Origin of the sequence: Bryobacter aggregatus MPL3 (genome assembly GCF_000702445.1) — a bacterium.
GTDB classification, from domain to species: Bacteria; Acidobacteriota; Terriglobia; order Bryobacterales; family Bryobacteraceae; genus Bryobacter; species Bryobacter aggregatus.
This window is the reverse complement of sequence record NZ_JNIF01000003.1, coordinates 1,323,533-1,381,203: the sequence shown is the minus strand read 5'-3', so window position 1 is coordinate 1,381,203 and position 57,671 is coordinate 1,323,533. Positions and strand designations below refer to the sequence as shown.

General features: G+C 58.2%; 52 protein-coding genes and 1 riboswitch (2 of these 53 running past the window's edge). Of the genes, 33 read left to right on the top strand and 19 right to left on the bottom strand.

Annotation, left to right across the window (positions count from 1 at the left end; translation table 11 throughout):
• The 4 genes from M017_RS0106705 to M017_RS0106690 all read left to right on the top strand — a co-directional run.
• Positions 1-750, top strand: partial view of an alkaline phosphatase family protein gene (locus tag M017_RS0106705; RefSeq protein WP_162179852.1) — the end only. It extends 825 nt beyond the left edge of the window; only the last 750 of its 1,575 coding nucleotides appear in the window; its start codon lies beyond the left edge, outside the window; it ends in the stop codon at positions 748-750.
• A gap of 112 nt (positions 751-862) precedes the next feature.
• Entirely contained in the window at positions 863-1,165 is a 303-nt protein-coding gene (locus M017_RS0106700) for a hypothetical protein (protein WP_031496772.1), read from the top strand.
• A 123-nt stretch (positions 1,166-1,288) separates the two neighbouring features.
• Positions 1,289-1,822 carry a hypothetical protein gene (locus M017_RS0106695; RefSeq protein WP_031496770.1) on the top strand — a complete coding sequence of 178 codons (534 nt, stop codon included), beginning with the start codon at positions 1,289-1,291 and terminating at the stop codon, positions 1,820-1,822.
• A gap of 37 nt (positions 1,823-1,859) precedes the next feature.
• Positions 1,860-2,882, top strand: coding sequence for an SMP-30/gluconolactonase/LRE family protein (locus tag M017_RS0106690; RefSeq protein WP_238325826.1), 1,023 nt, complete (start codon positions 1,860-1,862; stop codon positions 2,880-2,882).
• On the opposite strand, the gene M017_RS27455 is transcribed toward M017_RS0106690, so the two are convergent.
• The 3 genes from M017_RS27455 to M017_RS0106675 are packed head-to-tail and all read right to left on the bottom strand — an operon-like array spanning position 2,879 to position 7,358.
• A complete protein-coding gene (locus M017_RS27455) occupies positions 2,879-3,565 on the bottom strand; it encodes an ankyrin repeat domain-containing protein (RefSeq protein WP_051669569.1) in 687 nt (228 codons plus the stop codon). The two genes, M017_RS0106690 and M017_RS27455, sit on opposite strands and share 4 nt — an antisense overlap.
• Positions 3,566-3,576: 11 nt before the next feature.
• Entirely contained in the window at positions 3,577-5,076 is a 1,500-nt protein-coding gene (locus M017_RS0106680) for a PepSY domain-containing protein (protein WP_031496766.1), read from the bottom strand.
• Positions 5,073-7,358 (bottom strand): TonB-dependent receptor, encoded by a 2,286-nt coding sequence (locus M017_RS0106675; protein WP_031496764.1) that lies wholly within the window; start codon positions 7,356-7,358, stop codon positions 5,073-5,075. The genes M017_RS0106680 and M017_RS0106675 overlap by 4 nt, the downstream gene beginning before the upstream one ends.
• A gap of 151 nt (positions 7,359-7,509) precedes the next feature.
• Positions 7,510-7,707, bottom strand: a riboswitch (cobalamin riboswitch).
• 110 nt (positions 7,708-7,817) lie between these two features.
• Here M017_RS0106675 and M017_RS0106670 point away from each other — a divergent pair.
• The 3 genes from M017_RS0106670 (at position 7,818) to M017_RS0106660 (ending at position 12,456) form a co-directional block, all read left to right on the top strand.
• Positions 7,818-8,165 (top strand): PadR family transcriptional regulator, encoded by a 348-nt coding sequence (locus M017_RS0106670; RefSeq protein WP_031496762.1) that lies wholly within the window; start codon positions 7,818-7,820, stop codon positions 8,163-8,165.
• Positions 8,162-10,864: an ADOP family duplicated permease gene (locus M017_RS0106665; protein ID WP_031496761.1), complete on the top strand. Its 2,703-nt coding sequence runs from the start codon at positions 8,162-8,164 to the stop codon at positions 10,862-10,864. Before M017_RS0106670 ends, M017_RS0106665 begins: the two co-directional genes overlap by 4 nt.
• A 368-nt stretch (positions 10,865-11,232) precedes the next feature.
• Entirely contained in the window at positions 11,233-12,456 is a 1,224-nt protein-coding gene (locus M017_RS0106660; RefSeq protein WP_035957703.1) for a Glu/Leu/Phe/Val family dehydrogenase, read from the top strand.
• Between the two features lie 48 nt (positions 12,457-12,504).
• Here the strand turns inward: M017_RS0106660 and M017_RS0106655 are convergent, their stop codons facing one another.
• A complete protein-coding gene (locus M017_RS0106655; RefSeq protein WP_051669567.1) occupies positions 12,505-14,109 on the bottom strand; it encodes a GNAT family N-acyltransferase in 1,605 nt (534 codons plus the stop codon).
• Between the two features lie 489 nt (positions 14,110-14,598).
• Here M017_RS0106655 and M017_RS0106650 point away from each other — a divergent pair, with 489 nt between their 5' ends.
• From M017_RS0106650 to M017_RS30645, 3 genes are read left to right on the top strand one after another with little or no spacing between them, the layout of a single operon-like run.
• Positions 14,599-15,129 carry a hypothetical protein gene (locus M017_RS0106650; protein WP_155121285.1) on the top strand — a complete coding sequence of 177 codons (531 nt, stop codon included), beginning with the start codon at positions 14,599-14,601 and terminating at the stop codon, positions 15,127-15,129.
• A 3-nt stretch (positions 15,130-15,132) separates the two neighbouring features.
• Positions 15,133-17,100: a glycine-rich domain-containing protein gene (locus tag M017_RS30485; protein ID WP_031496756.1), complete on the top strand. Its 1,968-nt coding sequence runs from the start codon at positions 15,133-15,135 to the stop codon at positions 17,098-17,100.
• The gene (locus M017_RS30645; protein ID WP_420313857.1) at positions 17,075-20,293 is read left to right on the top strand and encodes a PKD domain-containing protein; all 3,219 of its coding nucleotides are present in this window, start codon (positions 17,075-17,077) and stop codon (positions 20,291-20,293) included. Before M017_RS30485 ends, M017_RS30645 begins: the two co-directional genes overlap by 26 nt.
• 85 nt (positions 20,294-20,378) lie before the next feature.
• Here the strand turns inward: M017_RS30645 and M017_RS0106635 are convergent, their stop codons facing one another.
• On the bottom strand, positions 20,379-21,146 hold the full coding sequence (locus M017_RS0106635) for a SirB1 family protein (protein ID WP_031496754.1): 768 nt from the start codon (positions 21,144-21,146) through the stop codon (positions 20,379-20,381).
• A 26-nt stretch (positions 21,147-21,172) separates the two neighbouring features.
• Between M017_RS0106635 and M017_RS0106630 the strand changes: the two genes are divergently transcribed.
• Complete coding sequence (locus M017_RS0106630) at positions 21,173-21,868, top strand: FG-GAP repeat domain-containing protein (protein ID WP_031496753.1); 696 nt, start codon at positions 21,173-21,175, stop codon at positions 21,866-21,868.
• Here M017_RS0106630 and M017_RS0106625 read toward each other — a convergent pair.
• Both M017_RS0106625 and M017_RS29650 read right to left on the bottom strand, forming a co-directional pair.
• A complete protein-coding gene (locus tag M017_RS0106625) occupies positions 21,813-22,184 on the bottom strand; it encodes a cupin domain-containing protein (protein WP_031496751.1) in 372 nt (123 codons plus the stop codon). The genes M017_RS0106630 and M017_RS0106625 overlap by 56 nt on opposite strands.
• Positions 22,185-22,199: 15 nt before the next feature.
• Entirely contained in the window at positions 22,200-22,787 is a 588-nt protein-coding gene (locus M017_RS29650) for a YdcF family protein (RefSeq protein ID WP_031496748.1), read from the bottom strand.
• Positions 22,788-22,814: 27 nt separating this feature from the next.
• On the opposite strand from M017_RS29650, the gene M017_RS29185 reads away from it, so the two are divergent.
• Complete coding sequence (locus M017_RS29185) at positions 22,815-23,576, top strand: TrmH family RNA methyltransferase (protein WP_031496746.1); 762 nt, start codon at positions 22,815-22,817, stop codon at positions 23,574-23,576.
• Complete coding sequence (locus tag M017_RS0106610; RefSeq protein WP_035957702.1) at positions 23,573-24,877, top strand: replication-associated recombination protein A; 1,305 nt, start codon at positions 23,573-23,575, stop codon at positions 24,875-24,877. Before M017_RS29185 ends, M017_RS0106610 begins: the two co-directional genes overlap by 4 nt.
• On the opposite strand, the gene M017_RS0106605 is transcribed toward M017_RS0106610, so the two are convergent.
• The gene (locus M017_RS0106605; protein ID WP_031496744.1) at positions 24,867-25,325 is read right to left on the bottom strand and encodes a RidA family protein; all 459 of its coding nucleotides are present in this window, start codon (positions 25,323-25,325) and stop codon (positions 24,867-24,869) included. The two genes, M017_RS0106610 and M017_RS0106605, sit on opposite strands and share 11 nt — an antisense overlap.
• Positions 25,326-25,459: 134 nt before the next feature.
• On the opposite strand from M017_RS0106605, the gene M017_RS0106600 reads away from it, so the two are divergent.
• Entirely contained in the window at positions 25,460-25,819 is a 360-nt protein-coding gene (locus M017_RS0106600; RefSeq protein WP_162179850.1) for a PilZ domain-containing protein, read from the top strand.
• Here the strand turns inward: M017_RS0106600 and M017_RS27445 are convergent.
• The 6 genes from M017_RS27445 to M017_RS0106570 form a co-directional block, all read right to left on the bottom strand.
• Entirely contained in the window at positions 25,813-26,448 is a 636-nt protein-coding gene (locus M017_RS27445; protein WP_051669566.1) for a WG repeat-containing protein, read from the bottom strand. The genes M017_RS0106600 and M017_RS27445 overlap by 7 nt on opposite strands.
• Before the next feature lie 14 nt (positions 26,449-26,462).
• On the bottom strand, positions 26,463-27,128 hold the full coding sequence (locus M017_RS0106590; protein WP_031496738.1) for a DUF5612 domain-containing protein: 666 nt from the start codon (positions 27,126-27,128) through the stop codon (positions 26,463-26,465).
• Positions 27,121-27,678, bottom strand: coding sequence for a KdsC family phosphatase (locus M017_RS0106585; protein ID WP_035957701.1), 558 nt, complete (start codon positions 27,676-27,678; stop codon positions 27,121-27,123). The genes M017_RS0106590 and M017_RS0106585 overlap by 8 nt, the downstream gene beginning before the upstream one ends.
• Positions 27,679-27,722: 44 nt before the next feature.
• Positions 27,723-28,244, bottom strand: coding sequence for a PEP-CTERM sorting domain-containing protein (locus M017_RS0106580; protein WP_031496735.1), 522 nt, complete (start codon positions 28,242-28,244; stop codon positions 27,723-27,725).
• Between the two features lie 434 nt (positions 28,245-28,678).
• Entirely contained in the window at positions 28,679-29,806 is a 1,128-nt protein-coding gene (locus M017_RS0106575; RefSeq protein ID WP_031496733.1) for an alpha/beta hydrolase, read from the bottom strand.
• An 88-nt stretch (positions 29,807-29,894) separates the two neighbouring features.
• Positions 29,895-31,022 carry an alpha/beta hydrolase gene (locus tag M017_RS0106570; protein WP_031496732.1) on the bottom strand — a complete coding sequence of 376 codons (1,128 nt, stop codon included), beginning with the start codon at positions 31,020-31,022 and terminating at the stop codon, positions 29,895-29,897.
• A 106-nt stretch (positions 31,023-31,128) separates the two neighbouring features.
• On the opposite strand from M017_RS0106570, the gene M017_RS0106565 reads away from it, so the two are divergent.
• Positions 31,129-31,704 carry an elongation factor P gene (locus tag M017_RS0106565; RefSeq protein WP_031496731.1) on the top strand — a complete coding sequence of 192 codons (576 nt, stop codon included), beginning with the start codon at positions 31,129-31,131 and terminating at the stop codon, positions 31,702-31,704.
• A 51-nt stretch (positions 31,705-31,755) separates the two neighbouring features.
• Positions 31,756-32,559 (top strand): hypothetical protein, encoded by an 804-nt coding sequence (locus M017_RS0106560; protein ID WP_031496729.1) that lies wholly within the window; start codon positions 31,756-31,758, stop codon positions 32,557-32,559.
• Here the strand turns inward: M017_RS0106560 and M017_RS0106555 are convergent.
• Entirely contained in the window at positions 32,556-34,025 is a 1,470-nt protein-coding gene (locus tag M017_RS0106555) for a gluconokinase (RefSeq protein WP_031496728.1), read from the bottom strand. The two genes, M017_RS0106560 and M017_RS0106555, sit on opposite strands and share 4 nt — an antisense overlap.
• A 14-nt stretch (positions 34,026-34,039) precedes the next feature.
• Here M017_RS0106555 and M017_RS0106550 point away from each other — a divergent pair, with 14 nt between their 5' ends.
• The gene (locus M017_RS0106550; RefSeq protein ID WP_051669565.1) at positions 34,040-35,050 is read left to right on the top strand and encodes an alpha/beta hydrolase family protein; all 1,011 of its coding nucleotides are present in this window, start codon (positions 34,040-34,042) and stop codon (positions 35,048-35,050) included.
• Here M017_RS0106550 and M017_RS0106545 read toward each other — a convergent pair.
• Entirely contained in the window at positions 35,034-36,452 is a 1,419-nt protein-coding gene (locus tag M017_RS0106545) for a sensor histidine kinase (RefSeq protein WP_031496725.1), read from the bottom strand. The two genes, M017_RS0106550 and M017_RS0106545, sit on opposite strands and share 17 nt — an antisense overlap.
• Positions 36,449-37,129, bottom strand: coding sequence for a response regulator transcription factor (locus tag M017_RS0106540; protein ID WP_031496723.1), 681 nt, complete (start codon positions 37,127-37,129; stop codon positions 36,449-36,451). Before M017_RS0106540 ends, M017_RS0106545 begins: the two co-directional genes overlap by 4 nt.
• A 134-nt stretch (positions 37,130-37,263) precedes the next feature.
• Between M017_RS0106540 and M017_RS0106535 the strand changes: the two genes are divergently transcribed.
• From M017_RS0106535 to M017_RS0106465, 15 genes are all read left to right on the top strand, one after another.
• On the top strand, positions 37,264-37,614 hold the full coding sequence (locus tag M017_RS0106535) for a DUF190 domain-containing protein (protein WP_031496722.1): 351 nt from the start codon (positions 37,264-37,266) through the stop codon (positions 37,612-37,614).
• Entirely contained in the window at positions 37,615-38,889 is a 1,275-nt protein-coding gene (locus M017_RS0106530; RefSeq protein ID WP_051669564.1) for a TolC family protein, read from the top strand.
• Entirely contained in the window at positions 38,886-40,100 is a 1,215-nt protein-coding gene (locus tag M017_RS0106525; RefSeq protein ID WP_031496718.1) for an efflux RND transporter periplasmic adaptor subunit, read from the top strand. The genes M017_RS0106530 and M017_RS0106525 overlap by 4 nt, the downstream gene beginning before the upstream one ends.
• A gap of 3 nt (positions 40,101-40,103) precedes the next feature.
• Entirely contained in the window at positions 40,104-43,232 is a 3,129-nt protein-coding gene (locus M017_RS0106520) for an efflux RND transporter permease subunit (protein ID WP_031496717.1), read from the top strand.
• Between the two features lie 30 nt (positions 43,233-43,262).
• Positions 43,263-43,583 (top strand): winged helix-turn-helix domain-containing protein, encoded by a 321-nt coding sequence (locus M017_RS0106515; RefSeq protein WP_051669563.1) that lies wholly within the window; start codon positions 43,263-43,265, stop codon positions 43,581-43,583.
• 21 nt (positions 43,584-43,604) lie between these two features.
• Positions 43,605-44,024, top strand: coding sequence for an EamA family transporter (locus M017_RS0106510; RefSeq protein ID WP_031496713.1), 420 nt, complete (start codon positions 43,605-43,607; stop codon positions 44,022-44,024).
• A 12-nt stretch (positions 44,025-44,036) separates the two neighbouring features.
• Positions 44,037-44,606, top strand: coding sequence for a hypothetical protein (locus M017_RS0106505; protein WP_031496711.1), 570 nt, complete (start codon positions 44,037-44,039; stop codon positions 44,604-44,606).
• Positions 44,607-44,690: 84 nt separating this feature from the next.
• Complete coding sequence (locus M017_RS0106500; RefSeq protein ID WP_051669562.1) at positions 44,691-45,995, top strand: hypothetical protein; 1,305 nt, start codon at positions 44,691-44,693, stop codon at positions 45,993-45,995.
• A 23-nt stretch (positions 45,996-46,018) separates the two neighbouring features.
• Positions 46,019-47,356 (top strand): peroxiredoxin family protein, encoded by a 1,338-nt coding sequence (locus tag M017_RS0106495; protein ID WP_031496708.1) that lies wholly within the window; start codon positions 46,019-46,021, stop codon positions 47,354-47,356.
• A 55-nt stretch (positions 47,357-47,411) separates the two neighbouring features.
• Complete coding sequence (locus tag M017_RS0106490) at positions 47,412-48,062, top strand: Lcl C-terminal domain-containing protein (RefSeq protein WP_031496706.1); 651 nt, start codon at positions 47,412-47,414, stop codon at positions 48,060-48,062.
• A 124-nt stretch (positions 48,063-48,186) separates the two neighbouring features.
• Positions 48,187-49,359: a PepSY-associated TM helix domain-containing protein gene (locus tag M017_RS0106485; RefSeq protein WP_031496705.1), complete on the top strand. Its 1,173-nt coding sequence runs from the start codon at positions 48,187-48,189 to the stop codon at positions 49,357-49,359.
• The gene (locus M017_RS0106480; RefSeq protein WP_031496704.1) at positions 49,360-52,500 is read left to right on the top strand and encodes a TonB-dependent receptor; all 3,141 of its coding nucleotides are present in this window, start codon (positions 49,360-49,362) and stop codon (positions 52,498-52,500) included.
• A gap of 20 nt (positions 52,501-52,520) precedes the next feature.
• A complete protein-coding gene (locus M017_RS0106475; protein WP_051669561.1) occupies positions 52,521-53,177 on the top strand; it encodes a hypothetical protein in 657 nt (218 codons plus the stop codon).
• A 30-nt stretch (positions 53,178-53,207) separates the two neighbouring features.
• Positions 53,208-53,906, top strand: a complete 699-nt coding sequence (locus M017_RS0106470) for a Crp/Fnr family transcriptional regulator (RefSeq protein WP_031496700.1) — start codon at positions 53,208-53,210, stop codon at positions 53,904-53,906.
• A 61-nt stretch (positions 53,907-53,967) separates the two neighbouring features.
• Entirely contained in the window at positions 53,968-54,219 is a 252-nt protein-coding gene (locus tag M017_RS0106465) for a 4Fe-4S dicluster domain-containing protein (protein WP_031496698.1), read from the top strand.
• Here the strand turns inward: M017_RS0106465 and M017_RS0106460 are convergent.
• Together M017_RS0106460 and M017_RS0106455 are read right to left on the bottom strand one after the other, a co-directional pair.
• The gene (locus tag M017_RS0106460) at positions 54,216-56,843 is read right to left on the bottom strand and encodes an ABC transporter permease (protein ID WP_051669560.1); all 2,628 of its coding nucleotides are present in this window, start codon (positions 56,841-56,843) and stop codon (positions 54,216-54,218) included. The two genes, M017_RS0106465 and M017_RS0106460, sit on opposite strands and share 4 nt — an antisense overlap.
• A complete protein-coding gene (locus M017_RS0106455; protein WP_031496695.1) occupies positions 56,840-57,178 on the bottom strand; it encodes a PadR family transcriptional regulator in 339 nt (112 codons plus the stop codon). Before M017_RS0106455 ends, M017_RS0106460 begins: the two co-directional genes overlap by 4 nt.
• Before the next feature lie 76 nt (positions 57,179-57,254).
• Here M017_RS0106455 and M017_RS0106450 point away from each other — a divergent pair, with 76 nt between their 5' ends.
• Positions 57,255-57,671 carry the 5' portion of a hypothetical protein gene (locus M017_RS0106450; protein ID WP_155121282.1) on the top strand. It continues 369 nt past the right edge of the window, so the window shows 417 of its 786 coding nt (coding positions 1-417); it begins with the start codon at positions 57,255-57,257; the stop codon falls past the right edge of the window.

Sequence of the window (57,671 nt, the reverse complement as noted above, 5' to 3'; positions counted from 1 at the left end):
TCTTCCAACGATGCGGTGGGCCATAGCTATGGTCCGGATTCGCCCCGCGCACACGACATGTGCCTGCGAACCGATCGGGATCTTGGCAAACTCTTCGCCTACCTGGATCGCACGGTAGGGATGCAGAACGTCATTGTTGCTCTCACCGCCGATCATGGAGTGGATCCGCTTCCCGAGCAATTGCAACAAGACCACATGCCCGGTGGCCGCATCCCGACGGATGCTATTCTCACTCCGCTCCGCCAGGCACTGAAGGAACGTTTTGGCGCAGGGGAATTCATTGAGCATGTCTCCTACGCCACTCCCTATTTCAACTGGAAGCTGGTGGATGAGAAGAAGATCGATCGCGCGGAGTTCCAGCGATTCGCTGCGAGCATTGTCGAAAGGGCGCCGCACGTTTCGCGCGTCTTTACCCGTGACCAATTGCTCAAGGGGGAAGTTTCCTTCGATAAGTTCAGTGAACGGGTGGTGCGCAGCTTCAACCAGCGCCGCTCTGGCGATCTGGAACTCCTGCTCGATCCTTACTGGATCCACAGCAAGTCCGGCACGACGCATGGCACGCCCTATGGCTATGACACGCACATTCCGCTGATCTTCATGGGGCCTGGGATCAAGCCCGGACGTTATGTGCGGCCCGCTGCACTCAACGATCTGGCTCCTTCTCTCGCGACGATCTTAGATGTCGAGATCCCTAGCGGCTCGGTCGGCCGTCCCCTGTGGGAGATGATGGTCGGGGTGATGGACCACTAACGGGAGAGGTCTTGCCAGTTGTTTCTAGAAAGAGGAGCGTGATTCCAGCGCTCCTCTTTCCGTTTTCTGACGTAATGCAAGGGATGAGCGTGTGTCCAGTGAGCTACGGCTCATGAGACAGATCGCTGCAACTTCGGCCTTTCTTTGGCGATGCACTGTTCTGGTTGCTGTGCTTGCTGTCCCGATCTACGTGCAAGAATTCTCCGGGATCCAGGTGCATTTGGTGGGCGACGCGAATCTGACTGGCTCCGTGATGCGTTTGGCGCCTCTCCAAACAGATCGCCGGGGCGCCGTGTGGGCTGGCGGTGCTTCGGGAGGCTTCGCCTGGAGAGGCGTTCCGTCCTCCCGGCAGCAGGGAATTCCACGAAGCCTCGCTGTCTTCTTCGATACCCATCGGTCTCTATACCAATGGTGATGGTCATGTCCCACCGCGCCGTCTTGCGGTCACCAAGGAAGCTCCAGTGCTACTGAATGATGGCCAGCCTCATGTCGCGCGCATTGTTTACCGCCTCCGAGTCTGGAGGTCTTCGTCGATGGAATGCAGGCGCTCAGAGCCGAGGTCGAAGTGGAGAGTATTGTGGGGAGTGTGGGCACCGGATATGTCGGGTTTACCGCCTCGGCGGGCAATGGCTTTCAGTACCACGACATCCTGAGTTGGACTGCGCCCAGTACGGTGACTTCGCAGCTGTTCGTTGAGGAGGTAACTTCCACGCTCCTCGCTGATGTGGAATGTCTCCCTGGCCGGACACTCTGTACACCGTCTGAAGCCTGGATCGAGTCGAGGGGTGCCGGCCGTTGGCATCTCATTCTGCCTGCTCACTGGACCGCAGCGCTCAGCATTCCCAACCCTGAAAAGAAAGCGGTAGTGATCGATCAGGAGCGGGGAAGCATCTGCTGGAGTGTCGATGCGGCACCGGGCTCGATCTGCAATGGCCCGGAAGGGAACTCCACCGGACGGGGCAAACTGGTCCTCACTCAGGTCGAGGGCAACATTCGCATCTCGCTGGATGTGAATCCTGACCGAGCGAAGAACGAAGGCTATTTTGAGTTTGAAGTCAGATTGGGAAACTGAGCCAACCGCATCGCGGGCCGGGGTATAGAATGCTGACGTGAAGTACCACGCAGCACTTTCTCTCTCTCTTCTCACTTTGGCAGGCGCGGCGATGGCGCAGACGATCGAAAAGCTCGATCCCTCCCTCGACCGACTGATTGATTCCGCCGCTACTGTGGAGCGCATCGCCACTGGGTTCAACCAATGGACCGAAGGGCCGGTGTGGACCCATGCGGGTTCTTTGCTCTTTTCAGAGATCCCCTCGAATAACATCATCCAGTGGAGCCCGGGCAAGGAAGCGTTGGTCTTTCTCCATCCCAGTGGCTACACCGGTTCTGCACCCTTCAAGGGCAAGGAACCTGGCTCGAATGGTTTGACGGTCGACAGCAAAGGCCGCTTGACTGTAGCAGGGCACGGCCGGCGTCAGGTCTATCGCATGGAAACTCTCGATCCCAAGGGGCAGGTCACGGTGCTTGCCGACAGCTACGAAGGCAAGTCGCTGAATAGCCCGAACGATCTCGCTTACAAATCGGATGGCTCGCTGTACTTCACCGATCCGCCGTATGGGTTACAGACACAGAGCGACAAAGACCCGGAGAAAAAGCTGGAAGTGAATGGCGTCTATCGCTTGGTTGGCGCCCGCGATCAGAAGCCGGGTGCACCGCCGGCACATGACAAGCTGCAGCTCATCATCAAAGATCTGCCTCGCCCCAACGGCATCGCCTTCTCTCCCGATGAGAAGTATCTCTATATCAGTAACTCCGGTCCCGCGAAGTGGATGCGCTACACGGTGCAGCCAGATGGCAGCGTCAGGGATGGAAAGGTTTTTCTTGACCCGGCAGGCGCCAAGGGCGCTGGTGGACCAGACGGCATTAAGGTGGACAAGGAGGGCAATCTCTGGGGTTCTGGTGCCGGTGGAGTCTGGATCATCTCACCGGAAGGGAAGCATATCGGCACCATTCGGGTTCCGGAGCGGGTGGGCAATCTCGCCTGGGGCGACAAGGATGGGAAGACTCTCTACATCGTTGCGAGCACCAGCGTCTTCCGCATTCGCACGAAGGTTGGCGGCACGAAGCCTTAAGGGGAGGCGCCGGGTACGGAACGTGCTCCCTGCGACCGTAGAAACGCCGCTGCTTCCTCGTGACCCTGCTGCTCGGCAATGGCCAGCGGGGATGAGCCAGACGGATTGAGCGAATTGAGGTCCGCTCCTCGTGAGACTAAGCCCTGCAAGATTGCAGTCTGCCCAGCGTAGGCTGCCTGTTGCAGGGCTAAATTTTTTAGAGACTGCTGCTGCTTTTTGGGTGCTCGGTCGAGCAGCCGTTGCACCAGTAGAGAATCGCCATCGGACACTGCGTAGATCAGAAAGCTGCTGACATGCGGGCCTTGCGCCAACTGACTTGCAAAGATCGACTGCCAGACCGAGTAAGGGACAAACGGGATTCCAGAGAGCAAAATACCGGCGCTCAAGATGCCGATCCAACGCCGGCCCAGGGATTGCTTTCTGATGAGGCGATACAGCGACAGGACGACTGCGGCTAAGACCCAGGGAAGGAGAAGCAAAGGCGTCAACAGGAGAAACGGGAAGGCGTGCGCCATCGAGAACCCGATCATCTGAGGGCCCCGATCCCAAGTCAAGAGTGTCTGCTCCCAGATCAAACGCACAGCGAGCGGCAGATTCGCAAGTCCGGCCAGGATTCCCCAGGACAGCAGCCATGCCGGCATGGCTGCTGGTTTCTGTTCTGTCGGCCCGATCTCTGGAGTCATTCGATTCGAGCTTACTCGAGAATCGATCGACCCGGGGCAGCCACTCGCAAGCGGCGGCCGAAGGCGAAGTACTTCCTCCTTAGCACCAGCCAGGCAATCACCACCGAAGTGATGCAGAGAGCGGTGCCGCCCAGCATCAGCGTCAGGACTACCAGATCCCAGGCCGGCCGGTATTTGTAGAGCAGTGGCAGGTCCATCGAATGCAGACCTCGATAGAGCCAGCGATTCCAGCGCGAGCGGGAACCGTAACTCTGCACGACGCGGCCCGTCGCAGGATCGATGTAGGAACCTGTTTTCTCCGCGTCGTTGAGCTCGATATACAACACGGGTAAAGGCCGCCGATGTTGCCTGTCCACATAATAGAGTTCGTACTCGGTCACCAACCGGGATTCGCGGATCGAGCAATTGCGCAGAGCATTCTGCAGTTGGTCCTGGCTGAATCCGCTGCGGACTGCGCCATCCGGCAAGAGGATTCGCTTCTGCCGGTTGCCTCCAAGCGCCTGGTAGAACGGCTTGCCATCGAACGAACTCAGCTCGAGCGATTTCACCGGAAACTGGCCTGCCATCGCTTCCAGGGCCTGACGTGGATGCTGCGCCGCATAGGCGCTCAACGGCGGGCGCTTCCCTTGCAGCGCCTTGGAGACTTCGCTGTTGCCACGTGCACCCCGGCTTGCAGCCGGAAAGGGGTCCATCGACATCATGCCGCTGAAAGACCAGGTGCAAGTGACGATGCCGAAGAAGAGACCCAGAATGGTATGCAAGCGCTTCTGTCCGGCATAGGGAACTCCGCGCTTGGGCGAATACATCCAGATCCCCACCACCATTCCAAGTGCTGCCATGATCGTGCCCACTCCTGAGAGCCAGATCACCACCTGACTCCAGAGCGGTTGATTCTTACGCAGCGGCGTGAAGTACAGCCAATGCGGAATCGCGCCGAGGTAGGCGCCGATGCGAGAAGCTGTCGTAGTGTGCTGCACCACCTCACCCGTTTTACCTGATACATAGGCGACTTCACCGTCTGCCCAAGAGAACTTCGCAATCGGTTGGTGCACTCGAAAGTTGCCCGCGATGGTCCATTGGTCTGGCTCCCGGAGCATCTCCAGTTGGGCCGCATCGCCGGGCTGTCCCGTAAATGCGGCAGCCGTCCGGCGAATCAGTTCGAGGTCGAACTGCGATTGGATCGCGCCGTCGTCGGCATAAACCAGAGACTGCTCCCGGCCACTACGAAACTGATAAGCGGGCCGCCCATCAAAAGTCAGCAACTGTGTCTGTTCGGGCTCGCGTTTGGCGTTTAACTTTCCATACGCTTCCTCCGCACTCAACAGAACTTTGGACGGGTCGAGGGCGGCGGCTCGCTCCAGCCGCTCCTCTGCCCGGACCGATGGAAAGTCCCAGTACATCATCGCGATTCCCGATAGGAACCAGAATGAAAACAAGAGACAGAATGCAACCCCCATCCAGCGGTGGCAGAGGATCGCAAATTTTTTGATTCGAATCTTCAGTGTCTTCATGAGCGGAATCGCAATCGGATGGTGGTGAAGATGTTGATTGGCGAACCCGGAAACAACTGCGCACCATTGCTCCCCAGAGTGGAAACAATGTAGCGTTGCCGGTTGAAGAGATTCTCGGCATTGAGCGACCAGTCATAGAACTTACGACGGTAGCCGACTGCTCCTCCCAGACGAGTCCATCCGCCGAGCCGTGCGGTGTTGGTGTCGTTTAGGAAAACCGGGCCCATGTAACGAGCGCCGAGGCTTGTATAGAAGCTGCCCCATTGCTTGGTGAGCCAGACATTGCCGACGTGGCGGGTGGTGTAATTCGGACGGCGTCCCGAGAGATCGACAGTGCCGTTTGAGGTGAAGTATTCGTCGTATCGTGGCAGCGTGTAGCCATAGTTGGCGACCAGCCGGATGCCGCGGCCCAGATCGCCGGTCGCATCAAAATCAATGCCCTTGGACGACTGTTGGCCCGCCTGATTGTAGAGCCCTGCCCCAAGAGCGACGGTCACATTCTGCCGCACCATTTTGTAAAGTGCGGTGTTCGCCTTGAAGCGGCCGCCAAAGGCCTGCCAGCGATGTCCCACCTCAAAGCTTCTGCCCAACTCCGGCAAGAGTTCGCGGCCATCCGCAGGAATCGTCGTCACGGGAGTGAAGGAGCTGTTTGAGCTGAAATAGACTTGCTGTCCTTCTGTGAGCGAATAGACCAGTCCAGCGCGGTAGGTGTAAGCGGTGGCATGCCGTTTGCTATCGATGCCGCGCGTGATGCCGGTGCTGGTGTAGGTGTTGGTGAAGGCGCTGCGATTGTAGTCCGTAAAGCGGCCTCCGACATTGACTTTCAAGCGCTTCCCAATGCTGATCTGATCCTGCCAATAAGTGGCCCGGCTCAACGCGGAGGAGAAGTCCACACTTGTTGTTGGAAAGTCGGGAACAGGGACATAGGCGTCGCTGAAGCTGGGAAGCAACACTGGCGGCAAGGCAATGCTGCGGCCAGCCGAGCGATCGGTGAAGTTGTAAAAATCCTGATACTCATATCCGGCGAGGACATAGTGTTTGAGTCCCAGAAACTGAAAGTTGCCCAGAACATCGCTTTGGTTCTGCAGCGGGCGGCGATGGTGATAGAAGTACAACGCCGTCCGATTCACCTGGTTCAGGGCAGGCTGGTAGCTGAGCGATTCGGCGTGATAATACTGATCGCCCTTCCGGTTGTAGAAAAAGCTATTGCGCACTTCCCACTTCGAGTTGATGTTGCCGTTGAAGAAGATCTGGTTTTGCCATTCGCGCGCCGCCTCAAAGTCTTGCTTTGTGTTGAAGCGGCTGCTCAGGTCGAAGCCTGGAACGTTGTACAGGCCGTTCGGAATTCCAGCATCGAGTTTGAATCGATCCTGCGTATAGCCCTGAAAGAAGGTGAGTCGCGCGCGGTCGTGGAGGAGCCAGGTAAAAGTGGGCGAGACGTTGAAGCGCTTGGCTCCGGCGCCTCTCCAGCCATCGCTGTTCTCGAACATCGTATCGAGGCGATAGAGCAGCCGGGTGCGTCCCAGGATGGCTCCGGTGGCGCTGGCGCCGACCTGATTCAGGCCAAAGCGTCCGACGCGGTAGGACAGGTCATACGCGGGAATCGCCTGTGGCTTCTTGCGAACGATATTGATCGCGCCTGCAAGAGCAGAGCCACCATAGAGGACCGAGCTCGGCCCCTTCAATACTTCCACTTGCTCGACATTGTTGAGCTGTGTATTGGGCCGATTCCCTTCCATGCGCATTCCGTCCACCATTAGCACGCTGCTCCCCGAAAAGCCGCGAACGGTGTAGGCTTCATACACGCCATACTGCACGCGCGAGGAAACTCCCGAGGCGTTCTGCAGTGCGGTGGAGAGATCGTTGAGACCTTGGCTCTCGATGGTGTCTCTGGGAATGCTGCTGACCTGTACCGGGAGATCGCGATCTGGAATCTCCATGCGTGATGCGGTCGCTTTGCCCGCCAGGTCGGTCACCTCCATCGTGGTTGCGATTGCGCGCGGCTGGAGCGTGAGGTCCGTTTCGATGGAGACCGTGCTGAGTACAAGCTCTCGCTCCAACGGCTCAAAGCCATTGTGCGTAACCGACAGATGATACTTGCCGGGCTGCAAGCTATCGAAACGATACGCCCCAGCAGCGTTCGTGCGGGTGGATGGAACGGTCTGCGGACCAGCAAGAGAAAGCTTGGCTCCGGCGACGACACCGTGAGCATCGCGAATGATGCCAGAAATTGAGAATGTTTCAGCCTGGAGTGGAATGGCCAGGCAGAGGGGAAACAGCAAAACTAGAGAAGAGCTGCGATGAAAGCAAGATGCCATGTAGAGGGTCCTCGTTGGGGTGAGGCCGGAAACTCTGCGGAATCTTGAGGATCAATAAAATCGGGATGTAGACGTGTCTAGAGGATTTCATGTAGTTTCTGTTCTCCGCAGAAATTCGACCATGCGGCTCTAGGTAGGTCTCCTGGCTCGTGAGTGGCAGCATACGTGGCTGCGAGCTGCTTTACCTTCCCAAGACTTTCCGTCTCAGTGGTAGAACAAGCAACTGAACTCAAATACAGTGGCGGGACCGCGTCGGCTTTGAACCGAACTTCCCTGTTATGCCCTTGTGGGCACCTAAAGCAGACTCCGTTGTAGCACCCGCGACGGGAGAGTGTCAATGAAACGGCCTGCAGTTCTTTATTTCTGTTGGTTTCCAATAGGAGCTATGATAGGATCTCTTTGGGAAACCAACAGGAAGTAGAATTGAAAGAAAAATCCGACGTTCACCAAGGCACTCTCGCGTTGATGATCCTCAAAACACTCGAGGTCATGGGCGTGCTCCACGGTTATGGAATCGCCCGGCGCATTGAGCAGATCAGTGGCGATGTCCTGGCCGTGAATCAAGGCACTCTCTATCCGGTACTGCTCAAGCTGGAGCAAGAAGGTGCGATCACGTCGGACTGGGGCCTGTCTGAGAACAATCGCAAGGCGCGCTTTTATCAGCTCACTCGGGAAGGGCGCAAGCAACTCCAGGTGGAAGCGAAGAGTTGGGCGCAGACCACGGCCATCATCGATCGATTCTTTACCGTGAAAGCAGAAGACTTGCCATGAAGCATTTGAGACGTCTCTTCACTCGATTCCACTCCTTGTTCACAAGGCAACGCGATGAAGAACGTCTCCGTGAGGAGTTTGAAGAGCACCTCGCGATGTTGATCGAGGACAAGATGCGCTCGGGCCTTCCCTACGCGGAAGCCCGGCGGCAGGCGCGGCTGAGCTTTGGCTCGCTCGAAGTCATCAAGGAAACATATCGAGAGCAACGCGGTCTTCCTCGTCTTGAAGCAGTCGCTGCTGATGTTGTCTTCGGCTGGCGGCAACTCCGCAAGCATCCAGTCACCACCGCAGCGGCAATCCTGTCCTTGGCGCTTGCCATTGGCGCGACTACGGCGGCCTTTCGTCTTGTGGATGCTGTTCTCTGGCGACCGCTCCCCGTCGCCGAACCGGAGCGCCTCTCGTATCTGGCCCAGACCTTGATCAATCGCGAGGGCAAGCTCGAACAGGACGATTCGTTTGACTACCCGACATTCCAGCGCTACCAGCAAGCCGTAGGGGCGCGTGCCGACTTCCTGGTTGTTGGAAGGATTTCGCGCCGCCAGCAAGTGCGCATCGGGATGGCAAAAGAGACTGAAACGCTGCACCGGCAATATGTTTCGGGTAATCTCTTTGAGGTCTTTGGATTGCGTGCCGCGCATGGCCGCCTATTTCGTTCGGACGAGGACCGCAAGCCCGGTGGCCATCCTGTGGCAGTGCTGAGCTACGATTACTGGACTCGCCGCTTCCAGCAAGACCCTGCCGTACTCGGGACAGTGATCACTCTTGAGAAGCATGCCCTCGAGATCATTGGCGTGGCGCCGCAAGGCTTCATTGGAACAGAGCCTGGTGAGACAACGGACCTATTTGTTCCCGCGACGATGAATGTGGAGGCGCTCGCGAGCCCAGGCTGGGCATGGTTTCGCATCTGGATTCGCCCCAGTCCGGGGTGGGGACTCGAACAGATCGAAGCACCCCTCCAACTGCTTCACAAAGAGGAACTCCAACAACGGCTCCGCAGCTTTCCCGCGGGCACACCGCAGGCGGCCATCGATCGACATCTGAGCAATCAGCTGCATTTGTTTCCCGCAGCTTCTGGCGTCTCAGACCTGCAGCGCCAATACCGTCAACCCTTGCTGATTCTCGCGCTCCTTGTTGTGCTGGTCCTGCTTGTGGCCTGCGCCAACGTTGCAAACCTGCTGATGGCACAAGGCGCTACCCGTGCTCATGAGATGGCGCTCCGCGTCTCGCTCGGGGCCAGCCGGGCGAGTCTCGTCCGGCTGGTTCTCATTGAAGGCACAATGCTGGCTGGCGCCGCCTCACTTCTTGGCGCAATGCTCGCCTCGATGGCAGTGCCGATTGTGATTGCGATGCTGCGACTCCCCAATGATCCGGTTCGACTTGCCTCCGAAGCAGGATGGCGGGAGTTTCTCTTCAGTGCTGCTCTTACTGTTGTCGTGAGCTTTTTATTTGGTCTCGCACCCGCTTTGCGCGCCTCTGCCTCCCAACCGATCAGTGCTCTCAAAGGTAGTAACAATCCAAGCTCAAACCGCTTCCGCAATGGGCTGGTTGCAACTCAGCTAGCCTTTTGTATTTTTGTGCTCTTTCTTGCGGGGCTCTTCGTGAATAGCTTTGCGCAACTGCAACACCGTCCTCTTGGCTTCTCTCCCGATAAACTCCTTGTCGTCCAACTGGAAGCAGATCGTCCGAGGCAACTGCCGGTCTGGATGCAGTTGGTGGAGCACTTACGCAATCGCCCCGGAGTGGAGTCGGCATCCTTAGCGGGCTGGCCACTTCTGACTGGCAATCGATGGACTGGCCCGATCCGAGTTCCGGGCGATCGCCTGGCGGCTCGGGATCCCAACTTCCTGCAGGTGTCGCCCGACTACTTTAAAACGATGAAGATCCGCCGCATTGGGGGGAGAGAGTTGCGATTGGGTGACGAAGCCCCGCGCCTCAACGAAAAGAAGGAACCGCTGGCCGGAGTTGGGGTGGTGAACGAAACCTTTGCCCGTACTTATTTCAATGGCCGGAACCCCGTCGGCCGGGTGATCGAAGTGACGCAGAACCGGGATCAAGTTGCGCCCCTCGAAATTGTCGGCTACGTGCAGGATACGGTCTATGCGGATCTGCGCGAACCTTTTCGACCCACGATCTATCTCCCAATGAATGAACGGGAGGAGAGCACGATTCTGGTGCGCAGCCGTGAGAATCCGCTGGCCCTCGCGCCCTCTCTTCGAGAAGAGTTGTCGCGTGCGTTTCCCACGTTTCGGATTCGAAACAGCAACGCGCAGGAAGACTTGATTCAAGGCGGAATGCTCCGGGAAAAACTGCTCTCCAGCATCTCACTCTTCTTTGCATTCGCTGCACTTCTTTTGGCTGCCGTCGGACTCTATGGAATTCTTCATGATTCGGTGACGGTACAGCGGCGGGAGATCGGGATCCGGTTGGCTCTCGGAGCCCAAGCGGCCGATATCGTGCGAGAAGTCACATCGGATGCATTTCGTATGCTCCTGCTCGGTTGTGGCCTCGGAATGCTCCTCGGGCTTGCCACGGTGCGTTACATTCAGTCCCTCTTATACGGAGTCAAGGCTACGGACTTCGCCGCGCTGTTGGTTCCCCTTCTGCTTCTGATCAGCGTGGCGACCCTGGCGGCATTGACGCCTGTCCTTCGTGCCATCCAGCTCGATCCAGCAAAGGTTCTGCGAGAAGAGTCATTATAAGAAAAACAGATAGATGGCATATTGCCTTATCAGCTCACTCAAAAAAAAATCCAAGCGGAATTCGCAGTCTGGCACGGTTCGTCTGTTACCCTCGACATAGACTGGGAATTTTCGAGATGGCTCCTAAAGAGTGTCTCGGTGGAGCTTGGTGATCGCCACTCTGGGCTAAACGAAGTTCGATCTCACCCAAGGCAATGCTGAAGATGCACAGTGATCCGCTGGTGTATCTTGCAGGAACCGCCAAAACTCAGCATCTAAATACTAGCGAAAGACGGCCCTGTCTTGCCGTTTCAGCCCAAAGCGTCGGCAGGCCTTCTAGGAGAACCAAGTTGTCTTCCACATCACCTGAATCCACGAATCCGCATGAAATGGCGAGTCAGAACTTCCAGCGCGCTGCGGATATTCTTGAGTTGAAGCCCGATGTCCGTGCCATGGTCCTTGCACCCGAGCGCGTCCTCACCGTAAGCGTCCCCGTGAAAATGGACAATGGCCTCATCACTTGTTTCGAAGGCTACCGCGTCCAGCACAACACCACTCGTGGTCCGGCAAAGGGCGGAATCCGCTTCCATCCGGGCGTGACTCTCGATGAAGTCAAAGCACTGGCAACCTGGATGACCTGGAAATGCGCTGTTGTCGACATTCCCTTTGGTGGCGGCAAGGGCGGCGTAACCTGCAACCCGAAGAAGATGAGCGTCGCCGAACTGGAACGGCTGACTCGTCGTTATACCAGCGCCATTCTTCCCATCATCGGACCCGACCGAGATATCCCTGCCCCTGACGTGTATACAAACGCACAAACGATGGCATGGATTATGGACACTTACAGCATGACCCAGGGTCATCTGGTCCAGGGTGTCGTCACTGGCAAGCCAATCGCGCTTGGTGGTTCTCCCGGACGCAATGAAGCCACTGCACGAGGCGTCTTCAACACCATCGAATGCGTCTCGCAGCACCTCAAGCTGAAGATCAAAGGATCGAAGGTCGTCGTCCAGGGCTTTGGCAACGCCGGCTCGATTGTGGCCCATCTGCTCGACGGCGCTCAAGCCGACGTGATCGCTGTCAGCGACTCGCAGGGTTGCATCTACGACAAGAACGGCCTTCACATTGCCAAGCTCATGATGCATAAGGAGCGTACCGGCAGCGTCAAGGACTTCCCGGGTTCCGAGCCGATCAGCCCTGAAGAACTGCTCGCTCTCGAGTGCGACTTCCTGATTCCTGCTGCATTAGAGAATTCGATCGACAGCCACAACGCACACTCGATTCGCGCTAAGGTCATCGCAGAAGCCGCCAACGGCCCGTTGACGCCGGAAGCCGATGCGATTGTCGATGCTAAGGGCGTCTTTGTGATTCCGGACATCCTCTGCAACGCCGGCGGCGTGACGGTTTCCTACTTCGAGTGGGTTCAGAATACGCAGCATATGGCCTGGGACGTTAACGAAGTGAACTCCCGGCTGGAGCGTGTCATGCACCGTAGCTTTGCCAAGGTGCTGGAGATCCATCAGGAACGCAAGGTCAACATGCGCACTGCCGCTGGTGTTCTCGCGATTGATCGTGTGGTGGAAGCCACCATGCTTCGCGGACTCTATCCGTAAACTCCATTGGGGAGCGGGAGTGTTCTGCTCCCGTTCCCCAATGGCCAATCAAGATTGGCGAACGCTGTTCTCGAAACGTGTGCGCCTCACTCCGCAATCCTTCTGATCTTCTTGTGCTACAGAAAGGAAGCGGCAAACACCTTCCTCTCCAAAGTAGCGCCGCATCATGCGCAAGGGGACGCGCTGAAGATCCAGAAGAATCAGGCCATCCAGTGCGTTACTAAACTGTTGGTCCAGGTTCAGGCAAATAATATCCCCGCCCAGATTCGCGTACTGCCGAAGCAGCACGGGCAAGCCCTTCCCATCCGGTTCCAGTTCCGCCACTCGCTTTCCGAGTGCTTCGATGTCTCGCGGCCCTCGCCAGACTTGTCCAGGCCGCCAGTTCAACGCTCCTGTGAGAAGGTTGCGCGGTTGTACGCCGGTCCACCTCTGATTGAAGAAGCTGGAGATCAGCGCTCGCGCTGCCGGTGTGTAGTCCGCACTAATGCTTACCGGACCAAAGAGATAACGGATGTGTGGCCGATCCTTCACGAATCGTCCAATCCCCTGCCACAGTAGCAACAAAGGCATCAGATCGCGCTGGTAGCCGGAGCGGACAAAGGAGCGGCCCAGTTCCACTCCTTGCGATTGGATTATTTTCCAGTCCCGTGGGAATCGAAAGAGGGTTTCGCAATAGATTCGATCCTTCTGTTCCGCTCCATCGGCCAAGCGGTACGCACCGGCAATCTCATTTGCATCGCGACGCCAGACAAAAAGATGCCAATAGCGGAAATCGAAATCGTCCAGATCCTTGTCGCGTCCGGTTCCTTCCCCGACGGCGCGGAAGCTAAGCTCTCGCAGGCGTGCAATCTCTTGTAAGGCTACGGGGATGCGATCGGCCTTCTCGAGGTAGACCGAATAACCCTCGGTCTCAAGAATCGGCGCCAGCTTTCCGATTTCGCGTGCGAGATCGGTGCTCTCTGGTGAAGGTGCGACAGGCGCATGGCGCAGTTGGCGGGCCAGCCGGTAGGTGCTGTGCCGCAGATGCCGTGTGAGCCGGTCCGCACTACGGTACCGGGCTGCTTTTACCGGGTGTCCGATGACGATCCGGATGGTCCGTTTGCGTTGGGAAAGCATCTCTGAGGGCAACAGCAAGGTCCGGAGAGAAGCGTGCACCAGCCCGGCAAGATGAAAGTGGGGGCGATTGCTTCCCGCAAAGTAGACCGGCAGAATCGCCGCCTCTGTTTTCATCGCCAGCCTGGCTGCCATGGACTGCCACGGTGCATCCTGGATCCATCCCAAGGGCGGACGCATCGAGGAGACCTCGCCCGCAGGAAAAACAACGAGAGCTCCACCCCGACGGAGATGCCGGAGTGCTCCCCGCACGGCAGCTGCGTTGGATTGTGCCGCGCCGCCATACGGATCCACCGCGAAGATCCGATCCCGCAACTCGGGCAGTTGTGCCAGGAGAGAGTTGGTGACAAACATCACGTCGGGGCGCACTCGCTCCAGCAGTGCTCCGAGCGTGGGTCCTTCCACAATGCCAAAGGGATGATTGGCCACGACGACGAGTGGGCCGGCGGCGGGGATCTCCTCAATCGCTCCTTTGCAATCCGTTCGCAATTCCAATTCCGCCAGCACTCGATCATGAATCGACGCATCCGGGCGCCTCATGGCTCTCCGCCAAAACTCTCGAAGCTGATCCATCTGCATCCATCGCTCTAGAACTCTCTCGTGCCAACTGGAAATCGGATTCATGGCTTACCGGCCCATGCTAGTCGGCAGAGATGACAACGGGATGAGGAATGGACTACAGAGAGATTCGGATTGCTTTCCAGGAGGGATCGCTTCTTTGCCTCCGCCAGCCCTGCAGGCAGCGAGTCGGACTTCTCGGGAAATTTGCGCTTATATTCTTGATAATTAGTGTGAAATATTAATAAAATAACACGATTTATTGCCTGCTGATGTTGCGAAAAAGATGAAGGTCGGCCGGGTGTTGGCTCTAGAGTTATCTTTGGTTTGGCCAATGCTTTGGCGTTTCTAGTTCTTTTAGAATGTCCGTCTCCGTGAAAAAATATCGATAAAATATCTGAATTTGTCTCTTAAATTAAATTCTGCATGATACTTTAGGATTGTTCCTAAATAGGAATAAACGGGAAATTTATGAAAATAATTCTGTTCCTTTTTTGTGTGGCGAGTGCTCTCGCGCAAGCCACTTCGCTTTCTGGCCGGGTGTCGGCGACGCCCTATGTTTTCCCCCTGGGAGGTATCACGTCCATCACTGTGCCTGCTGCCGTGCATGGATTTCAGACCGGGAATTTGGCAGTCACTTGTGCAGACCTCATGGGAGAAGCTTTTGAAACGGGACAGATTACCGTCAATGCTTCTACATTTGCGGTGACCGTCGCTTTTGCTGTTCCTCAGTCGGGAACCTGTTCGATCTGGGGGGCTGCCGTGTCGTATTCGGTGCCCTTCTCCTCTCTTTCCTCGGTGGCCATTCCGGCTTCCGCTCATCTGCTACCGGCCATCACATGGCTGACCTGCTTTGATGCAGGCGGACATGTGATCGAGACCGGAGCCACCTCGTTCGCAAACGCAGTCTTCAGTCTCGGTGGTGCCATCGGCAACACCTTTGACGTATCGATCTCATTCGCAACCCCCCAGGCGGGGCGCTGCGCACTCCTAGGAGTCTGATTTATGAAACTCTCGATTTGCATTGCTGCTTGTCTGGTGGCTGGTTCTCATGCCATCGCACAAGTGAACGTCAACGGTGACCGCAACTTTCTGGGGCAGGTCAATATGACGACCGCCACAGCAACCAAACCTTTCCGATTGGTGTCCTCCACGCCAACGGGCGCATGTACTGTTGGCAGCGAGGTCGTCCAACTGCTGGCCTCGGCCAATCTCTATGTCTGTAAATCCGACACGCTGACCTGGAGCCAGATCTCCGGATCTGGAGGAGGCAGCGTGACATCGGTCTTTGGCCGTACGGGAGTGATTACGGCGCAGAGCGGGGATTATTCTGCTGGGCAGATCACTGGCCTGGCGGCATCGGCCACCACGGATGCAACCAACGCATCGAACATTCTCAGCGGTACACTCGCATTGGCTCGCATCGCGCAAGGCGGCGCCACGAGTGGGCAGGCACTCGCCTGGAACGGAACCGCATGGGCTCCCGCATCGGTTGGGAACTCGGGTACGGTGACCAGTGTCGGGCTCAGCTTACCCGGGATCTTTAGTGTGTCGAACTCTCCAGTCACTTCCTCGGGCACCATCACCGCCACGCTGGGGACGCAGACGGCGAACTTTGTTTGGGCTGGCCCAACAGCAGGAGCTGCGGCCGCACCAACTTTCCGTGCGCTGCAGCCCCTAGACTTCGCGAGTGGTGGCACGGATGGTTATGCCTTGGTGAAGAACGGAACCAGTTGGGCCTGGGCGTCGATTGGAAGTGGAGGTGGCGGCAACTACCAGACCATCCAAGACCAGACTCCGACAGACCAGACCCAACGGGCGAAGCTACGCTTTGTGGGGAGTGCGGGTTCCGGCGCCACCGTTACGATCACCGACAACGCTGGTGCGAATGCGACGCAAGTGCAGGTTGCAAATGATCTGGCGGTTATCGCCTCTCGCGCCCAAGTGCAAACCGGTTCTGACAACTACAGCGCGGCTTCCTCTGGAACAACGACGATTACATCAACGACCTCCGGCCGGGCGATCTCAGGCTATACGGACGGCATGCCCTACACCCAGAAGTTCACCGCCGCGTGCGGTGCGACCCCGACCTTGAATATCGACGGGATCGGCGCGAAGCGCATCTATGCCGGCGATGGGACCACGGATCCGACGTGTAGCGCCGGGGGCGTGTACACGATGCGCTATGACGCGGCGCTGAATGCAGGCGCGGGCGGTTGGCGCTTTCCGGCTGCGGGGTATACCCGTACGACTGTAGATCTTACCTCTGGCACATCTTGGTCTGTTCCTTCCGGCATCTCGTCTGTTTACGCAATCATCTGCGCTGGTGGTGGTGGCGGTGGTGGGGGTTATGCCGGCTCTTCGGGCGGCGGCGGTGGCGGCGGTGGATGCGAAGAAGGATGGGTGCCGACAACTCCAGGAGGCACGGTTACGTATGCGATCGGTACCGGCGGCGCTGGAGGGGCGAACACATTCGCGGCTAGCGGTGGAGATGGCGAGAAGACGACCTTTGGGGGGCTGATCGCACATGGTGGATTTGGAGGTGACAATAGCGCCCGAGTAAACTCTGGGGCTGGAGGCAGTGGGTTTCCGCCTGCGCCCAATGCTGCAGCGTCAGGCACTGACGTGCCAGGCATACAGGGAGCGAGGCGTGACCTGGGCGCATCTGGGGCTGCAAGACGGTCTACCGCAACCGCTTCTGGTTTAGTCGGATCGGTTGGAGCCTGTAACTCAGGTGGGTCAGGATACTTTTCCAGTGGCTCGGTGCATACTGGCGTTGCTGGGGTAACCGGTGCATATTACGCAGCGCACGGAGCTGGTGCCGCTGGGGCGAGCGCAGGCACCGGAGGCACAGGCACTATCAACGGTGGCGCTGCAGGCGCTTGCGGTGGCGGTGGTGGTGGCGGAAGCAACTCATCGGTTGGTGGAACGGGAGGAGCAGGAGGCAATGGCTTTGTACGGATCATTTACTAAACTCACGATTTTGTTCTGTTGCTTAAGCCTTGAGGCTGGTCAGGGGCTGAAGATCGGACATGGTTTTAGCGTTGCGACTGCGACGATCCCAAACACAGGGAACTACACATCATCTGCGATGGCCAGCTCCGAACAGCAGTTTGCACTGCGTCTGTACGATATTGTTCCTCCGGCCACAGGCAACCCGGTCAATGTGATGTCGGTCCAGGTCGATACTACGTACGGGACGCAATGGCAGATCCGGCTTACGGCTGCCGACACGCCAGCCGATTCAGATGGACCGATCGGAGCCAGACTTTGCTTCCGCACGATCGTCGATGATTCTCCGCAAGGTATATTTCGATGCTTTCTACTTGGCGCGCGAACCGATGTTGTATTACGCGCTATGCGGGGCCGCACGTCGAGATTGCGATCGCTCGAAATGTGGGATACCGCGGGCGGCGGATACATTACAACGCCTGCCAATTGGACTCTTGAAGGGCCACTCTCAACCAGCGTAAGCGCAGGCCACGCGGTTGTTTTTGGTGGCAATCCTAATTCTGCCGACACCGCTTGGCCGGTTGGTACATCCGCTGTGATCGCCTGGGCAAAATGGACCAATGCTGAAGTCCCACTGGGGGCAGCCGCTCCAAAAGCTGGGGACTCGGCCAATATGGGCAATTGGTTGTTTGACGGCAACGGAACGGACCAATCTGGCAATCTTAACCTGACTGTCACCAGCCCGACGTACGTTCCAACCGTGGACCTGCCACCTGCATCTGTGCCTCGAACTGGTGGGTACCAGAGTATTGTCACGCCCAAGTGGACATCGTGGATTTCGCTTCGAGCTGGGTACCCCAACACGCTTGATGCAACGGCTTCGAGCTCTGATGAGATTGGCTCTTTGTCTTACCGGTGGCGGCAAGTGTCAGGGCCGACGCGCTTGCATTTTAGCGATGTCACCTCGGCGACGCCAACAATCTCAGGCCTGATTACTGGTACCTATCGAGTTCAGCTACAGACAACTGCCCCTTCGGCGCAAATATCGATAAGCGACCTGCAATTTGGTGCAGTCGCGATGGACGAAAACGGCGTTGTAGTGGTCACAGATCCGGAACTCGACATCATTATCGGTCCACAGATTGCTTTTGGCCGATCCCCTTGGCCGTACCTCGATCGCACCCAGCAGTACATGGCGGACTTTTACGGGGGCCTGCTCGGCACTGACTATGCAGACCTTTGGAGTTCACCCGCGACTGGTAAAGTCAGCGCCGTCAGCGGAGAACGCACAATTACCGGCAGCGGCACCAATTGGCAAACAGCAGGCTATTGCGGCGGCAATGATTACATCGTCCTTTTTACATCAGATGCGGACAACTTGAATGGAAATGACGTTGGTTACTACGGCATACCAATCCAATCTTGCGCTTCCAACACAAGCCTGACAGTACCCTTTCCAATGACTGCATTTTCGGGCCTTCAGTACGCACTCATGTCTGGAGCTGCCTATGGGCGTTGGGTTGGGCAAAATACCAATGCCAATTACTATGACAATGTGTTGGCGCACTATTCATTCGCTGCCCGGAGCGGACACACTCAATACCGAGACTATGCACGGACATTGGCAGATCGGTGGATCAGCGGCCCTTGGCTTAATTATTTCCGCGCGGGCGGAACAGGCACGTTAAACGGCGCTCCTCGACTGCGAGCGATGACAGGACTTGTGATGCGAGCGCGCGATGGCCGGTCGAACTGGTGGCCCGCGTTGCATACCCAGATGGATCTCGACAAGGGCCTATTCGATACACCTTTACCCATAACATCTACATCTCGCGATTATGATGCGCGGGAGGATTGGCTGCGCATGAGCGGGCTTGCTCTGGCCTCTCGGTACTCAACCGATGGCGCCAAGCGCTCTCAGTACTTGGCTACAATCAATTCCGCTATTACGACCTGGTGGGCGCCGCTGAGGGGAGCCCGGGGTGAATGGATCATGGCGTACGAGCAGAACTGGGCCAATGCACCAGTTGCGATCGTCTCAAACGGCGCGACCGGAGTGACCTACGCTGGCGGCGCGACCGGCACGGTTTCAACCTCCGGATCGAGCGTGGTGTGGCAGAGCGGAGCAAAGTTCGGTACGCAATTAGTTGGATCGCAGATCAAGATCAACAGCGCCTTGTACACCGTGTTGTCGGTGGCGGGCGAAGATGCGTTGACCCTTACGACAAGCGCAGGCACTCAGACGGGAGTGGGCTATCAGTGGGGCCTCTTGGCTTCAACTTGCAGTTGGCCGAATCGAGTGTGGTTTACGACGACAAATTTTCTGGTTGGCGGAGATGCCCGCAGCTACACCTGCACCTATGGAGCGTTTGACTCGATGACGCTCGGCTCTGCTTACGAGGGGGCGACTGGTACCAAAAAATTTACGTCATCAGCCACCAATGGTTATTTTTCGCAAGGATTCATGCAAGGTATTGCTGCAGGAGCTATGTGGATGGTGAGCAAGCTGACCGGTAACACAACCACAGCTACTTGGTTGACGGAGACCATGGATTTTGTTCGGGATGTTGCTTATCGTCCGGCATCAGGCGGTCTGTACTATGTGCGGACTTCGATTGATTGCGAACCCACGTTGGTGGCGGAGGCGAACCAATCCTGTATTGATCAAAACGGCGATGGAGCAGGAGCACAGCGCGAGTACGCGGCAGAGGTACTTGGACAGGGCTATGGATTCGCGCGATTAATCAGTGGTGCATCAACCTACACGACGCAGGGCGACATTCATGCGGCCAATCTCTTTGGCGCTCCAGGCTACGGTGGTCCTGGAGCGACCGGTCTAAGTGGATACAATCTCAACTCGGGCTTGGTCGAAATTAACAAGTCAGCCAAGTACAACGGCTTTTACTTCGGACTTGGTCGGGCTGCTGTTTACCCAGCTGCGCGAGTGGGAGGCGCCGCTTCCGCTGAAAATCGCACGGTGAACGTCTGGGTTGATCCGGCTGCAATCGCAGGCGCGGCAAGCGTCCGGGTCGTCCTCACCTATCCGAGTGGCAAGACGAAGGACGCGACCTGCGACAGCGCAATGATGTGTTCTGTTACAGCCAACGCGACCGAAGGCGACCACCTGCTCACTCGCGAGTACTGGTCGGGCGCCGGAGCGTCGGGGCGGCTGCTGGCAATCGCTAGCGATCCCGCTGACGTGATGCTTCGTTAAGCGAGTGCGGTTCTTTTCTGTGGGCCCCAGTCTTCGGACTGGGGCCTTTTTCTATTTCCACCTTGCAGCAATCAGACGGCAGCGCTCAATTCTTATGCGCATGCATCCGGTGCAATCTGGCAATCTGATTCTTCAGTTCTTCCCCATCAGGATCGAGCGGCCGAAGTTCCAGGTAGCGATCGAGATCCGCCGCAGCAGCATGAAAACGTTGCGTCGCGGCCAAAGTTGCGGCGCGCTGCCGCAGAACGTCGGCATCCACCGGATCCGCTTCGAGCAACAGATCCAACACCGCGTTCGCCTTCCTCCACGCCTGGCGCTGCAGATAAATCAATCGCAGATTGTTCAACATCCGGATCACGATGCTGCGCTTGGACGCGGCAACCAGATAACGAGGATCCAGTTCCCTCTCGACATCTTCCTTGATCTGGCCCTGATGGTAGGGATCGAGATAGTAGGTGTCGCCGTCCTCCTCAAGTCGCAATAGAAAATGCCCCGGCGCCCCAATTCCATCCACAGCAACCCCGAGGCGGCGGCCCAATTCCATATACAAAACACAGATGGTGATCGGAATACCGGTTCTTGCTTCAAGAACATGATTCAGGCAAGAATTGCGCGGGTTGTAGTAGTCTGCTTCGTTGCCCGCGATTCCCAACTCGCCGAACAGATACTGCTGTGCCGTCAAACGAAAGCTGCCGCCCATCCGGCGCCGCATCTCTTCGGCATGCCGGTCCAGCTCCGCGAGCCACTCCGGGACCACCAACGTCGGGTACTCGATACGCGCGATCTGGAACGCCGCTTCGTCCAGATTCGCGTGCTCGTCTTCAAACCTGAGAATCCGCTTCAGAGCATTCATCACTCTAATGAGTAGAATACTCTCAGATGCGTTGTGCGCTTCTCTTTCTCCTCCCAGTTGCGCTCTTCGCGTCTGGAACTTGCCGCCTCAGCCTCGATCTTGACCACGACGGCACGCCCGATACGATTACGATCGAAGGTGGCACGACGGAAGGCCCGCTGATTGCCATCCACGGCAAAACGCAGGCGCGCTGGCAACTCGATCACCACGTCATCACTCGCGAATGCTACGCCCTCACTCTCTTTGGACGGCCTGGAATCGCGATTCTTCCCCTCGGCATGACGCTCCGCTTCTATGAACCGACGGGCAAATGGGGGACTCCCTGGAAGTACACCGAACTCTATTCGTTCTACACCGCAAGCTGGCAAGGCGGTCTCGTACAGGCTGATCTCAATGGGGATGGCTATCCCGATCTCTTCGTCGGCAACTACTGGCTGGAGAGCCCTCCCCGTTTCGATCTGCCCTGGCGCCTCTATGCGATCAACGCCTATCACGAGACCCCGGTCAGTGCGACGGCGCAGTTGCACTGGGATGGCAAACGGCTACTTTGGGTGGAGAGCCGTAGTCCGAAAGGCCGCATCATCTGGTTCACCCCTCCTGCAGACATCAAACAACTCTGGCTGCCCGAAGCCCATCCCCTCAGCGGCCGGCTCGATTGCCCGCAACTCAGCTTTGAGCGGGGGCAGCCTGTGATTTCCGAAGATAAGCGTCGTTGCCAGTGAGCCAATCCTCGCGCCGCGGCGTAAACAGGTCGGTCACTTCGCAATCTTCCAAAACATCCACAGAATGAGGGAGATGCGGTGGAATTTCGAGCGACTGTCCGGGGCCAACTTCAATGTGTTGCCCGCCCAGGTGGAACAGCAATCGCCCGGAATGCACCATCGAGACCTGCTCATTCGGATGGTCATGCAGCACCACATGCGCGTCTTTCTTTAAGCTCAGATTGGCGATCGTCATGCCTGCGGTATGGACCACCTTGCGATAGAAAAGCGGGGTCACTTCCTCGAGTGAGAGCTCGTTCCAGTCGTGTACTTTCATCTCCAGAGCTTATCGCTAAAATCGGATGCCGAGATCAAAAAGTGAATAGCCGACGGCCTGGCGCAAATAGAGCCAGCCGGTCTGGAGATAACCGGCATCCTTGGCGGGGCGCGGCGAACCGACGCAATCGAGTCCATAGTCCGTCATCATTTTCTTGGCGCGAAACAAATGATAGCCATCGCTCACGAGAATGCAGGTATTCCAGCCCATGCGCTTGAGAATTTCAGCACTCGCCGCCGTGGTTTGGGCGGTCGTGGCCCCTTCGCGCTCCACATAGATGTTTTCCACCGGAATGCCGCGATCGGCAAGATACTGCCGGCCCACTTCCGCTTCTGTATGGACCCGCTCGCCGCCGGAACCCCCAGTGGTGAGCACTCGTGGCGCCATTTTCTGCATGTACAGATCAAAGGCGTGATCGAGTCTGCTGCGAAACACCGGCGAGGGTTTTCCCTTGTATTCTGCGGCGCCCAACACCACAATCACTTCCGACGGGCGAGCCTCTTCTTTTTGTGCTTGATCGCGGACTGCGAGGGCTAAAATGGTCACCTGATAGCCCCAGATCAGAAACAAAAGCACAGCGGCGATGGTCAAAATTTTCTTCAAGTGCTTCGAATTTAGTCTACTGGAGCTATGGCCCTCGCACACATCGAACGACTCACAAGCCTGCAAAACCCTCTTCTCAAACTGGTCCGCAAGGCCTTCGCGAAGGGCTCTGCAACGGAAGACGGCCTGATCCTCGCGGAAGGTTTCCACCAGATTGAGGAGGCGCGGCGCAGCCAGGCAAAAGTGGAAGTTGTCATTGGTACGGAACACGCTCTCGGCCGCATCGGCAATATTGCTCCCCGGCTGGTCGAGCTTTCTGATGCCTTTTTCCGCGAAACGGCGGGTACAGAAGCTCCTCAGGGCATTCTTGCCCTGGTCCGTCTTCCCGCCTGGCAGCCGGCCCAGCTCTGGAGTGCGGAGGCTCTGGTGCTGGTTCTCGATGGCATTCAGGATCCCGGTAATGCCGGCACGATGATCCGCACCGCAGAGGCCTTCGGCGCGACCGGTGTGGTGGCTCTCAAGGGAACGGTGGATCTGAATAACCCGAAGGTCATCCGGGCCTCGGCCGGCAGCATCTTCCGGGTCCCCACCCTGCGCAGCTCCACTGCCGAAATACCTGTCCCGAGCTATGCCGCCGCCGCTGACGCGAAACTCACCGTTCGCGACGTGGATTGGAAGGGCCCTGCCGCCATCATCATTGGCAGCGAAGGTCATGGCGTGAGTGCACCCTTGCGCAAAGCCTCAACGGGCGTCCGCATTCCCACTCGTGGGGTGGAGAGTCTCAATGCCGGCATTGCCGCTGCCGTTCTTCTCTATGAGGCCGCTGCCCAGCGCGGAACGAACAAATGAGCAGTCTGTTTGCGGACGAGAATCCTCCGCAGGACCTTGGCCGCGAATCCCGGCCGCTCGCCGAGCGTCTGCGGCCCGAACATCTTGGTGACGTCGTCGGCCAGACGCATCTGCTCGGGCCGGGCCGCCCCATCCGGACCATGGTTGACAAGGACCGTCTCAAGAGCATGATCCTCTGGGGACCTCCCGGGGTGGGCAAAACCACCATCGCCCGGCTTCTGGCCAAGGAATCAAAAGCCGACTTCGTACCCTTTAGCGCGGTTCTTTCTGGGATCAAAGAGATCAAGGCCGTGATGTCGGAGGCGGAAAAGAATCTCCGCTACGGGCGCCGCACGGTGGTTTTTGTCGACGAGATCCATCGTTTCAACAAAGCGCAGCAGGACGCGTTTCTTCCCTACGTAGAGAGGGGCGATATTGTCCTGATCGGCGCTACAACGGAGAACCCCAGCTTTGAGGTCAATGGCGCTTTATTGAGCCGCGCGAAAGTGTTTACCTTGCGTGGGCTCGAAGTCGAAGAACTGGCGCGTCTGGTCCAGCGCGGCCTTGTCGAAATGAAAGTCGACGCAGCGCCAGAGGTGATCGAGATGATCGCGCAATTCGTCAATGGCGATGCCCGCAATGCGCTTAATCTGGTGGAATTAGCCGCCTCCGTTGCTGTCGACGGCCATGTCACCCGGGAATCGCTCGAAGGCGTGCTCGAACGCCGCATGCTGCTCTACGACAAGGGGGGCGAAGAACACTACAATCTGATCAGCGCGCTCCATAAGAGTGTCCGCTCCAGCGACCCCGATGCGGCCCTCTATTGGCTGGCCCGCATGCTCGAGTCGGGCGAAGACCGGATGTATCTGGCGCGCCGTTTGGTTCGCATGGCGGTGGAAGACATTGGCCTCGCCGACCCTCGAGCCGTCGAGCAGGCCATTGCCTGCCAGCAGACCGTCCACTTTCTCGGTGAGCCGGAAGGCGATCAGGCCCTCGCCCAGATCACCATCTATCTCGCCATCGCTCCCAAAAGCGATGCCGCTTACCAGGCCCTGAAGTTGGCACAAACCGCCGCCCGCGAGCGCCTCGCCGAACCGGTCCCAATGCAACTGCGCAACGCGCCCACGCGCCTGATGAAGGATCTGGGATATGGCACCGGATACGAACATGCCCACCAACGGGCTGACGCCGTGGTGGGCATGAAGTGCCTGCCTCCAGGGTTGGAGGGCTCGGAGTTCTATCACCCGACGAATCGGGGGCTTGAAGCGAAGATTCGCGAACGCCTCGAAGAGTGGAAGGCGAAGCGCGCTTCTACTTCTTAGCCTTGCTGGCGTCGGCGGTGACGGTAATCTCGATGCGAGCCTTGCCGACCAGCTTCGCTACGCCCACCGTGGTCCGGGCCGGACGCGGTTCCGGAAACTGTGTCATATAGACCTTATTCATCCGGTCGAATAAATCCATATCGGTCAGATACACTTGCACCGCGACGGCATCTGCTAAGGTAAGTCCAGCTTCCTTGAGAATCTTCTCGATGGAGCCAATACAGGCTTTCACTTCGTCTTCAAAGACTTCCGGCGTGCCCCCGTTGGCATCCCGGCCAATTTGACCGGCGACATACATCGTGTTTCCAGAGATGATCCCGGGCGAGTAAGGGCCCGCCGTAGCAGAGCCCTTCGGCACGATCGCTTTCTTTTCGGCTTGCAGCAGGCCCGGCGCCAGAAGAAGGAGGGCAGCCAGGGCGGATCGTAGTGGAGTCTGAAAGAATGACATTGTTAGCAGTGTAAAACACCCGCAAGAGCGCTGCACTGGAACGAGCAGTACTTTTGTACTCAGGTAAATTGGACCAAGGTTCTTATTGAGGATCGGCCCTGAATCCCGCATCCTTGCTTTGTTAGGAGACAACAGTGTTCGGATTACAGATGGCAAAAAGCAGTTCGAAGGACTTGAATGATCGGCGGGGTGCTGATCGCTTCCCCATCGAACGCGAAGTTCGTTACAAGGTGCTGTCCAAGCGCAGTAACGACGAAGCGGGGATCGGAAAAACGATCAATATGAGTAGTTCCGGCGTGTTGTTTACCTCAGAGCATTCCTTAGTGCCTGGCAAACGGATCGAAATCGCTATCAGTTGGCCCGCTCAGTTGAATAACAAAACACCGCTCAAGCTGGTTGCCCGTGGCCGTGTCATCCGCTGTGAAGATGGCCGCGCCGCTCTTGAAATCCAGCAGTATGAATTCCGCACCCAGGGCTCGACGAGTCTTCAATAGCTGGTTTCGAGATGACGGCCGCTGCGGGTGGGGTCAAAAACCAAGTCTCCTGACGGATTGACTTTGCCCCAACGGGCTCCTAGCTTCACCTCTGCCCAGCCGGAAACAAAGCTTTTCGCCTCCTGGTAGCGGGGGGCAATCGCAAACTTCCCTTGGGAATCGACATAACCCCAGCGGCCATACCAACGCACCGCGGCGAGACCTTCGGCAAAATCTGCACAATCCTCGTAGAGGGGATTGATCCGCCATTGCCCGGTTTTGTCGATGAAACCCCATTTCGCTACCGACTGTACCGCCGCCAGGCCACTCACAAAGGCGCGTGCTTGCGTGAACTCCGGATGAATGGCGGTCTTGCCGTTTTCGTCGATGTAGCCCCAGAGTTCTCCAAAGTCCATCGCGATCAATGCGACCTCTTCGGCGAATTCGCCCTGCTTCGAGACCAGTTCAAAGGCTTCGACGATCTCTTTCAGCTTTTCTTCGGCTTTTCTGCGCAGCCGTTCCGGTTCAGCCTGATGCCGATCCGGATGCCAGATTTTTACCAGGTCGAGATAAGCCGCCCGCGCCTCTTCGAGAGTGCAGAGCGGGCGGATCTCAAGAATGGAATAGGCCCGATCCAGTTGTTCGCTCAAAAACGAATATCGGCCTAAAACACTCTTTGCTTGAGACGTGCGACGTTGAATTTTGCGGTGTCGGCAACTGCCATCACGGTCATGACTCCGGCCTGCACGGGGTCAGACACCACCAGATCGGCGGCTTCAGGGACGCTCCCCGCCATGTTCAGGCTCACCACCAGCAAGCCCTGCGAGCGTACTTCCCGCACCGCAATCTCGATTTCGCCGCCCATCAGTGAGCCGGCCAGTACCAATGCCTTGGCGCGCGGCAGGCGTGCCACGGCTCGGACGGCATCGGCAAGCTGCTGCTCGCCAACCAGAGGAATGGTGTCGACAGAGATATGCTCGCCCCGCAGATTGTGCCGGTCTGCCTCTGAGATCGCGCCGATCGCCACCTGCGCTACCTGCGCTCCGCCGCCCATGATGATGATGCGTTTGCCGTAAATCTTATCCATGCTGCGGACGATCTCGACCCCTCGCACCACGGGCAAAGCCGCAAGATCCACCAGCACCTGCTGGTAGTCCTCTTGTTTGAATTCAATCTCAAAGAAGGTGCGTTCTTCGTTCTCTTCCCGGCTGCCGAGAATCGCCACGGACAGGATGTTGCCCTGATGCGCCGCGATCACGCCGGTCAGTTGGTGCAGCACCCCAGGCTGGGGCGCCACTCTTACGAGCAGAGCAAGTTTTGTCTCAGACATGAATTTCGTATTTCTTGAGGATGTCACCCCAAAGACCGCGGGATCGCATCAGGATTTCGCAAACTTCACGCACTGCGCCTTCGCCACCTTTGGCGGCGGTGGTGTAGTCGGCGCACCGCTTCACTTCTTCGCGGGCATTGGCGGTAGCAAAGCTTAAGCCCACACGGCGGAAGCAGACGACATCGGTAAAGTCATCGCCAATAAAGGCGATTTTCGAAGCATCGACTTTTGCATCGGCGATGATCTCTTCGAGAATCGGAATCTTTTCGATATGCCCTTGGTAGACATACTTCATCTTGCCCTGGCGGGCGCGCTCTGCGGTGGCAGGAGACACGCGTCCAGAGATCACCCCCGTGCTGATGCCATGCCAGCTGAGCCATTGCAGCGCAATGCCATCCTGGGAATCAAAGGCCTTTGTCTCGAGCACCGACCCATCCGGGAACGGGATGTTGTACAGGCGGCCATCCGTCAGAACACCGTCGACATCCATCAATAGAACTTCGATTTTAGAGGCGCGCTCGAGGAGCTCGGGCGTGAGAGCAACAGACATAAGGGCTATTGTCTCAGAGGTCCCCGGATCCTCGGGAAAGTGGCCTAGCGTCGCTGCCTTTTGCGCCGTCGCAGTGAGAGCAGTCCCAATGCCACTCCAGCAAGGGCGAAAGTTGCAGGTTCCGGGGCGGGCACGATCGCATAGCGGCCTGAATACTCGAAATGATTTCCTGTCTCTACGTGGTTCGCGAGATAACCCACTAGCGACGCCGACGCGATGATCTGGTTGCTGGTGTCATATAACACTAAGCTTCCACCCCCATCGGAGAAGGACACGTAGAAGTTTGTCGAGTAGAACTCGTCGATATACGCCCAACCCCGGTTGTAGGAACCCGATATGGCACGCATAAAGAAAGAGGGCCCTGTGGTCGAGCTCGTCACATTTTCAACTGCGAAACTGACCCCATGCGTTCCGTCCGATCCGGATGCTGCGGCCTGCTGGTATCCATCTGCTGGGAAGCTGTACTCATAGAATCCACTGCCACTGATCGGAATCGGACCAACGATCAAGGTTGCGGATGCGAGGGAAAGAAAAGAGACAAAAAGAAGGAGGGACTTCAGAATCATTGTTTTCCAATCTGGTTCGAGATTGCATCTGAGCCGGACGGCGCCGGTGGACAGAGACAGAGCGGGTGTTTCGGCGGGCAGAGCCAGAATGAACGCGGGAAGAATTTAGAACACGGCCACGGTCTGACCGTTACAGTTCAGTCCGGATTGGAAGGATATGAGGGCTAGCGATTCGATCTGCGGGGGACGGATTTGAAGACGAGGGTGTGGGTGGTCGATCCCCCGGCGAGCCAGGTCCATGCACCTTCTTGATGCTCGCCTTCGCCGATGTTTGCGATCAGGCCCGTGCTGGTTGCCAGCCCACGACCACCAGCCGCTTGGCGTTCGTGGCTCTCCCCATGAGTCCTGCCCAAACGCAAATTGGGAGCCGATGGCTCCCAATTTGCGTGATCCGAAATAATCCTGGCGATCTCCAGGATTGTTCGCAAAGAAATTTACTTCGCCTTGTACCCCTGCCAGATATATTCAAGCGCCTGTGGTAAGGTTTGTTGTTTCACTGCGCGGTCGGTATGGCCGCAATTCTTCGAAAACACAAACTGATAGTGATAGCCCTTGGCGGCCAGCACCTTCGCCATATTCTCATTGGCCAGCACCCAATCGTGATAGTCATCCCGCGTGCTGAGATTGTCCCGGTCGCCCACCTGCATCCACAGGCGAATCGGCTTCTTCGGCGAATTCGGAATCAGGGTCTTATGAAACTCCCAAGCTCCAGTCGGCGTTTCTGGATTGTAGGGCCACTGCTGGTACACATAAGTGCCGGAGTAGGTCAGGACGCGGTGGTAGCGCTCCGGGTGATACCAGGCCATGATCAATGCAGCAGACCCGCCCGAACTGCCGCCCATCGTGGCGCGGCCCTCCGGATCTTTGGTCAGCTTCACCTTGGCAATCTTTTCGACGAGCGGGAGCACCTCTTCTTCGACGAAGTCCGCGTAGCGGCCGGACATCGTGTCGTATTCGAGCCCTCGCTGGCTGCCCTGCCCATCGCCGCTTCCATTGCCGATCGACACCGCAATCATTGCCGGCAGACGCTTCTGGGCAATCAGGTTATCGAGTGTCTGAAACAGCAGTTTGTCGGGGCCATCAGCGCCAACAATAAAAGGCGCCACCGTGCCTGCAACATACTGCTTGGGCACATAGACCGCAACTTTTCGCGTATACGGCGCAGGATGGCTCGAGATCAACAGCTTCGAAGGATCTGCCGGATCCGGACGAGCAAAAGTACCCGCTTCGCGCGCAATGCCGGGATAGAACTTGCTGTCCTTCGACTCCATCGTGAAGTTGAAGATCTCGCCTTGCGGTACGCCTTCCTGGACCACCGTCTCGGGGGCCGGACTGTAGGTGGGGCCTTGGATGAAGTTCCCATCAACATGGATCGGAGGATTGGCGCCGTCGGGAAGCTCGGTTGCTTTCACATAGCCGGGCGTATGCGGGTCTCGCGTGGGCGGAGGCGGACGCACAGGACGAACCGGCGCGGCAGGAGAGGTGGGAGGAGTTTGTGCTTGGGCGAGGCCCCATCCAGTGATGGAGCTCACCAGGACGGCAGCGCTGAGAAATCGAAACATGAGAGACTCTTTTCGGGAAACGCTAGCGGGCCGCACAAAGGCGGCCCGCGGAAATCAACCCGATCTTATCTCAAGAAAAGCAGTACGACTATTTCTTCTTTTTAGAAGGATAGCCTTGCCAGATGTACTCGAGCGCCGAAGGGAGCGTCTGCTGCTTGACCGCGCGATCCGTGTGGCCTGCATTTTTTGCAAACACAAACTGATACGGATATCCCTTGGCAGCCAGTACCTTCGCCATGTTCTCATTGGCAAGCACCCAGTCATGCATGTCGTCACGCATCACGTTGGGATTCAGCAGATCGCGATCGCCCACTTCCATCCAGATGCGGAACGGCTTCTTTGGCGAGTTCGGAATCAGCGTCTCATGGAAGCCCCAGGCGCCACTCGGCGTCTTCGGGTTCCAGGGCCACTGCTGGTTCACCCAGGTTCCTGAGTAGGCGAGGATACGGTGATACCACTCCGGGTGATACCAGGCCATGATCAACGCTGCTGAGGCGCCTGAACTTCCTCCCATGGTTGCCCTGCCGTCCGGATCTTTGGTCAACTTCACGTTAGCCTTCTTCTCCACCAGAGGAAGTACTTCCTTTTCGACAAACTCGGCGTAGAGCCCGGACATCGTGTCGTACTCGAGACCGCGCTGGCTGCCCTGCGCATCGCCGCTGCCGTTGCCGATCGAGATGCCAATCATCACCGGAACGCGCTTCTGGTGAATCAGGTTATCGAGTGCGATGAACAGCCCCTTGTCCGGACCATCGGCGCCCACAATAAAGGGAGCCGCCGTGCCGGGAACGTATTGCTTCGGGACATAGACCGAGATTTTGCGCGTGTAGGGCGCAGGGTGGCTGGTGGTGACGTCCAGCTTTCTCGGGTTGGCGGGGTCTGGGGTGCCGAAGGTGCCCGGCTCGCGCGCGATTCCGGGATAGATCTTGCTGTCGGTGGACTCCATGGTGAAATCAAACACTTGCCCCTGGGGCACGCCTTCCTGGACGAGCATCTCCGGCGCGGGCTTGTAGGTGGGGCCGATGATGAAGTTTCCGTCGGCATTCGGCGGCGCATTCTCCCCGTCGGGCAGTTCCTTCGCGGTGACATACCCAGGAGTGTGCGGGTCGCGGGTGGGAGGTGTTGGGCGGGGAGGCCGCACAGGATTCTGCGCCATGCCTACTTCCAGGCACGACACAATGCTGATGACGCTTGCAAAGCGGATAAAACGAAACATAGGGACTCTTTCCTCAGGCGTGAGCGCCAAAAATCATCACGATCTTATCCCACGAGCCGCTTCCGCAGGCGAGCCCGGCATGGCCATGTCAAAATTGCATAAGAATATGGCTGCTTTAATCGATGCGATTCACGTCAAGCGCAGGACGCTTTTTGAGCATGAGAACACTCCGTACTGCTGTCTCGATTCTGATATCAGCACTCCCACTGCGCGCGGCGGCCAAACCCTGGTTCGACTGAAGATCCGCAATCTGCTCACCAACGCTGTGTTTGAGAAGACCTTCAAGGCTGGCGACAAGTTCAAAGAACCCGATCTTGAGATGATCTCTGCCTCCTATCTCTATTCCGACGCCGATGGCTCGCATTTTCTCGATCAGGGCAGCTTTGAGACGCTGACGCTCAACGAACAGATGCTCGGCAATGCCCTCGACTTCCTGCTCGGCGGCGAGATCATTCAACTGCAGAAGTACAACGGCAATCCGATTGGCCTTGAACTGCCGATGTTTGTCGAACTGGCTGTGGCTTATACCGAGCCAGGCGTTAAGGGCGACACCTCAAGCGGCAGCGTGACAAAATCTGCCCGGCTGGAGACCGGGCTGGAAATTGCCGTGCCTCTCTTCATCAAAGAAGGGGAGAAGGTAAAAGTAGCCACCGAGACTGGGGAATTTGCCGGACGAGCCTAAGGTTCCAGAACGTCCTCCTTTTTGATACTCTTGCCGCAGGCGAAGTGCCCTATGATCGAGCGGCAGTTTGGCATTGAAATTCTTCCCACCTGGCATGACACGCCAGATATGACAGAGGCTGCCTATATTGCAGAAGTGCGATTGGAGCTGGCGAAGATTTTGCGATCCAAGGCCGGGCGGGCTCTTGCCAATTCGCTGCAATATCAGCATCAGCGGGTACTGGTGATGCCTTTTGAGGGGGGCGGATGCAATGCCCAGGAAGACGGTGTCACTCCTGGTTCGAAACAATCAGTGGTTCTTTTCACTCCGAGAATTCTGCGCCGCAGTCCTTGTCAGGCTGGGAAGCGGAGCCAGAATAACGCGACGCTCCCGCATGAGGTGTTCTTTCATGAGCTGGTCCACGCCCTGCGCCGCATCAGCGGCAATCACCGCCCGGCCAGACTGAAGGGCAAGCTCATGAGCTACACCCATAGCGAAGAGTTTGTCGCGATTCTAGCCACCAATATCTTCATCGCAGACCGGACGAATCCACAGAAGACTGGTCTGCGAGCCAACCATCAGGGGCATAGCTCTCTTGAAAAAGAACTCGCCGATTCGTTCCACTACTTTAAGAACGGAACGGCCGCCTTCCATCTCATTGATAATTTCTGCAACCAGAATCGCGGCTTCACCCGCTTGCTAAGTCAGATCCGCGCGCCCTTCAATCCGATCGCCGCGATTTATCAAAACCGTCGAAAGGCTTTCGAAATGGCAGCGGCTGGAGATGCCGACAGCGCCTTTGAATCCTTGATTCCAATGGATTACTTCCAAGCCCCTTCCGGGGCCTGGCATCGGATTCGGCCCTTTCCGCACTAGGGTGTGTCGAAGAGCCGCCGGTACAGTGTCTTCTGCTCTTCGAGCAAACGCGCATAAGTCTCGGCGTATTCGGGCCTGGGCAGATAGGTGTCGCCTGTTGCCGACGGGATCTCGCTGAGATGCTTCACAATTCCAAGACGCTCGAGCACCAGCATCGCCGCGCCGCGCGCCGAGGTCTCTTTCTCAAGACTCGCGACCACGGGACGGCCGAGCGCATCGGCCATCATCTGGGTCCAGACGGTGGAACGCCGCAAGGCTTCGCCCGTTGCGATCACGCGCTCAGGCGCTCCCAGCCGTTCGGCTAGAATTTCGTAAAGCAGCCGGAAGCGCAGGGCCACGGATTCGAGCGATGCCGCCAGAATCTCGACCGGCGTCGTGTTCAGATTGAGGCCCGTGATGGCCCCGCGCGCATCCGCCCGCCACTTCGTACTGCGCTCGCCCGCAAAGAGCGGGAGCACTGTGAGGCCGTGCGAGCCGGGCTTGGTCTGGGCCAGTTGCTGCTCCCAATCGCCCGGCATCTGGAAGCGCTCCATCACCCACTCAAATACTTTGCCGCCATTGGAGAGCGCGCCTCCCAGGACAAAGCGGCGTGGATCGAGCCGGTAACACCAGAGGCCTTCGGGAATGTCGACATGGGGCCGCTCGAAGACGGCGCGCATCGCGCCAGTTGTTCCGACCATCAGCGCGAATTCATTCGGTGTGTCGCAGCCACAGCCGATATTATTGGCCGCTCCATCGCCGATCGAGGGGAACCAGGGGATCTGGGCAAACAAAGGCCAGCGCTTGGCATACTCGGGCTTGAGTCCGGAGGCGGGCTGGTCGAGCAAGGAGAGGTCGGCGAGTTGTTCCGGTCTCAGCTGGAGGTGTTGCAGCAGCGCGCCGTCATAGCGTTGCTCGTTGGAATTCCAAAGTCCGGTGGCAGACAGCATGGAGGTGGCGGCGTGCGCCTGGCCAAAAAACTCTTCAAACAGATACTCTCCGAAGCTCATCCATTTTGCGCTTGCGGCAAAGAGCTCAGGACGTTCCGTGCGCAGCCAGAGCATTTTCGCCGGCCAATAGCTGGGGTGGAAGACCGTGCCGACTCGTGTATGGAATTCCTTCTCATCGAGCTCGCGCTTGAGCTGCTCGGCTGCCGCCTGACTGCGCGTGTCGAGCAGGTGCAGAATCGGTGTCGAGGGCCTGCTGCTGGCGTCGAGGCCAAGGAAGGAGTGCCAGAAGGTGCACATGGCGACCGCGTTGGGCGTCCTGCCCAGTTGCGACAAGGCCTGATGCGCCTGATCCAGGCTCTGCAGTGCCGCCTGGAATAGATCTTGTGCCTGGATCTCCACTCCGCCGTCGGAGGTGGTTTGCAGATCGTAGCCGATAGAAGTTGTGGTGATGACGGGGCGTGCCTGGCCGTCGAATACCAGAGTCTTGACGGATGTGGTGCCCGCGTCAAAGCTCACCACGAGAGGAGAATCGCTCATATACAGTAGTCCTCATGATCGTATCGCGCGCGCTGCTTCTTCTGGCCCTTTCGCAACAACTTCACGAAGAAGAGCCCAAGCTCACACTCCCGGTTCGCGAGCAGCTTTGGCGGCAAATGGACAGCTATGCGAACGGGCTGACGGCCAAACCCGAATCGTTGCGGCGTCTTCTCAAGACCCGCATGGGCTATCCACCGCCTGCGATGAGTGTCCAAAGCAAGCTCCGTTTGGAGAAGTCCGGCGAGGACGCCGTTGCCACCTACTACCGCAGCTATTTGACGGTTGCTCCGGGCATGGATGCCTATGGCCTATACATTGTTCCGAAGAAGCGGGTTGCCAGGCGAGCGCCGCTCGTCATTTCGCAGCACGGCGGTGGGGGTACCCCAGAGATGGCGACTTACAATGGCGGCACCAATTATCACGATCAGGTGCGTGGCGCCGTTGCGCAGGGCTATGTGGTCTACGCTCCTCATACGGTGATGTACCCGTTTCGAGACCGCGATCTGGGCACCGCAATTCCATCGGCGGTCCGCAAAGATCTGGATGAGAAGTTTCGCGCTGCTGGAACCAGCCTGGCGGCTGTCGAGGTCTATAAGATCCAGTTGGCGATCGATGAACTGGTGAAGCGGCCGGAGATTGATCCGAATCGCATTGCGATGATCGGCCTATCCTATGGCGGTTACTATTCGCTGTACACAGCGGCCGTGGAGCCCCGGATCAAAGTAGTGGTTGCCTCGTGCAGTGTGCGCAACGAAGAGCCTGTGCTCGACAGCAAAATCGAAGGCCGTTTGCTCGATCTGGCGCCTGCCGACGTGGCGGGATTGATTGCTCCACGGGCCTTGCAAATCCAGACTGGCATCGACGACAAGTCGAGCCCGATCGATCAGGCAAGAATCGCGGCGGCCAAGGCGCGCAGCTTCTATGAGAAGGCTGGCGCGCTGCCCAAGTTCAGCTTTGAAGAGTTCGCTGGGGGCCACGAGTTCCGTGGCAGTTTGGTCTGGCCCTTCCTTAAGAAATGGCTTTAGCCTGGCCAGGGAGCTCGATCCGGAAAATACAGCCCGCGCCTTCCACGTTCACCGTGCTGATCGAGCCGCCATTGGATTCGACCGCCCATTTCGTGATCGATAAACCTAATCCGGTGCCGCCAGTTTCACGGGAGCGCGCGCCATCCACCCGATAGAAACGGTCGAAGACTTTCTCCTGATCCTGCAGCGGAATTCCCGGACCGCTGTCCTCAATGGAAATCGAAATCCGGTCCAGGCCGAGATGCCCGAGGGTCACGACAATCTCACCTCCATTGGGAGAGTATTTGATCGCATTGTGAATCACATTGAGGAGGGCCTGCCGCAGCAAAAGCCAGTCACCGTAGACTTGTAGCGTTTCGTCCCCTTGCACTACAAAATGCTGCCCGCGCTCTTCGAGCAAGACTTCAAAGAGAGAGGCGCAATCGCGCACCAGATGGATAGCAGGAAAGGTCGAAGGTTGCAAGACCAGTTGCCCGGCATCGGCCCGCGAGATCGTGAGCAGGCTATCGACCAACCGGGTGAGCCGGTTCGATTCCTCCAACATGCTGCCGATGATGTCGCGATACTCAGCAGGCGTCACTTCCTTGCGCAGGCCGACCTCACCCACGCTACGGATGGCTGTGAGGGGGGTGCGCAACTCATGCGAGGCGTCGGAAGTAAAGCGCCGGAGCTGCTCGAAGGACTGTTCCAGCCTGCCCAGCATGCCGTTGAACACGCGAGCCAGATCAGCGAGTTCGCCATCTGCCTCGTTGATCGGCAGTCTGGAATGCAGTCTGTCCCCTGTGATCTCCTCGGCGCGTCTGGCCATCTGCTGCATAGGTTGCAGCGCCCGTTTCGCCAGAAAGGAACCCGCCACGCCTGCAATCGCCAGGACAAACGGAAGTGGGATGATCAACACCATCAGCTCCTCGCGAAAGTGCTGCCAGATGGGCGCTTCACTGTAGGCGACACGAATCAGGGTGGGCTGACCGGCAATGAGATGACGGCGGCTGACAATCTGCACTTTGGTGCCATCGGCGAGGATCTTCTCCCTGGGGGAGTATCCACCGGAGCCTTCTTGGGGGAGAATCTGGTCGCCGAGGGATCGGTTGCCGAGCAGGGTGTTGCGGAAGAGCACCTCGCCATCGGGAGATCGCACCTCCAGCAGGCGCTCCAATACTTCCCGCGATTCCGGATGGTTGTGATAATCCTCATGAAAGCCAAGACGCCCCGTGGAGGTGAAATAGAACAAGCCCTCCACTGTCTCCAGATCCTGAATCGCATGACGGACCAGTTGCGTGCGCAGATGCCGGAGCAACAACGCTGAGGCGCTAGCCGAATAGATCAGCAGGATGACGCCGAGCATGAGCATGTGCCACAGCGTCAGCTTGGTGCGGATGTGCCTCCAGCGAGGCGAGATCATGCGGCCCCTTCACGCACCACAAAACCCACGCCGCGTACGGTCTGGAGCAGCTTCAGTTCATAGCCTTCGTCGATCTTCCGGCGCAGGCGGGCAATGTGGACGTCAATGACGTTATCGATTGGAGTGGCTCGTGTGCTCTCCTTCCAGACATCTCGCGCCAGCATCTCGCGGGAGACGACAGAGCCTTGATTGCGCAGTAGATACTCGAGCAAATCGTATTCGCGTGTGGTGAGCTCTACTTGCACACCAGAGCGATAAACCGTGCGGCTGCCAATGTCGATCTCAAGATCGGCGACCTTCAACTTGACTCGCACGTCCGGGCCATTGCGCCGGAGCAGCGCTCGAATGCGGGCGAGTAGTTCCGGAAACGCAAAAGGCTTCACCAGATAATCGTCGGCGCCACAGTCCAGGCCGCGCACCCGGTCTTCGATGGAGTCCCGCGCGGTGAGCAACAGAACCGGCACGCGAATTCCGTTGTGCCGCAGTTGTGCCAGCACCTCCAGCCCATCGCGGCCGGGAAGCATCACATCCATCACAATCAGGTCGAAGCTTTGGGAATAGAGCAGGAAGAATCCCTCTTCGCCTGTGCGCGCCACCTGAACGGTAAAGTCTTCTTCGAGGCCTTCTTTGAGAGCCGCGGCGAGTTTCGGTTCATCTTCCACAACGAGGATCTGCACGCTATCTGTCCCTATATACCGCGATCCGCGACTCCGCGCTCCTGAATTGTTTCTGACAAAGCCGTAAGAGAAAGTTCAGAGACTCTTCAGTACAGAACCATGGTGAGGAGTCGTAAAACGGTAAGCAAAGCGAAATGTTGAAAGCTGGGCCGGCACAACGAGTAACGATTCACCTGAACGAGGACACGGTTGCCCGTAAGGATTTTCTATACCGGGAGATCTTTGCTTTTCTTTATGACCAAGGAGTGTCGGGAGCCAGTCTGATTCGGCCAGAGGCGGGCTTCGGGTCGCATCACCGGGTACACAAGGTGCACCCTTCGCAAGCAAGTGAAGAAGGGCATCTCCCCGTGCGCATCGATTTTATTGAAAGCGCGGAAAGGGTCTCGGAACTCCTCCCGGAGTTGGGCCGGATTGTGACCGACGGCTTGATTGAAACTCAGGACACCTTCCTCTATCAGGTTTCTGTGCAGGAGGACCTGAGCTAGATGAGGAGACTCCTGCCACTTCTCCTGTTGCTTCCTCTTCCCACATTCGCGCAGCCGTCGCGAACTCTCACCCTGCAAGAAGCTACGGAGGCCGCACTGCAGCATCATCCGCGGCTCGCCTCCGCCAGCCTGACGGCACAAGCGGAAGCCACGCGCGTGACGCAGGCGAAAGCTGCCTTTGGTCCGAATCTATCCTTGAACGCGACCGGCGCCGGCGCGGAACAAGGGACCGCGCTTGCCGCCGGCACATTGCAGACTTCGGCGCTTGCCAGCCGGGCCGCCGTCGGCGCGGCGCTCACGCAATTGATTACAGACTTCGGCCGGACAATGAAGCTTGCCGAGTCTGCCAAGTTCCGTGCCGAGGCGCAGGCGCGAACGGCCGACATTCGCCGAGCAGAGATTCTGTTGCAGGTTCATCAGGCTTACTATGCTGCGCTCGGGGCGCAGGCGGTTCATCAGGTGGCGCAGGCGACGCTGGAGACGCGGCGTCTTTTGTTGCGCCAGGTGCGCGGGCTCACAGAGAGCAATCTCAAATCGACACTCGATCTAACTTTTGCTGAACTTGCCGTTGCGGAAGCAGAACTGGCGCTCTATCAGGCGGACAATGCGGTTCGCGAAACTCATGCGCAGCTTTCCGCAGCCATGGGGAATGAAGATGATGACGCCTATACCTTAACGGACGTTCCGCTCTCTCCTCCGATCAATCCTGATGCCGCTGCGCTCGTGCAAAGCGCACTCAGCCAGCGTCCTGAACTCTCGGTGGCAAAGCTCAACATCACTTCGGCACAGGTCTTTGCCGATGCGGAACGGCGTCTTCGCTACCCCACCATTACCGGCATTGCGGTGGTGGGCGCCATCCCTGCTCACCAGGCGCCGCTGCACAATCGCTATGCGTCGGCTGGCGTCAATGTCACACTGCCCTTCCTCAATGGTGGCCTGTTCCATGCGCGCCGCGCGGAAGCCGATCTTCGCGCGAGTGCGGCTGCAAAGGATGCGGAAGATCTGAGCGTGCAAATTGCATCCGGTGTCCGGGTTGCCTGGTACCAGGCGAACACGGCCTATCGCCGCATCGATGTCACTGCCCGCATGGTCACTCAAGCCGATACCGCCTATCGATTGGCACGCAGCCGCTATGAGATCGGGCTGGGCACCATTGTTGAACTGAACCAGGCGCAACTTGCGCAAACCTCCGCGCAGATTGCGGACGCCAGTGCTCGCTACGAGTTTCTGATCCGCACTGCCAATCTCAATTTCGCCACGGGAAACATCCAATGATTCTTCGCCGCTCTTCGCTTTCCGCCGCCGCACTGGCTCTGTCTGCTTTCCTGTCGTCCTGCGGCAAAAACGAGATCGCTACGCGAGTTGCCGCCAACGCACTGCCCATTGTTCCGGTCGCCGCCGTCCAGCGTATGGACTTGTCTCGTTCCACCATCCTGACCGCGGAGTTCGAACCCTTTCAGGAAGTCGAACTGATGGCGAAGGTATCCGGCTATGTCCAATCGATCAAGGTCGATATCGGCGACCAGGTGAAGGCCGGCCAGTTGATTGCCGTCCTTGAAGTTCCTGAGATGCAGGATGACCTATCGCGCGCAACCGCAACCATCGAGCAAGCTGAAGCCGAGACTGCTGCGGCTCGTGACGAACTGGCGCGCAGTGAATCTGCCTATCAGATTGCTCACATCTCTTTCACCCGCGTGCAGGATCTTTCGAAGCGGGAACCTGGCCTCATTCCCTTGCAGGAAGTGGATGAGGTTCGCTCGCGCGAACTGATCGCGCAAGCGCAACTGTCCTCGGCAAAGTCGAAACTGCGTGTAGCCCAGCAACGGGCCCAGGTGGCCCGCTCGGACGAATCGCGTGTCCGCACGATGAAGAACTATGTGTCGATCACGGCGCCCTTTGCCGGCACCGTCACCCGGCGCTATGCGAATCTCGGATCGCTTGTGCAGGCGGGTACTTCGTCGCAAACTCAGGCCATGCCACTCGTCCGGCTCTCACAAAACGGACTGCTACGGCTGCGGCTTCCAGTTCCTGAGTCAATGGTGCCGAGTGTGAAGGTAGGACGCCCGGTTGAGGTGCGCGTTGCCTCCCTGGCACGAAGTTTTGAAGGGCGTGTCGCTCGTTTCACCGCGAAGGTCGACCAGGCGACACGCACCATGCTGACGGAAGTGGATGTTCCGAATGCATCGAATCTCATCGTCCCTGGCATGTATGCCGAGGTGACGCTGGGCCTCGAAGGACGCCCGCAAGTTCTGTCCGTGCCGCTTGAAGCGATTGAGCGAAGTGCCTCCGCCACCCGCGTCTTTGTTGTCGATGGCAGCGGAGTCGTCAAAATTGTTCCCGTCAAGCTGGGCATCGAAGACGCTCACAACGCGGAAGTACAGTCGGGCCTGCAAGTAGGCGATCAGGTGATGACGGCCCAACGCTCCGGCGTGAAAGAAGGCGATCATGTGCAGCCGAAACTGGTTGCCGCGGGTCAGGGGAAATAGTTCATGTCTCGTTTTGCGATCAAGACGCCCTACTTCATCGTTGTCATCTGCCTGATCATTGCGCTCGTTGGCGGAGTCAGTTTGTCCCGGATGCCAGTGGACATGTTCCCACCGATCAATATTCCCGTGGTGGTCGTGGCGACCTTCTATTCAGGCATGCCGCCGGAACAGATCGAAAGCAATATCACCTTCCACATGGAACGCTTCCTCACGCTCGGTAGCGGCATTGAGCACATGGAATCGCGCTCGCTCACCGGGGTCAGTGTGATCAAGGTTTATTTCCAACCGGGTACGAATGCCGATGCAGCCGTCTCGACCATCGCGAATCTGGCCATGGCGGAGATGAGCCGCCTGCCTCCAGGGACGCTGCCGCCAGTTGTATTGAAGTTCGATGCGGCAAGCCTTCCGGTCTGCCTGGTCACTCTGAAAGGCGATGGCCTTAGCGAAACGCAGCTCAAGGACATCGCGCAGAACAACATCCGCAACCAGCTTGCTGGAGTGCCCGGCGCTTCAGTGCCTCAGCCCTTTGGCGGCCGTACGCGGCAGATCATGCTCTATGCCGATCCCTTCAAGCTCGAAGCGCATCAGCTCAGCCTGATGGACGTGGTGCGTTCGATTGGCGAATCGAACATCATCCTCCCTGCGGGCGACGTGCAGATGGGGCGCCTCGACTACAGCATCTACACGAACAGCTTGCTGAACAGCGTCGCCGACATCAACCAGGTGCCTCTGAAAGTAGTGGGCGGATCTCCGGTGCGTGTGTCTGATATTGGCGAAGCGAAGGATGCCTACAGTCTGCAGTACAACGCGGTCCGCGTGAATGGCCAGCGATCGGTTTATCTTCCGGTGCTCAAGCAGGGCGGCGACTCGAACACAATCGAAGTGGTCGATGGCGTGCGCAAGAAGATCGAGAAGCTGGTGGATACGCCAGACTCTCTGGTCAGCAAAGTGGTCTTCGATCAGTCGCAGTTTGTGAAGACCGCGATCGAGACGCTGCTGCATGAAGGTGCGCTTGGTCTCTTTCTCACCTCAGTGATGATTCTTGTTTTCCTTGGCAGCATGCGTGCCACTCTCGCTGTCTTCTTCTCAATTCCTCTCTCAGCACTGGCAACCTTCGTTGTCCTCCAGATCGGTGGCAGCTCGATCAACACGATGGTGCTCGGTGGTCTGGCTCTTGCCCTTTCGCGGCTCATCGATAACTCGGTAGTCGTTCTCGAGAATATTTACCGGCATCTCGAGATGGGTGATCCACCCGCTGTTGCTGCAGAGCAGGGAGGTCGTGAGGTCGCCTTACCTGTACTGGCGGCGACTCTCACGACCGTCGTTGTCTTCTTCCCTGTCACGATGTTGTACGGCGTGAGTAAGTTCCTCTTCTCGTCGCTCGCTCTCGCCGTTGTCATTTCTCTCTTTGCTTCTTATGCCGTGGCGATGACGGTGGTGCCTCTGTTCTGTGCCCGCTTCATCCATAGTGCTGCGCATGCAGAAGCAGAACTAGGCAAGCGCCTGGGCTACGGCGCGCGCTTCAACCAGTGGTTCAATCGTATTTTCGATCGCTTCCTCAATGTCTACGACCGCATGGTGAGCCAGGTGGTCTTGCGGCCTGTTGCTACTCTCGTGCTCTTCTCGATTTGCTTTGGTGTGAGTTTGTTGATCTTCCCGTTGCTGGGCTTGTCCTTCTTCCCGCAGACCGATGCCGGGCAGTTTGTGATGCGCGTGAAAGCGCCGTCTGGCACTCGTTTGGTGGAGACCGAAGCGGATATCAGCAAGCTCGAAGATCTCATCCGCCGCGTCGTTGCGAAGGACGATCTGAACATGATCGTTTCGAACATCGGCATTGATCCTGGCTTCTCCGCGATGTATTCGAACAATGCCGCCATGCATACGGCCTTTGTCCAGGTGGCGCTGAATGAAGGCCACCGTACCGGCAGCTATGAGTACATCGAACGCGTAAAGCATGCGATGCAGCAGGAGTTGCCACAACTGACACCCTACTTCGCCTCCGGAAGTCTTGTCGAATCGGTGGTCAACATGGGCCTGCCCGCGCCGGTGAATCTGCAAGTTGCCGGATCGAATCTCGCCGCCAACTACTCCATCGCGCAAGAACTGGCGCAGGGCATCCGCAAGTTCCCTGGCGTCGCGGACGTCTTCATCCCGCAGGATCTGGATCAGCCCGCGCTGAAGATTGACATTGACCGGGTCCGCTCGCGCGAGCTCGGCTTGAGCCAGAAAGAAGTTGTGACGAACGTCATCACGGCGCTCACCTCCAACCAGATGATCGCGCCCAGCATCTGGGTGGATCCGAAGAACGGCAACAATTACTTCCTGAGCGTTCAATATCCGGAGCAGCAGGTGAAGAACGTCATTGACCTTCGCGCCATCTCGCTGCGCGGCGCCAACTCCTCGCAGCCGACACGGCTCGACATGGTGAGCAATGTGAAACAGGTGGAAGCGCCCACCGAAGTGGATCACTACCAGATCCGGCGCGTGATCGACGTCTATGTTCGCCCCAGCGGCGAAGATCTGGGCGACATTGCCGGGCGCATTGATGGCTTGATCGCAAAAACAAAATTGCCGAAGGGAGTTGATGTCTCAATGCGCGGAATGGTGGAGGGGATGCGCGCCTCGTTCCGTAGTTTCGCGATTGGGCTGGTGCTCTCTGTTCTGCTGCTGTACTTGATTCTGGTGGCGCAGTTCCGGTCCTTCCTGGACCCATTTATCATTCTTCTTGCCTTGCCCCCGGGCATCAGCGGCGTGCTGCTGACCCTCTGGCTTTCGGACACCACGCTGAATGTCATGTCGCTCATGGGTGTGGTGATGCTGGCCGGTGTGGCGATGTCTAACAGCATTCTCATTGTCGAGTTTGCTCACCATCTCCGTCATGAGGGCCGCAAGGTGCGCGATGCTATTGTCACTGCGTGCCGCGTGCGTCTGCGCCCCGTCCTGATGACTTCGCTGGCCACCATCATTGGTCTGATGCCGATGGCATTGAAGTTGGGTGAAGGCAGCGAATCGTATGCGCCACTCGCGCGTGCTCTCTTAGGAGGGCTGACTGTTTCTGTTCTGTGTACCGTCTTTCTTGTACCGGCCGGATTCTATCTGGCCTATCGCAATCAGGATCCTATCGAGGAATAATCTTTAGGAAAAGGAGCCGCTGTCCACGTCATGAAGCGTTCTCGCGATCACATCTTTACTTACGGGCCTATTCAGTTGACCCGTGAGACGCGAAGGGTCACGGTCGACGGTAGTCCTGTGGGTTTGACCGCGACTGAGTTCCGTCTTCTTGAAACTCTGCTTGCCGATCCGGACGTTGTCTTTAGTCGGGATCAGCTTCTGCGGGCTGCCTGGCCAAGCTCTCGCAGTCCTTCGGGCCGCGCGGTGGATATTTGCATCCGCCGCATCCGCCTGAAGTTGGCTTCGCATCCGGTTGCGCAGTCCTTTCTGCAGACGGTGCGCGGCTTCGGCTATAGCCTCGCGCCGCGTTAGCCCAAGGCCGACAATGGAGGCATGAACTGGATCTTCTGGGCCCTCCTGTCTGCCTTCTTTGCCGGGGCGACGGCGGTGCTGGCGAAAATTGGCGTCTCGCATGTGGATTCCAACCTCGCGACCGCGGTGCGCACTACAGTGATTCTTGTGGTGGCCTGGGGCATCGCCTTTGCGACTGTGCCTCTCCATTCTGTTGTTGAGATGAGCCGGAAGAGTCTACTTTTTCTGGTCCTGTCAGGGCTTGCGACCGGCCTTTCCTGGCTCTGTTACTTTCGCGCGCTCCAACTCGGCGAAGCCTCCCGCGTCGCTCCCATCGACAAGCTCAGCGTTGTTTTTGTCATCATTTTTGCCGCCCTCTTTCTGGGGGAGCGGCTCACTCCGGCGACGATTGCCGGCGCTGCCCTCATTGCCTCGGGCGCCATTCTGCTGGCAATCCAGTAGTCTGGTTTCAAGATGAATTTCCGATCACTGGCCTTCTTGTTTTTGAGCTTTGCCGCCTACGCAGAACAGTTCACGCTCTTCGATGTCACCTTTACCTATACGAAGGCCGATGCGGACAATTCGACGCCGAGCAAATCGCATTACTACGTCAAAGGTGCCGCTCTCAATCCCAACCGTCCGCGCGATTGGACCAGCCCGATCGATTATCGCAATGGCACCGTACACATTCGGGCTGAAGTGCTGGAAAAGCCGGCCGGCAGCGAGCCCACCACCTGGACCCTCTGCTACATCCCGAACCAGGGCAAAGGCAACAACTACGGCTGCACCGGCACCGGACTCTACACCGAAAAAGGCGTCTACGAACTCGATGTGCCGATGACCTCCTGGTGGGAGAACGATTCGATCGTCTGGACCGAAGGCATCAAGCAGATGGACCTGGTCATCAAGGACAACAGCGGCGGCAAAGGCCACGCCCACAAGCGTGAAGACTCCGAGAAGTTCTTCCCCACCAAGATGCGAATCACGATGGTACAGGTGTCCAAAGGCTCCAAGTACGATCCGTCGCTGCTCCCCAGCCGCTAACGCAGATCTTCGCAAGGCCGGAAACCTTTTCGGCCTGAAAGAATACTATAGTATTTTGATCTAGAATATGGCATACTCGGCTCAGTGAGCCAGAATGCCCCCAAAAAGCGTCTGATCTGCCTATGGCAGGCCCTCTTCTGTGCCTCGCTCTTCGCCCAGACTCCTGTCGTGAAGAATCAAGGCTTCCTTCCTTTCGCCGACGCGCCAATCGGCTACCGCGCTTCGAAGACCCTCAACGACCAGATCACCCAACTGAACCGGCAGCTCGACAGCGGCAAGATCCAGCTCGCCTACGAGCCTGACCACGGCTATCTGAAGTCGGTTCTTGCGGCTCTTGGAGTTCCGGCCACTTCGCAAACGCTCGTCTATTCGAAAACCAGTCTCCAGTTCCAACACATTTCCCCCAAGACGCCGCGTGCGCTGTATTTCAATGACAATGTCTATGTCGGTCAGGTGCTGAACTCGAAGTCGCTGGAGCTCATTGCCTTTGATGCCACCCAGGGTGCTGTTTTCTATGTGCTGAATGAGCAGCAGGTGGATAAACCCCGCTTTGAGCGCGCCCAACTCGATTGCGTGCAATGCCACATCGCGACGGCGACACGCGGCATTCCCGGAGTGATGGTTCGCTCCGTGGTCACTGCGCCGAGCGGCTATCCCAAAGGCGGCGCCCCTATTTACACGATGGGCCACGAAACTCCCATTGAGAAGCGTTGGGGCGGCTGGTATGTCACCGGCACTCAGGGCAAAGAGAATCTCGAGGGCGTGGTCGATACCTCACGCTTTCTCACTCGTCACAGTGACGTCGTTGCCCATCTGGTGCTCGCCCACCAGACGCAGATGCACAATCTCGTCACCGAGACGAACTATCGCTATCGCCTCGGCCTGCACAATGACGCAAAGAAGGCGAGCGCTCCGGTCCAGCCATCTGCCGAGACCAGGCAACAGTATGAGACTGCCGCGGAGGCGGCTCTCCGCTATCTTCTGTTTACCAGGGAAGCCGCGCTCCCTGCGGGCCTCCACGAATCCTCCACGTTCACAAAAGACTTCTCTGCTCTCGGGCCACGAGACCGCAAAGGCCGTTCCTTGCGGGATTTTGACCTGGAGAAACGGATCTTCAAGTACCCCTGCAGTTACTTGATCTACTCGGACGCCTTCGACGCCATTCCGGGCCCAGCCCGCGACTACCTGTTGCAGCGCCTGTTCGAAGTACTCAGCGGCCGCGATCAAAGCCCCGACTTCGCCGCAGTGTCAGCCGAGGATCGTCGGGCGATCCTCGAAATCCTTGTGGATACCAAGCCCGGATTGCCGGAGGACTGGAAGCAGTTCCTCGGCCAGCCCGTCAGCCAGGTCTCCGCGCCGGCACCCCCACCGGCTCAACTCCAACGCTAAGTAAACCCGAAAGGTACGCAACTATGCAGATCACTGCGAAATCTCTAGCCATCGCGGCTACCCTTGTCTGGGGGCTCAGCGCCTCCGCGGCAGAGAATTGGAACGGACGTTGGGCCGCCTCGCTCCAGTCCGCCAACGGCGTCTCCATCCCGTTTCGCCTCGACATCTCTCAGGACGGCGACTCCGTCGTCGGGACGCTCTATAACGGGCGCGACCCGAAAACCACCTCAAGCGCCAAGATCAGCAACGGCAAGATCGAACTGAACTTTGAGCATTACCTGACTTCGATCCAGGCGGAGTGGAAAGATGGCGAACTCGACGGCCAGATCATTTCTCTCCGCAAGCGGACGGCCGCGGCTGGTCCGCAGGGCAACCAACAGTATGCAGGCACGGAGCGGCAGGCTGCCGCATATCGTTCCCCGGCTGGCACTCCCTTCCACGCCAAGCGTTATGTGGCGCCCACGGCGGCCAAGCTCGGCAACATTCCGCAGATCGGCGGCGTGTGGGAAGTCGCTCAAGAGACCGCCAAGGGAGAGAAGGCCTGGCGTGTCGTCGTCGAACAGAAGGACGCTGAGATTCTGGCCACCGTGCTGCGCATCGATGGTGACACCGGCGCACTCACCGGCGAGTTCAAGGATGGCAGCTTCATCGCCAGCCATTACGATGGCGCGCGTCCCGGCCGGATTGAGCTAACCCCGCAAGCGGACGGCAGCCTGAGCGTGAAGCTCAACGCGGTGCCGCGTGTGGTGGAAGTAACGGCCTACCGTCCCGAGGTCGCTCGTGCCAAGGGACTTCCCGAACCCTCCAACTTCCTCACCCACACCACCGTGCGTGACCCGAATGAGGTCTTCACCTACAGCTTCCCCGACGTAAACGGCAAGACGATCTCGAACGAAGATCCGCTGGTCAAGGGCAAGGTGGTGGTGGCCGTGGTGACGGGCACCTGGTGCCCCAACTGCCACGACGAAGCGCAGTATCTGGTGCAACTCCAGAAGAAATATGCCGACAAGGGCGTACAGGTGATCGCTCTCGATTTTGAAGAGGAAGATCAACTGCAGTCGCTGACTCGCGTCAAGGCCTTCATCAAGAAGTATGGCGTGCCCTATCCCTATCTACTGGCTGGAACTCCTGCCGAGATGTGGGATAAGGTGCCCCAGGCTGTCAATCTGAACACCTGGCCCGCCACCTTCTTCATCGGCCGCGACGGCAAGGTGAAGGCGGTGCATTCCGGTTTTGCGGCACCAGCCAGCGGTCCTTATCATGCGGCCCTCAAAGAAGAGTTCACCTCGATCATTGATGGTCTCTTGCGCGAGAAGGCTCCGTCGGAAAGCGCAGCACCTGTGACTTCTGCTCGCCGTTAGTTAGTCTCTGCCGCTGGCGTACTGGATGGTGCGCCAGCGGCGGTCTTGAAATACGATGCTAAGAATTCTTTTCCCTCTCCTCTTCTCCCTCTCCCTGCCGGCCCAGCAGCCAGACCCGAATGTCACGATCCAGTCCGATGCGGCGGCGCGTCTGGAAATTGATGGAAAACCTTCAGGTGACCTCAGGCCCGGCCAGCCCCTGCGGCTCAGTCTTCCACCTGGAGAGCACCAGCTCCAAGCGATCGCAGCGCAACCCGCCGCCACCCCGTGGCGGAAGCTGATTCTTGTCTCGTCCGCACTCCCGGCGACGGTCCACATCCCCTTGCGCGCGCACCTGCTCGGCGTTCAGATTCTGAAGCAGGGGACCTGGAAAGATGAACGTAGCGGTTTGCTTTGGGCTGCCGCCGACAATGGTTCGGGCGTCACCGTCAGCCAGGCGAACTACTATTGCAGCCACCTCGATCTTGCCGGCCATAAAGACTGGCGGCTCCCCACGATTGATGAACTGCAACCGCTCTTCGGCGGCACGGCCGACGAGCGTGGTTTTCGCGTGATTGTCCCATTGAAGCTCTCCGGATGGGCCTGGAGTTCCACGCAAGGCAACGAAGAAGCAGAGAACTGGGCCCTCGATTTTGCCGATGGCGCTCGTGCGTCTGTCGCTGCAGGGGATGCTGGACTGAATCGCGCGCTCTGCGTCCGCCGCTGACTCTTTCCCACCTCCATTTTCTTCAAATCAATTCTGAATTTTTCTTCCTCGAAGTACTTGGACCAAACTGGTCTCGTATGCTACAGTCAACATCTGTAGATGCAAGTAAATTGCATTTTATAGAATGAACTTCAGCTTCGTAACCCGTTTCGTCCGTTCTCCCCAACAGCTCTGGCTTCGCAAGGCGTTCTTTCAGATCCATCTTTGGGTGGGACTGTTTGTGGCGCTTTATGTCGTTCTGATCGGAATTACCGGTTCAATTCTGGTGTTCCGCAAAGAACTGGAGGCCTGGAGCCGCCCTGCCGAGCTTCGCGCCCAATGGGACGGGAGGGCTCAGATTGATATGGCGGCCGCCATATCGCTGATCGAGAAGGCGGTACCAAATCGGACAATCAGTTTCATCTATGCTCCGAAGCCCGACCTTCCGGCCTATATGGGTCTGCTCCCTGGCAAAGACGGAACGCTGACGGTTGCTCTCGATCCCAATACCGGCCGCGTGCTCGGAACTGAGACTGCCGCGCAGCATGCCTTCCTACGGCTCGTCGGGCAGTTTCACTACTTTCTGCTTCTTCCTCGCGCCTCTGGTCTCACTCTGAATGGCATTGGCTCTGTATTCCTGCTGATCCTCACCGGCAGTGGACTGCTCTTGTGGTGGCCCGGGATTCAGTCCTGGAAGCGAGGATTTATCGTCGACTTCTCCAAAAGCTGGAAGCGCATCAACTTCGATGCCCATAACGTGATCGGCTTCTGGACTCTCTCGATCGTCGCGTTTTGGGCCCTTACTGGCGTCTACTTTGCCTGGCCTGCACCGGTTACCAGTGTGATCACCCAGTTTTCGCCGCTTTCGAATCCAATGAAGCGATTCGCGGTAGAAGCGGTGAAGAAGGGTATGCCACGGCAGGATCCCGCTGTGATTCTGGCCGAAGCAGAGAGGTTGAGTGCGGGTCGCAATCTGACTGCGGTGAGCCTGCCCGCCGCACCCGCGCCGATGCTGGTCTATGTGTCGAGGAGTACGACCGGAACTCTGCTGGAGTCAGACTACCTCTATTTTGATCCCTATACCGGTCGGCATCTCGGCACTTGGCAGAGAGGGCTCACGCACACGGCGGGCGATTGGATTCTGTGGTCGATCTATCCCTTGCATTTCGGCACGCAGTGGGGTCTTACCGTCAAAATTCTCTGGGCTCTGCTCGGACTCTCTCTCCCAGCCCTGGTCATTACCGGTGCGCTGATGTATTGGAATCGCTACCTCGGGAAGCAATGGGCTCAGATGCAGCGAGCTTGGAACAGGAAGTAAATGAAACACCAAAGAAACTCTCAATTGGCACAATATTTACTAGGCATTGTGCTGCTGGCAGCGCCAGCCTGGACACAACCTGCGGAACTCTCCGGCTTTGTGAGAGACACCACTGGGGCAGCGGTTGCCAATGCGCGGCTGACCATTCGGAATCTCGATACCAACGTTCAGTTGACCGTCAGTAGTAACGGGCTGGGCATCTACAATCTGCCCTCCTTGCCGCCAGGACGCTATGAACTCAGCGTAGAAGCGGTTGGCTTTCAGAAGCAGATCATTGAAGACATCAAGCTCGAGGTCGCCGCAAAGGTAGCCCGCGAGATTCTGCTTCCGGTGGGCAGCCTCAGCCAGGCGATGACCGTCAATGGCAGCGGGATCAACATCAACACCGTCGATGCGAGCGTCAGCACGGTGATCGACCGGCACTTTGTGGAGAACATGCCTCTCAATGGGCGCTCCTTCCAATCGCTGCTGACGCTGGTGCCGGGCGTAACCGCCGTCGTGTCCAGTCGAGGCACCGGTCAGAGCGGTGCGATGAGCGTGAATGGCCAGCGGACGGAATCGAATTACTTCACAGTCGATGGAGTCAGCGCGAACACGGGCGCCTCGCCGTCCACTCCCGGTTGGGGTGCAGGTTATGGCGGCTCCACTCCGGGCGAGACGGCGCTGGGCACCACACAGAGCCTCGTGTCGGTCGACGCGCTGCAGGAGTTTCGCGCCACCACTTCTACCTATTCCGCTGAGTATGGCCGCGGTCCTGGCGGGCAGTTCTCCTTCACCACTCGCTCGGGTACCAACGGCTTCCATGGTTCGCTGTTCAACTACTTCCGCAACGATGCTCTCGATGCGAACAACTTCTTCAGCAACGCCACTGGCACTCAGAAACCGAAGCAGCGGCAGAACGACTTCGGAGGCACCTTGGGTGGCCCCTTGCACATTCCAAAGCTTTACAACGGCAAAGACCGCACCTTCTTCTTCTTTTCGTATGAAGGCCTGCGTTTGCGCACCCCGCAGCCTGCAGTGGTGACAGATGTCCCCAGCCTGGCCATGCGCGCGAATGCACCCGTTCCCTTGCGCGTCTTCCTCAATGCCTTCCCGCTTCCAAATGGGCCTGAAACCGTGCAAGGCCTGGCCAGCTTCACCGGCGTCTGGTCTAACCCAGGTTCGATCAACAGTTCCAGCCTGCGCATGGACCACAGCATTACCGACACCTTCAAAGTCTTTGGCCGCTACAGCGACGCGCCGTCGGAGAGCATCACTCGGAGCACCTCAAACATGGCTCGCTCCACCTCGCAGTTGGGCAGTGCAAAGACTCTGACCCTCGGGGCAACGAACATCTTCAGTGCGCGCGCCAACAACGAGCTGCGCTTCAACCTCACGCGCAACGGGCAGGGCCTCCTTCATACCCTCGACAACTTCGGTGGCGCCACGCCATTGAAGATTTCAGCGATTCCGGGCTATAGCAATTCCGACCAGCACTGGGTCGACATCTATCTGCAGTGGGGTCTGCGGCCGAGCTACGCCTTGAACAGCAAGCGCAATCTGCAGCAGCAGATCAATCTCACCGATAGCTTCAGCCTGTCGCTGGGGAGGCACAATCTAAAGGCCGGCATCGACTATCGCCGTCTGGCTACCCAACAGGCCTCTCCCTCGCTCTATCAGTTTGCTCTCTACAACACCTATACCGAACTGATGGCGAACACGGCGCCGAATGTGACGCTCGAGCGCTTCTCTGGCGATGTGAGCCCGATCTACACCAACTTTTCCGCCTTCCTTCAGGATGAGTGGAAGATCAACTCTCGACTCAGCCTGTCGCTTGGGCTGCGTTGGGACGTCAATCCGCCGCCCTCTGACAGCAATGGCAACATTCCCTACAATCTAGACCAGACCCGCAACCTGGCAACGGCAAAGATGGCGCCCGCTGGCACTCCATTGTGGAACACGCGTTGGAACAACCTCGCTCCACGCATCGGTCTTGCCTACCATCTGCGTCAGAGCAATGGCTGGGACACCGTACTCCGCCTGGGCAGTGGCTTGTTCTACGACACCACCAATACAATGGCTTCACATGGCTACTTTGGTGTTGGCCTGGTGGGCGCGCTTCGATTTCTCAATGTCGGCTCTGCCTTTCCGGTCTCCGCCGATCAGATCGCCCAGCTTCCGGTTGGAAGCATCGCAACGCCGTACAACTTCAGCGTCTACGCCATCAATCGCGACATCAAATCTCCCTACACGATGCAGTGGAGTGCGGCGGTCGAACAGGGCATAGGTCAAAACCAGACCCTCACGTTGAACTACATCGGCTCGGCAACCCGGCAACTGCCTGTCGCCTGGACTTACAATGCCGCAGCCGCGGGAGCGATCAATCCGGACTTCAAGGCTTGGGGTCTGTACCTGACCACGAACGGCGCCAACGCCAGTTATCACGGGCTGCAGGCTCAGTTCCAGCGCCGGATCTCGAGGGGGCTCCAGGCAACGGCCTTCTACACTTGGTCCCACACGATTGACGATGCTACGAACAACTTTGGAGTGAGCAAGCTGCTGCGCGGCAATTCGGACTATGACATCCGGCACAACTTCCAAAGCGCGATCACCTACGAGCTTCCAGGGCGCTATAGCCACTCCTGGCTGAACGCGGCCTTCGCACACTGGGCGACGGACACGCGCATCTCCGCGCGGTCTGGAATGCCGGTTGATATTCTCGGCATCACTGGCGTCGATCCAACTCTGGGGACAAGTGTTTCCTACCAACCGAACCTGGTTGCCGGTCAGCCGCTCTACATTTCGGACAAGGCTGCGCCCGGTGGACGCCGCATCAATTTTGCGGCCTTCAGCACGACCGTGGTTGGAACCCATGGCAATCTCGGCCGTAATGTCGCAAACGGGTTTGGAACTTTCCAAACCGACATCGCCATCCGGCGGCAGTTTCAGCTCTCAGAGCGCTTTGGATTGCAATTCCGCGGCGAGGCCTTCAATGTCTTCAATCACCCGGTCTTCGGGTCGATTTACAACCAACTCTCGAGCGGTGCGGCGCGCTTCGGCTTGGCGTACAACACACAGAACACTCAGATGGGCGGGTTGAATTCGCTCTACCAGACGGGTGGTCCGCGGTCGGTGCAGTTGGCTCTGAAGCTGATTTTTTAAGGGCAAGAGGAAAAAGATCGATGAAAAAAAATTTGATGCTTATCATGCTGCTCAGCAGCACCATGATGTTTGGTCACGCCGTCTGGATTGAGAAAGACAAAGCTCTGGCTAAGGCCTATTTCGGCGAATGGGCCGAAGACAAACGCGAAGTCAGTGGAAAGCTCCTGGACTATATCAAGGCCCCGAAGGCCTTTCTCGGAGTCGACAAGACGCCGCTGACACTGACCAAAGAGGCAAACCACTTTGCCATTCCTGTCACCGGCTCCGGCGATGTCCGCCTGGTCGAAGATACGCTGAAAGTGGGCGTGAATAAGACGACCAATGTGAAGACCAAGGGCTTCTATATTGCCAAGTACGGCCGTACCGAGACCAAGGCAGTGACCGATCTCGAACTCGTGCCGGATGCGGCTGGCAGCAACAGCTTCACCTTGTTCCTGAAGGGTGCTCCCCTGCCCAAGGCGCCTGTCCATGTCTTTGGCCCGCCCCGCTGGCAGAAGGAGTTCTTCACCGACGCGCAGGGCAAGGTGACGATTGAAACGCCCTGGTCTGGACCTTACTTCGTCGAAGTGGAACATCTGCTGAAGGCTGCGGGCGGGAGTGGCGACGACGCCTACGATCAGGCCCGCTATGTCTTTACTCTGTTCTTTGAGACAGCAAAGGGCATTCGCTGGAAGTAAGAAGCCTGTCTATGCTGAAGTGTAAGGCCCATGACCGCTTCTACACTCGCCTTTGTCGATACCCTTTGCCGCGTTCCGCTCTTCAATGAGTTGTCGCACGCCGAACTGGCCTCGATCGCGGTGGGAGTCTCTTCCCTCCGCTTCGAGGCCGGTGCCGTTATCTTCTCAGAAGGCGAGAAAGGCGGCGACCTCTTCATCGTCCAAAGCGGTAGCGTCCGGATTGTGAAGTTGTCCCCGGGCGGGCGGCACCAACTCATCGCCATCGAACGTCCCGGCAACTCACTCGAAGAGTCGTCTGTCTTTGACGGTGGCCGCTATTCGGTGACAGCGCTGGCGATTGAAGATTGCACTCTCTTGCGCCTCGATGGCCCCAGCTTCTTCCGCTTCTGCCTCCAGCATCCGGACGTTGCGATCAAAGTGATTCGCGTCTTGGCGCAGCGGCTCAAGACCCTGAAGCGGCTGGTAGAAGATCTCTCCTTTGCCACGGTGCGCGACCGTCTTATTGCCCACCTGCTGCGCCTGGCACAAGACGCCGGCAAGCTTTGCGCTGAAGGCATCCTCATCGAGTTGCAAGAGAATCAGGAAGAACTCGCCGCACGGCTGGGCACCGTACGCGAGTTGATTTCGAGGAATCTCGGACGCCTCCATGGCGCCGGGTTCATTGTCATGAAGCGCCGCGCCCTCACCATCCCCGATCTCGACAAACTGGCCGCCGAACTTTCTTTCTAAAACATCCGCGGCATGTGACTTCAGTCATCGCGCCTTGCCACTGGCCTTTCTACGCTGAGTCATGCCCTACGTAATTGCGGAACCTTGCATTGGAGTGAAGGACACGGCCTGTGTCGATGCCTGTCCAGTGGATGCGATTCACCCTCGTGGCGACGAGCCCGGCTTTGGCGCAGAAAGCCAGTTGTACATCCATCCGGAGGACTGCATCTGCTGCGGAGCCTGCGTGCCGGTCTGTCCTGCCGCTGCGATCTTTCCGGCAGAAGATCTGACCGCCAGTTGGAGTCAGCGCAATGCCGATTGGTACCAGCGCTAGGCGTCTTCGCGCAAGCTCGTCACCGGGTCCACGCGTGAGGCGCGGTTGGCCGGCACAAAGCCGGCGGCAATCCCCACGGCCATCATCAGCGCACAAGCGAAGCTAAAGGCCAGCGGGTCCATCGGCGAGGTCTCATACAGCAGATTCTTCATCACTCGCGTCAAGGAGAAGGCTCCCGCCAGGCCAAGCAACAATCCGGCGGCAACCGTCACCACTGCATTCTGCAGCACCTGCAGGACGACATCGATTCCCCTTGCGCCCAGCGCCATCCGGATGCCGATCTCGCGCCGCTGCTGCATCACCGCATTCGACAGCACACCATACAGACCCAGTGCTGCAAGCAAGGCCGCCACCAGCGCAAAGCAGCCGATCAACCAGGCCGGGCGGCTCGATCCCGATAAGGTCTGCTCGCGCACTTCCTGCATCGTGGCCAGATCTCCCGGCGCAAGCGACGGGTCCACTTCGCGCAAGGCTTCCCGCAAGCCGGGCACCACCACGCTGGGCTCGCCCTGGGTGCGGACAATCAGCCGCACGCCGCCGCTGGGCGACTGGGCCAGTGGCACATAGACGACGGGTGGGTCTGGCCTCCCCGGCCCGCCGACGCGCTCGCTGCGGATCACCCCGGCAATCTCGATGTCCTGTATCGTCGTGCCTTTCACCTCATAGTTCGGGCACGACACCTGTACCTTCATTCCCACCGGGTCCTTGCCTTGAGCGACTTCACGCAGCCGCTGGGCCAACGCTTCGTTGATCACCGCAATGCGCGGCGTGTTGTTGCGATCGCGCTCCGTGATCTCGCGGCCAGACAGAAGCGGAATCCCGAAGCTTCGGAAGTAGCCGGGGTCGACACGCTTGAAGCGCACATTCACCGGCTTCTCCACGCCCGGCACCATCATGCCTTCGCCGTTCCCAATCCAGCGCAAAGGCAGATGGGTGGCCAAGGCAACCTCGCTGACGCCGGGCGCCGCTTTCACCCGCTGCGCGAGAGATTCGTAAAGCAACGCGGCCCGTTGCGGTGTCGGGTAGGCACGCAAGGGGACATCGATCGACATCGTCATCACCTTGTCGATGCGCACCCCGGTATCAAGATCCTGCAGCTTCAACAGGCTGCGAAATAGCAACATCGCGCCGCACAGCAATACAAGCGACAAGGCAACCTCGGCGATCACAATCAGCCGTCGTGCAAAGGAGTGCGAGCCGGAAGAACCGCGCGCGGTCGCATTCATCGAGGCCGCCAGATTGGCAAACGAAGTCTGGAGCGAAGGCAATACACCCACCAGCAACGCAACTCCCAAGGCCAGTAGCACCGCAAAGGCGAGCACCCGCAGGTCGAGATTGACGGCAGCGGTGAAGGGCAAAGCCTGCAAGAGAAAGGGCTGCGCCAAGCGCAGCAACAACCAGGCCAGCAAGACGCCCGCCGCGCCACCCAGCAGGCAAAGCGCCAAGCTCTCGGTGAGCAATTGCGCAATCAGCCTGCCCCGGCTCGCGCCCAAGGCCGCACGCACTGCAAGCTCTTTGCGGCGCGCGACACCTTTGCCGATCAGCAGATTTGCAACATTCGCACAAGCAATCAGCAGGACAAAGGCCACGGCGCCGAAGGCGATGTAGAGCTGCCGGCGCAGCCCGTCGCCCACCACTAGATTTTCATAAGCCTCCACCTGGATCTTCCAATCGCGTTTGAACAAGGGCGTCAGCTCTTTCTGCGCGGTTGCGATTGCCTGCAATTGCTCCTGCGCTTGTGCGGGCGTTACGCCTGCGCGCAGCCGGCCATAGACGGTCATCCAGTGGAAGTCGCGGCGCTGCTGCTCTGGCGCAAATACGAGCGGCTTCCAGAACGCGACCTCTTCGCGGTCGAAAGCGCCCGGCGGCAGTACTCCGATCACTGGATACGCCTCCCCATCCAGAATCAGCTTGCGGCCGAGAATGCCCGGGTCTCCGGCAAAGTACTTCTGCCAGGCGGCATGACTGAGCACCACCACCGGTTGATCATCCGCGGCACTGAAGCTGCGTCCCAGCCCGGGGCCTACCTGGAAGATCCGGAAGTAGTCAGTGGTGACGGCCATGCCGTTCAGGCGCATGGCTTCCCCATTTCCGGTGAGCGAAGACGAGAGGTGTTGCGTTGCGGCCAGCGCCTCAAAGCGGGTTCCGAGCCGCTTCCAATCGAGAAAGTCGGGCGTGCTGGTGGCATTGGTCACGCCCTTGCGAGGTGCCTCCCACACAGCGACAATGCGATCGGGCTCGCGAAACGGAAGCGGCTTGAGCAGCACCGCATCCACCAGGCTGAACATCGCGACATTCGCGCCAATTCCAAGCGCCAGCACGCCGACAACAATGGCCGTAAAGCTGGGCGTGCGGAGCAGCGAGGAGAGCCCGAAGCGGAAGTCGCGCAGAAAATTCTCGATCCACTGGGCGCTGCGCTGTTCGCGATGCTTTTCTTGCATTTGTGTCACTCCTCCGAATTCGCGGCGTGCCTTCTGCCGTGCTGCTTCTGGCGTCGATCCACTGGCGATGGCGTCCATCTCCGCCATCTCGAGATGCGCACGCACTTCTTCTTCCAAGTCGCGATCGAGACGCCGCTTGCGAAACAGCGCGGTGATCCTCGCAAGTGCGCGGCGCGGCGTCACGCAGAGGCTCCCAGAAAGCGGCCCACCAGGGCCATGGCCTGTTCCCAGTTCGCCACTTCCACCAACAACTGCTTGCGGCCACTGCGCGTCAAGGAGTAGAAGCGGACCTTGCGATTGGTCTCAGAGACGCCCCACTCGGCGGCGATCCATCCCTCTTGCTCAAGGCGCACCAGCGCCGGGTAGACCGAGCCTTGGCTCAGTTGCAACGCGTCCTCTGAAACCTGCTCGATACGCCGTGCAATCGCATAGCCATGCAAAGTGCCCCTTGTCTCGAGAGTCTTCAGGATCAGCAGATCCAATGTGCCATAAGGTACTTCGTTTTTTGCTTTCGACATGTCGGCTTTCGACAGCTTCAGAATCCGCTATCTTTACAGGCTTGTCAAAGAATTTGGGACAGCCCGGCAAATTGTCATGCGCAACATTCGGCTCTTTGTAGAATTCGCTTCGGTTGTCATGCCGGGCGCGGTGCTCTTGCTGATCGCGCTGTTGCTCTTTGCGCCGAAGGAATGGATGGCCAGCGACTTTGCCAGTTCCGGCCTCGGCATCACCACCGGGCTTGTCTTCTCTTTCGCGATTGGACATCTGCTGCAGGGCTTTGGCCAGTTCTTTATCGAACCCTTGTGGCCTCGTGTGCAGATTCGCACGGTGGCAGAGTGGGCGATGCGCCGCTTTGCCGGGCGCGAGAAGGATCGCTATCTGACCCCAGAGCAAATCGAACAACTGGAGCAACAGTATCCGTTCAAGCTGGGCATCCCATTCCCCGATGCAAAGTCTCTCGATGCGGCAACGCTCGAGAGCTCTGTCGCCCATGCCGAGGCCTATCTGGCA

Coding starts and splice junctions, on each gene's coding strand:
- M017_RS0106655 (WP_051669567.1), bottom strand. CDS start 14,109: ATGAGGCGCCCGGATGCGTCGATTCATGATCGAGTGCTGGCGGAATTG.
- M017_RS0106530 (WP_051669564.1), top strand. CDS start 37,615: ATGAGGAGACTCCTGCCACTTCTCCTGTTGCTTCCTCTTCCCACATTC.
- M017_RS0106560 (WP_031496729.1), top strand. CDS start 31,756: ATGATCGAGCGGCAGTTTGGCATTGAAATTCTTCCCACCTGGCATGAC.
- M017_RS0106520 (WP_031496717.1), top strand. CDS start 40,104: ATGTCTCGTTTTGCGATCAAGACGCCCTACTTCATCGTTGTCATCTGC.
- M017_RS0106580 (WP_031496735.1), bottom strand. CDS start 28,244: ATGATTCTGAAGTCCCTCCTTCTTTTTGTCTCTTTTCTTTCCCTCGCA.
- M017_RS0106610 (WP_035957702.1), top strand. CDS start 23,573: ATGAGCAGTCTGTTTGCGGACGAGAATCCTCCGCAGGACCTTGGCCGC.
- M017_RS0106565 (WP_031496731.1), top strand. CDS start 31,129: ATGGCTGCTTTAATCGATGCGATTCACGTCAAGCGCAGGACGCTTTTT.
- M017_RS0106510 (WP_031496713.1), top strand. CDS start 43,605: ATGAACTGGATCTTCTGGGCCCTCCTGTCTGCCTTCTTTGCCGGGGCG.
- M017_RS0106465 (WP_031496698.1), top strand. CDS start 53,968: ATGCCCTACGTAATTGCGGAACCTTGCATTGGAGTGAAGGACACGGCC.
- M017_RS0106455 (WP_031496695.1), bottom strand. CDS start 57,178: ATGTCGAAAGCAAAAAACGAAGTACCTTATGGCACATTGGATCTGCTG.
- M017_RS27455 (WP_051669569.1), bottom strand. CDS start 3,565: ATGACTCCAGAGATCGGGCCGACAGAACAGAAACCAGCAGCCATGCCG.
- M017_RS0106495 (WP_031496708.1), top strand. CDS start 46,019: ATGCAGATCACTGCGAAATCTCTAGCCATCGCGGCTACCCTTGTCTGG.
- M017_RS0106650 (WP_155121285.1), top strand. CDS start 14,599: ATGAAAATAATTCTGTTCCTTTTTTGTGTGGCGAGTGCTCTCGCGCAA.
- M017_RS0106470 (WP_031496700.1), top strand. CDS start 53,208: ATGACCGCTTCTACACTCGCCTTTGTCGATACCCTTTGCCGCGTTCCG.
- M017_RS0106680 (WP_031496766.1), bottom strand. CDS start 5,076: ATGAAGACACTGAAGATTCGAATCAAAAAATTTGCGATCCTCTGCCAC.
- M017_RS29185 (WP_031496746.1), top strand. CDS start 22,815: ATGGCCCTCGCACACATCGAACGACTCACAAGCCTGCAAAACCCTCTT.
- M017_RS0106635 (WP_031496754.1), bottom strand. CDS start 21,146: ATGAATGCTCTGAAGCGGATTCTCAGGTTTGAAGACGAGCACGCGAAT.
- M017_RS0106515 (WP_051669563.1), top strand. CDS start 43,263: ATGAAGCGTTCTCGCGATCACATCTTTACTTACGGGCCTATTCAGTTG.
- M017_RS0106490 (WP_031496706.1), top strand. CDS start 47,412: ATGCTAAGAATTCTTTTCCCTCTCCTCTTCTCCCTCTCCCTGCCGGCC.
- M017_RS0106665 (WP_031496761.1), top strand. CDS start 8,162: ATGAAGCATTTGAGACGTCTCTTCACTCGATTCCACTCCTTGTTCACA.
- M017_RS0106585 (WP_035957701.1), bottom strand. CDS start 27,678: ATGTCTGTTGCTCTCACGCCCGAGCTCCTCGAGCGCGCCTCTAAAATC.
- M017_RS30485 (WP_031496756.1), top strand. CDS start 15,133: ATGAAACTCTCGATTTGCATTGCTGCTTGTCTGGTGGCTGGTTCTCAT.
- M017_RS0106575 (WP_031496733.1), bottom strand. CDS start 29,806: ATGTTTCGATTTCTCAGCGCTGCCGTCCTGGTGAGCTCCATCACTGGA.
- M017_RS0106695 (WP_031496770.1), top strand. CDS start 1,289: ATGCAGGCGCTCAGAGCCGAGGTCGAAGTGGAGAGTATTGTGGGGAGT.
- M017_RS0106475 (WP_051669561.1), top strand. CDS start 52,521: ATGAAAAAAAATTTGATGCTTATCATGCTGCTCAGCAGCACCATGATG.
- M017_RS0106545 (WP_031496725.1), bottom strand. CDS start 36,452: ATGATCTCGCCTCGCTGGAGGCACATCCGCACCAAGCTGACGCTGTGG.
- M017_RS0106625 (WP_031496751.1), bottom strand. CDS start 22,184: ATGAAAGTACACGACTGGAACGAGCTCTCACTCGAGGAAGTGACCCCG.
- M017_RS30645 (WP_420313857.1), top strand. CDS start 17,075: ATGGCTTTGTACGGATCATTTACTAAACTCACGATTTTGTTCTGTTGC.
- M017_RS0106590 (WP_031496738.1), bottom strand. CDS start 27,128: ATGTCTGAGACAAAACTTGCTCTGCTCGTAAGAGTGGCGCCCCAGCCT.
- M017_RS0106605 (WP_031496744.1), bottom strand. CDS start 25,325: ATGTCATTCTTTCAGACTCCACTACGATCCGCCCTGGCTGCCCTCCTT.
- M017_RS0106550 (WP_051669565.1), top strand. CDS start 34,040: ATGATCGTATCGCGCGCGCTGCTTCTTCTGGCCCTTTCGCAACAACTT.
- M017_RS0106485 (WP_031496705.1), top strand. CDS start 48,187: ATGAACTTCAGCTTCGTAACCCGTTTCGTCCGTTCTCCCCAACAGCTC.
- M017_RS0106525 (WP_031496718.1), top strand. CDS start 38,886: ATGATTCTTCGCCGCTCTTCGCTTTCCGCCGCCGCACTGGCTCTGTCT.
- M017_RS0106480 (WP_031496704.1), top strand. CDS start 49,360: ATGAAACACCAAAGAAACTCTCAATTGGCACAATATTTACTAGGCATT.
- M017_RS0106570 (WP_031496732.1), bottom strand. CDS start 31,022: ATGTTTCGTTTTATCCGCTTTGCAAGCGTCATCAGCATTGTGTCGTGC.
- M017_RS0106535 (WP_031496722.1), top strand. CDS start 37,264: ATGTTGAAAGCTGGGCCGGCACAACGAGTAACGATTCACCTGAACGAG.
- M017_RS0106630 (WP_031496753.1), top strand. CDS start 21,173: ATGCGTTGTGCGCTTCTCTTTCTCCTCCCAGTTGCGCTCTTCGCGTCT.
- M017_RS0106505 (WP_031496711.1), top strand. CDS start 44,037: ATGAATTTCCGATCACTGGCCTTCTTGTTTTTGAGCTTTGCCGCCTAC.
- M017_RS0106555 (WP_031496728.1), bottom strand. CDS start 34,025: ATGAGCGATTCTCCTCTCGTGGTGAGCTTTGACGCGGGCACCACATCC.
- M017_RS0106700 (WP_031496772.1), top strand. CDS start 863: ATGAGACAGATCGCTGCAACTTCGGCCTTTCTTTGGCGATGCACTGTT.
- M017_RS0106660 (WP_035957703.1), top strand. CDS start 11,233: ATGGCGAGTCAGAACTTCCAGCGCGCTGCGGATATTCTTGAGTTGAAG.